The organism is Acidimicrobiales bacterium (assembly GCA_036491125.1).
In the GTDB taxonomy this organism is placed as follows: domain Bacteria; phylum Actinomycetota; class Acidimicrobiia; order Acidimicrobiales; family AC-9; genus AC-9.
In genome coordinates this window covers 1-54,075 of the sequence record DASXCO010000070.1, presented here as the reverse complement: position 1 = coordinate 54,075, position 54,075 = coordinate 1, and the positions used below count along the sequence as shown (strand labels likewise).

Below are 54,075 nucleotides of genomic sequence, written 5' to 3'. Positions count from 1 at the left end.
CCAGGTCGATGCCGAGGAGGGCGAGGTCGTTCTCGACGTCATCCACCGCCTCCAGGCCAGCCAGGCCAACGATCTCGCCGTTCGGTGGAACTGCAAGGCCGGCAAGTGCGGCTCGTGCAGCGCCGAGATCAACGGCAAGCCGCGCCTCATGTGCATGACGAGGATGAACATCTTCGAGCCGGGAGAGCCGGTGACGGTGACGCCGATCAGGACGTTCCCGATCGTGCGCGACCTGGTGACCGACGTCTCGTTCAACTTCGAGATGGCCAAGAGGGTCCCCGCCTTCGCACCCAAGCCCCGCGAGCCGGACGGCACCTACCGGATGAGCCAGGAGGACGTCGACCGCCTCCAGGAGTTCCACAAGTGCATCGAGTGCTTCATGTGCCAGGACGTGTGCCACGTGATCCGGGACCACGAGGGCAACAAGGAGAACTACGCCGGTCCTCGGATGTTCATCCGCTACGCCGAGCTTGAGATGCACCCACTTGACACCGTCGATCGCCGCCCGCTGTTGCGGGGCGAAGCCGGCCTCGGCTACTGCAACATCACCAAGTGCTGCACCGAAGTGTGCCCGGAGAGCATCCACATCACCGACAACGCCATCATCCCGCTCAAGGAGCGGGTCGTCGACAGTTACTACGACCCGGTGGCCTGGCTGGGCCGCAAGATCCGCCGCCGAGGTCGGAAGGCAACGGGATAAGCCGGCGCCACCATCAGGGTCCGTCGCCTAGGGCTGCTGCCATGGGACAGCTGGCTCGGGTAGGACGGGCGGATTCAAGTAGGTCCCCTTGGTGAAGTCGACCATGTCGTCGAGAGGATCGAGCGCCGCCTTGTCACGGGCGGTCAGCGGAGGCAGGTTCCATATGCGCTCGATCAACTTGAGCGCAGAAGTGTGGTCGTAGCAGGTGTTGGAGACATAGTTCGCCTTGCTGTAAGGCGACACGACGACGGCGGGAACTCGAAAGCCCAGGCGGTCGAAGCGTCCCGCACCGGAGTCGGCCTCTTGCAGCTTCTTCCAGAAGCCGAGCTGTTGCAGCACCCAACGGATCGGTTGGCCCACGGTGAGCAGGCTCCTCGGGCGAACGTGGTCGGGCTCGACGGCCTCCGGAGGAGGAACGTGGTCGAAGTAGCCGCCATGCTCGTCGTAGAACCAGATCAGCAGCGTCTTTGGCCATCCCTTGCCGCGCATGACTGCGTTGATGACCGCGGCGGCGAATCCCTCGCCGACCTGGATGTCCTGCGGGTTCTCCTCCGAGCTGGCCTGAAAATCGGGGTCGACGATGCTGACGGCGGGCAAGGTACCGGCGGCGGCATCCTTGAGGAACTGATCCATCGTCCGCAGGTGGCGAAGGCACCGCCAGACCCCCAGCGGATAGAGGTCGGCGGTGAACTGCATGTTTCCGCTTCCGGCCTTCAGCGCAGCGGGGAAGAAGTTGGCCACCGCCAGCTTCAACGTGCGGAACCCGCGCAGGCCGGGAGCGCCCAGAATCCGCTTGAGGAAGATCCGCCGACCCGCGACGTGGTGGTAGTTGGCCCACGTGATGTCGTGTCGGTCGAGCAGGTCGAAAATCGTGCCGGTGGCCGGATAGTCGATCATCCCGGTAGGTGCGTCGTCGATGAGGCCGTTGGCGGTGCCAGCGATGAGGAATCGGCGGTTTGGAAACGTGGGGCCTGGCAGCGAGCAAAACCAGCGATCCGAAAGGGCGAAGGTGTGAGCTAGAGCTGAGTAGAAAGGCAGGTCGTCTGCGGTCCAATACCCCATGGCCGCGCGTGGATCTCCATCGGGCACTGTCTCTTCAATGCTGCGCACGAACCCGTCGTTGCGACCGGACTCGAACTGGATGTGACTCGCATGCCAGGACTGCGACGGCACGCCGGGGCGCTGGATGGTCGTCGGCAAGTGATAGGGGTCGATCACTGCGCCGGTCTGATTCTTGTTCACCGGCAACGGATCTGGTGCGTTCTCGAGTCCTTCCCCATGGCCAAGCATTCCGAAGTAGTTGTCGAAGGAATGGTTCTCCATCATCAACAACACGACGTGCTCGACCTCTGGGAGGCGGTTCGTGCCCAACGGTCTGGAAGTGTCCGGCAGCCGGGCGAGATCGCGGCTCTTGTCCCGCCGGCGGAGGCGCCGCCTGGCGATCCCCCGGTCCAGAGCGCCCGCCACGCGGCCATGGTCCCATACCCGTCGCCCCGAGAGACGATTGACATCGGCTCGTTCGCGGGCGCCGACGAGGTGGCCCGGGGCGTGGGCAATCGGCCACGATGGGTGGATGGCCCGCTTCCTGTCCGACGAGTGGGTGGCTGAGCTGAACGGCGCCGTTGCCGGCGACGAGCAGGTCTCCCTGGCCGCATCGGGGGTCCATCTCACGATTCAGCAGGTCGTGGTCGGTCCGGACGGCGACGAGAGGTGCTACACGACCCGCGTGGACGACGGCCGTGTCGAGCTGACACCGGGCCGGGCGGACGACGCCGACACCACCATCACCGAGGAGTACGAGACGGCCGCCGAGCTGGCCCGAGGCGACACCACTCCCCAGGACGCCATCCTGGCGGGCAGGGTCCGGGTGAGCGGCGACCTGGGCGCGCTCCTGAAGGGCCAGGAGGTGCTCGAGACCCTCCGGGCCCGCTTCGACGCCGTGCGGGCCCGCACCGAGTACTGACGCACATGGAGGTGCTTGCCAGCCGGCTCCTGCTGCGGCCGACCGACCTCGATCGCTCCCTGGCCTTCTATCGGGACACGCTGGGGCTGGCCGTCTACCGCGAGTTCGGCGAGGCCGGACAGAGAGGCGTCGTCTTCTTCCTCGGGGGCGGTTTCCTCGAGGTGTCCGGGCGGGCGGAGTCGCCCACGGCGCCCAACCTGGCCCTGTGGCTGCAGGTTCGCGACGTCGACGCCTCCCACGACGAGCTGGTGGCGAAAGGGGTGAGCGTGGAGCGGCCACCGGTCACTGAGCCGTGGGGCTTGCGGGAGATGTGGGTGCGAGACCCCGACGGGCTGCGGCTCGCCATCATCGAAGTGCCCGCCGACCACCCGCTCCGGCGCCGCTGACCCGACGGCACGCCGGCAGGCGCGCGGACGTCTGGCGAGATAGGTTTTGGGGTTATCGACCCACGGAGGACAAGGGGGCGCACGTGACGCTGACCGGAGTGATCGACGACCACGTCCTGCAGCGGTACCGGGCACTGCTCGACGCCGAGGACGCCGCCTTCGACCAGTTGGCTCACGCCTATGAAGACGGTGACCGCGATCACTTCGAGGCCGACATGACCGCCTGGCAGTCGGCCATCGACCGCCGGCTGGCCTACCTCCGCCAGCTCGGCGTCAGCACCGCCCCCGCCTAAGGGGCGAGCAGCTCGGCCACCTCGGCCCGCTCCTCGAGGAGCTCCTCGGTCGTCACCCTGATGTGGTCGCGGCCCAGGTCATCGTGCTCGAGGCCGGCCACGACCTCCCAGCCGGAGCCGGTCGACCGCACCGGGTAACCGAACTGGAGACCCTCGGGGACGCCGTACTCGCCCGAGCTCGGGACCGCCAGCGACACCCAGTCCATCGGGTCCGTCGGCCTGCGGATGCTCACCACGGAGTCGACGACGGCGTTGGCCGCCGAGGCCGCTGACGAAGAGCCGCGCGCCTGGATGACGGCTGCTCCACGCTTCTGGACCGTGGTGATGAACTCGCCACGGAGCCAGTCGTGGTCGGTGATCACCTCCGGCACCGGCCGACCCCCGATCCGGGCATTGGCGAAGTCCGGATACTGGGTGGTCGAGTGGTTCCCCCAGACCCCGATCCTCGTGACCTCGGAGACGGGCACCCCGGCCCGCTTGGCGAGGAGGCCAGTGGCGCGGTTCTGGTCGAGGCGGGTCATGGCGAACCAGCGCTCGGCGGGGACGTCGCGTCCGTTGCTCCGGGCGATCAGGCAGTTCGTGTTGCACGGGTTGCCCACGACGAGCACTCGCACATCGCTCGCCGCGTGCTCGGCGACGGCCCGGCCTTGCGGGCGGAAGATGCCACCGTTGATGTTCAGCAGATCGCGCCGCTCCATCCCCGCCTTGCGCGGCACCGACCCGACCAGCAGTGCCCACGACGTGCCGTCGAAGGCGTCCTTCAGGTCCGGGGTGATCACGATGTCCGACAGGAGCGGGAAGGCGCAGTCCTCGAGCTCCATGGCCACGCCCTCGAGCGCGCCCATGGCGGGCTCGATCTCCAGCAGGCGCAGCACCACAGGCTGGTCGGGCCCGAGCAGCTGGCCCGAGGCGATCCGGAACAGGAGGGCGTAGCCGATCTGCCCGGCGGCGCCGGTGACGGTGACCTGGATGGGAGCGACGTCGGCGTTGGGCACGCAGCCTCCTCTAGAGCCGGTCGATGATGGCCGAGGCGAACTCCGAGGTCTTCACCTCGGTCGCACCTTCGGTGAGCCGGGCGAAGTCGTAGGTCACGATGCGCTCGGCGATGGTGGCCTCCATGGCCCGGACGATGTCGTCGGCCTCCGCCTGCCAGCCGAGGTGCTCGAGCATGAGCACCCCCGAGAGCAGGAGAGAGCCGGGGTTGACCTTGTCCTGTCCGGCGTAGCGGGGCGCGGTACCGTGCGTCGCCTCGAAGATGCCGTGGCCGGTGACGTAGTTGATGTTCCCACCCGGGGCGATGCCGATGCCTCCCACCTGGGCGGCCAGGGCGTCGGAGAGGTAGTCGCCGTTCAGGTTGGTCGTGGCGATGACGTCGAACTCGGCGGGGCGGGTCAGCACCTGCTGGAGGGTGATGTCGGCGATCGTGTCCTGCACCAGGATCCGGTCACCCGGGTCACCACCGCAGTCCTCCCAGGCCACGGCCACCCCTGCGAACTCCTCCCGCACGAGGTCGTAGCCCCAGCTGCGGAAGGCGCCCTCGGTGAACTTCTGGATGTTGCCCTTGTGGACCAGGGTGACCGACCGTCGGCCCCGATCCACCGCGTAGTTGATGGCGGCGCGGATCAGGCGCTTCGAGCCCGTCTCGGAGATCGGCTTGATCCCGACGCCCGAGTCGGGTCGGATCGACCACCCCATCTCGTCGTGCAGGAAGGTGATGAGCTTCTTCGCCTCCGGCGTTCCCTCCTGGACCTCGAGTCCGGCGTAGACGTCCTCGGTGTTCTCCCGGAAGATCACCATGTCGACCTTCTCCGGGTGGCGGACCGGCGAGGGCACCCCTTGGAACCACCGCACCGGTCGCAGGCACACATACAGGTCCAGGACCTGGCGGAGGGCGACGTTCAGGGAGCGGATGCCGCCACCGACGGGAGTGGTGAGCGGCCCCTTGATGCCGATGAGGTCGTCGTTGAAGGTGCTGACGGTCTCGTCGGGCAGCCACGTCCCCGTCTCGTCGAAGGCCTTCTGACCGGCGAGCACCTCCTTCCAGGCGATCTTGCGACCGTGCTTGACTGCCGCCGCGTCGAGCACCCGCTGAGCCGCCGGCCAGATGTCGATGCCGGTCCCGTCTCCTTGGATGTACGGGATGATCGGCTCGTCAGGCACCTGCAGGGCGCCGTCACTCGACATGGTGATCTTCTCGGCCATGGCGTCGAGCCTACTGGCGGCGGGGTCGCTCACCCCTAGTCGGGGCACACGTCAGACGGCCGGGCCGAGGCCCAGATTGTCGGAGATCTCCCTGGTCGCGGCGGCCTGGTTCATGGTGTAGAAGTGAAGGCCGGGCACGCCCTCGGCCAGCAACTTCTGGCCCAGCTCCGTGGCCACCTCGACACCGATACGACGAACCTCGTCGGGCCGGTCGACCACCGGCTCCAGCCGGTCGGTCACCACCCGCGGCACTTCGGTCCCCGACAGCTCGCACATCCTGCTGACGGTGCGAACGCTCGTGATCGGCATGATGCCCGGGATCACCGGCTTGTCCACTCCCAGAGCAGCGAGCGAGTCGACAAGGTCCAGATAGTCCTCGAGGCGGAAGAAGAACTGCGTGATGGCGAAGTCGGCGGCCTCGAGCTTGAGGGCGGTGTGGCGGCGGTCGGTCGCCCGGTCCGGGGCGCTGGGGTGTCCCTCGGGATGAGCCGCAACCGCCACGCAGAACGGCCCCACCGAGCGGGCCAGCTCGACGAGATCGAGGGCGTAGCGGAGGTCGCCCTCGGGCAGGTCCGAGTCGGCATCGAGGGGCGGGTCTCCGTGGAGGGCCAGGATGTTCTCGACTCCCGCGTCCCGGTAGCGGATCAGGACGTCCTCGAGCTCCTCCCGACGGTGGGCGGCGCAGGTGAGATGGGCCATGGCCGTCATGTCGCTCTGGCGCTGCAGGCGCACGACGAGGTCGTGGGTCCGCTCCCGGGTCGACCCCCCCGCGCCGTAGGTGATCGAGGTGAACGTCGGCCGCAGCGGCTGCAGCTCGGCCAGGGCCGCCTCAAGGCGTCGCTCTGCCGTCTCGCTCCGAGGGGGCCACAGCTCGATCGAAAAGGTCCGACCCCCGTCGAGGAGGTCCGAGATCCTGGCCATGGTCCTGAGAGCGTACTTCTCCCCTGGCAAACCCGGTCCCGCCGACCGGGCTGGGCCCTAGCCTCGCCGGGCCCGGCGCTCGGCGGCCTGGACGGCGTTGGTCAGCAGCATGGCCCTGGTCATCGGTCCCACCCCGCCCAACCGGGGTGTGAGCCAGCCGGCGACCTCGGCGACGGACTCGTCGACGTCCGACAGGAGGCGCTTGCCCGACCAGGAGGTCCCCGCCCCGACCACCGCGGCCCCGGGCTTGACCATGTCCGGTGTGACCAGCCCGGCTTGACCGGCGGCGGCCACGAGGATGTCGGCCCGCCTGGTGTGGTCGCCGAGATCGGGCACGCCCGTGTGCACCACGGTGACGGCGGCGTTGGCGTTCGGTCGCTTCAGCGCGAGCAGCAGCGCCAAGGGGCGACCGATGGTCAGGCCCCGGCCGATGATGACCACGTGGCGGCCCTCGATGGCGACCCCGTTCGCCACCAGCAGGGCCTGGATGCCCGCCGGTGTGCAGGGGATCGGTCCGTCGGCCCCCATGACCAGCCGACCCAGGTTGACCGGGTGCAGCCCGTCGACGTCCTTGCCGGGATCGACGGCCAGCAGGGCCGCCTCCTCGTCGAGACCTGCGGGAAGCGGGAGCTGGACGAGATAGGCGTCCACCTCTGGATCGGCGTTGAACCGGGCGATGGTGGCGTGCAGCTCCTCTTCGCTGGTGGTGGCGGGGAGGTGCTGGTGGATCGAGGCGATACCCACCTCGGCGCTGTCCTGATGCTTCATCTCGACGTAGCGGGCGCTCGGCCCGTGGTCGCCCACCAGGATCGATCCGAGCCCGGGCTGGACGCCCGCTCCCTTGAGCTCCCGCACCCGCTCGGACAGCTGCTCCCGGATGCGCGTGGCCAGCGCCTCGCCGTCGAGGATCCGAGCCGTCATCAGTGCCGGAAGTGTCGCTCGCCGGTCAGGACCATGGCCAGCCCCTGCTCGTCCGCAGCGGCGACGATCTCGTCGTCGCGCAGCGAGCCCCCGGGCTGGATGACCGCCGCCACCCCCGCGGCGGCCACGGCATCGAGCCCGTCACGGAATGGGAAGAAGGCGTCGCTCGCCGCCGCCCCCCCGGAAGCCCGGCCGGCCGCCTTGCGAGCGGCGATCTGGCCGGGCTCCACGCGGTTCTGCTGGCCGGCGCCGACGCCAACGGCCTGGCGCCCCGCGACGAGCACGATGGCGTTCGACGAGGTGAAGGCGCAGATGCGCCAGGCGAGCTCCAGGTCACCCCACTGGGCCTCGGTGGGCGCCACCTTCGTCACGACCCGCCACGCGTCGCGACCCGCGGGAAAGTGGTCCGCCTCCTGCACCAGGTACCCCCCGTCCAGCCGGCGCAGCTCCCGGACGTGCGGCCCCGGCGGAGGTGCCTCGAGGACCCGCATGTTCTTGCGCTTGGCGGCGAACCGCTCCAGGGCACCCGGGCTGTACGCCGGCGCGACCAGGACGTCGGCCACCGGGTTGGCCACGATCTGCGCCGCCAGATCGTCGTCGACCGGCCGGTTGAGGGCCACGATGCCGCCGAAGGCCGACATGGGGTCGCACTCGAAGGCCCGCTGGTAAGCGGAGGCGATGTCGCCGGCCACCGCGGCGCCACACGGGTTGGCGTGCTTGATGATGGCGGCGGCGGGCGAGTCACCCAGCTGGTGCACGAGCTGCCAGGCGGCCTCGGCGTCGAACAGGTTCAGGTAGGAGAGGACCTTGCCCCCGTGCTGGACGGCGCCGTCCCACCATCCTCGGGCCCCGATGTCCCGGTAGCGGGCGCCCTCCTGATGGGGGTTCTCGCCGTAGCGGAGGTCCTGGACCCGCTCGAGGGCCAGGTGAAGGGTCGGCGGGAGCGTGACGACGGGTCCGCCGGCGCCGCCGTCGTCCAGCCATCCCACGATGGCCGCGTCGTAGGCGGCGGTATGGGCGAAGGCGGCGCGGGCCAGTCGCCCACGGGTCGCGTCCGACAGGGCGCCGTCGGCCCGCAGCTCGTCGAGGACCGGCCCGTAGTCGGCGGGGTCGACGACAACGCCTACGTGGGCGTGGTTCTTGGCCGCGGCACGGACCATCGTCGGGCCGCCGATGTCGATCATCTCGATCCCGGGTCGGGACCGGAACGGATAGAGGTTGCACACGACGAGGTCGATCGGCGTGATGTCCCGTTCGCCCAGCTCCGAGCGATGCACCGGGTTGCTGCGGTCGGCCAGGATGGCGCCGTGGATGTCGGGGTGGAGGGTCTTCACCCGCCCGTCGAGCATCTCGGGCGCGCCCGTCACCGCGTCGACCGGCGTGGTGGCAACGCCCGCCTCCGTGAGCGCCGTCGCCGTGCCGCCGCTGGCCACCAGCTCCCATCCCAGGTCGACCAGGCCGCTGGCGAGCTCCGTCAGGCCGGTCTTGTCATAGACGGACAGCAGTGCCCTCACGACTTCAGTGGCTCCTCGATGACCTCGGCGATGGCGGCGGGATAGAGGCGCCGCTCGACCGCCTTGATCCGTTCGTGCAGGGACTCGACGGTATCGTCCGGCAGCACCGGCACCGCCTCCTGGGCGAGGATCGGACCGTCGTCAACCTCGAGCGTGGCGACGTGCACGGTGCACCCCGTGATCTTCACCCCTGCGGCGAGGGCCTCCTCCACGGCGTGCCAGCCACGGAAGGCAGGCAACAACGCCGGGTGGGTGTTGAGGATCTTCCCCGCGTAGGCGTCGTGCACCGGCTTGTCCAGCACCGTCCCGAACCCGGCCATGACCACGAGCTGGACGCCGTGGGCCCTCAGCACGTCGACGACCTGTTCGGTGTAGGCGACGCGATCGAAGTCCTTCCCGAAGCTGCGTCGCTCGACCAGTTGGGCCGACACCCCGGCCTGCGTGGCCACATCCAGGGCCCGGCAGGGCCGGTCGACGACGACGACGGCCACAGGTAGCTCGGCGTCCAGGATGGCCTCGAGGATCGTCCCGCTGCCCGACGCCAGCACCCCGACTTGCACTCTTCGCACGCTACCAGCGGCGCTCGTTCCGGCCGGTTATTGCCGGGTCTCTCAGCCGAGCTTGCCCACCACCTCGACCATGAGCTCGCCGGCCTCGGTCGGGTTCTGGGCCACGATGGCACCGGCGGCCTCGAGGGCGTCCATCTTGGCCCTGGCGGTGCCCGACGAGCCGGAGATGATGGCGCCGGCGTGGCCCATGCGCCTGCCCGGCGGCGCCGTGACCCCGGCGATGTATGCCACCACGGGCTTGCTCATGTCCTTGGCGATGAAGTCCGCCGCCCGCTCCTCCTCGGTGCCGCCGATCTCGCCGATCATCATCACGGCGCCCGTCTCCGGGTCGGCCTCGAAGGCGGCCAGGCAGTCGATGAACCCCGTCCCCGGAACGGGGTCCCCACCGATGCCCACACACGTGGTCTGACCCACGCCCTGGAGGGACAGCTCGTTGAGGGCCTGGTAGGTGAGCGTCCCCGAGCGGCTGACGATCCCGACCGGCCCACCCGCCAAGGCGATGTCACCCGAGGTGATGCCGATGTTGCACTTCCCCGGGGAGATGATGCCGGGACAGTTGGGCCCGAGCAGCCGGGAACCGGGATGGTCCCGCCGGAGCTGGTTGAACAGGAGGGCCTCGTCCTGGGCGGGGATGAACTCGGTGATGCAGACGATGAAGGGGATGCCGGCGGCCGCCGACTCGAGAATGGCGGCAGGCGCGGCGCGCGGGGGCACGGAGACGAACGAGGCGTTGGCGCCGGTGGCCGCCACCGCCTCGGCCACGGTGTCGAAGACAGGTATGCCCTCGACGTCCTGGCCGCCCTTGCCGGGTGTGACGCCGGCCACCACCTTGGTGCCGTAGTCCCGGTTGCGCAGTCCGTGGAAGCGACCCTGGCCCCCGGTCAAGCCCTGGATAGCGACCTTGGTGTGCTCGTCGACGAAGATGCTCATGACGACGGGGCCGTCCGATCGCCCGCAGCGGCCAGCTCGACGGCCTTGCGGGCCGCGTCGAGCATGGTGGGCAGCGAGATCAGGCGATCTGATTCGTGGTCGGCGAGGAGGGCCCGTCCTTCGGTGACGTTGGTGCCGTCGAGGCGCATGGCGATCGGCGCCCGCAGCTCGACCCGCCCCAGGGCCTCGACGATCCCCTTGGCCACCTCGTCGACGCGGGTGATCCCGCCGAAGATGTTGACGAGGATCGAGCGCACGTTGTCGTCGGTGTTGATGACCTCGAGGGCGTTGGCCATCACGTCGGCGTTCGCCCCCCCGCCCACGTCCAGGAAGTTGGCGGCGGAGCCCCCGACCTGGTTCACCACGTCCAGGGTGCTCATGGCGAGCCCGGCGCCGTTGGCGATGATGCCGACATTGCCCGACAGTCCGATGTAGTTGAGCCCCTTCTCCTTGGCCAGGCGCTCGCGGTCGTCCAGGTCCTGAAAGCTGGTGAGCTCGGCCCACTCGGGATGGCGGAAGGCGGCGCTGTCGTCGAGGGTCACCTTGGCGTCCAGGGCGTGCACGCGGCGATCGGTTGTCAGGATCATGGGGTTGACTTCCACCAGCTCGGCGTCGCCCTTGACGAAGCACAGGTACAGCTTGATGAGCAGCTCGATCGCTTCGTCCCGGGCATCCGGGTCGAGCCCGGCCCGGTCGACCATGTCGGCCGCCATCGGCGCGGTGAAACCGTCGACGGGATCGACGTGGAGCCGCGCGATGGCCTCGGGCTCCTCGGCCGCCACCTGCTCGATGTCGACGCCACCCCGGCTCGACACCAGGCCGAGGTGGAGCTTCGCCGATCGGTCGAGGGTGAAGCTGGCGTAGTACTCCTCGGCAATGTCCGAGGCGTGCTCGATCCACAGCCTCCGTACCACGTGGCCCTTGATGTCCATCCCGAGGATGGCCTCGGCGTGGCCACGGACCTCGTCTGGGTTCCCCGCCAGCTTGATGCCCCCGGCCTTTCCACGCCCGCCCACCTGGACCTGGGCCTTGACAACGACGGGGTACCCCACCCGGTCGGCCTCGACCACGGCCTGGTCGGCCGTGTCGGCCACGCCTCCCGGTGACACCGGGATCCCGTAGCGGGCGAAGTACTGCTTGCCCTGGTACTCGAACAGGTCCACCTGGCTGCCTCTCCTGTCGGGTTCTCTCGTCGGGTCTAGCTCTGGCTGCTCTCGGTCGCCGCCTCCCGGCGGTCGAGCTCCCCGCCCAGCCATTCGAGAATGTCCTGGAGGGGAGCTCCGGGGGTGAACACCTTGGCCACCCCGATCTCGGTGAGCTTCGGGATGTCGGCCTCGGGGATGATCCCACCGCACACCACCAGCACATCGCCCGCGCCGGCGGACCTCAGGGCCTCCATGATCTTCGGGACGAGCGTGAGGTGCGCCCCCGAGAGCAGCGACAGTCCGACCGCGTCCGCGTCCTCCTCGATCACGGCCTGGACGACCTGCTCGGGTGTCTGGTGCAGGCCGGTGTAGATGACCTCGAAGCCCGCGTCGCGCAGGGCCCGGGCGATCACCTTGGCCCCCCGGTCGTGCCCGTCGAGGCCAGGCTTGGCCACGATCACGCGGTAGGGCCTGTTCATCCACCGCATACTAGGGCCCGGTGCCGCCTCACGAACCTGGCCGGTCTGAAGCTAGGCCCGTTTGAGCGGGGCCCAGGCCAGCAGGAGCTGCTTCTCGCCGATGCCCGGGAACCGGATCGTGGCCTCGGCCTTGTCACCACTGCCGCGCAGCTCGAGGACCACGCCCTCTCCCCATTTGCCGTGGACGACGTCGTCGCCGACCTTCAGACCGAGCCGCTCGGCCCCCGTGGTCCGGGCCGGGCTGGTCCGTCCCGCCCGGCGGGCCGACTCGACCAGTGCGTCGCGGCCGCGGGTCCCGGACCGACCGGCGCCGTTGGCGCCGTTGCTCGTCGCGCCGTTCCCCGCGTTCCGCAGCAGCATCTCCGGGACCTCTTTCAGAAACCGGCTCGGGGGGTTCCACTGCACCGAGCCCCAGAGCCCGCGGCAGGTGGCGTGGGACAGGTGCAGGTACTCCCGGGCCCGCGTCATCCCCACGTAGCAGAGGCGGCGCTCCTCCTCGAGCTCGTCGGGCTCGCCCATGGCCCGCAGATGCGGAAACACCCCCTCCTCCATGCCGACGAGGAACACGGCGGGGAACTCGAGGCCCTTGGCCGTGTGCAAGGTCATCAGGGCGACCCTGGAATCGTCGTCGTCGAGGTCGTCGGCGTCGTTCACCAGGGCCACCCCTTCGAGGAAGGAGGCGAGGTCCTCGTGCTCGCTGGCGACGCCGACCAGCTCGGCCAGGTTCTCGAGTCGTCCCGCCGCCTCGAGACTGTGCTCGGCCTCGAGCTCGGCCCGGTAGCCGGTGAGCTCCAGCACCGCCTCCAGCATCACCGCCGGGTCGGCGCCGGACACCTCACCCTCGGCGCCGCTCCGCAGGCGCTCGAGCAGCTCCAGCAGGCTGCGGATCCCGCTGGCGGCCTTGCCGGTGACGCCCGCCCGCTCCGCCCCGGCCAGGGCGGCACCGAAGTTCGTCCCCTGGGACGACGCCCAGGCCTCGATGCGCCGGACGCTGGTGTCTCCCACGCCGCGACGAGGCACGTTGACGATGCGCCGGAAGGAGACCTCGTCGTCGGGGTTGACGAGGACCTTGAGATAGGCGAGGAGGTCCTTCACCTCGCGGCGGTCGTAGAAGCGGGGGCCTCCGATCACGACATAGGGAACGGCGCGCCGGACGAGCTCCTCTTCGATCACCCGGCTCTGGGCGTTCGTCCGGTAGAACACGGCCACGTCGCCCCACCGGCAGCGGCCGGTGGAGTGCAGGCGGGCAGTCTCCTCGCCCACCCAGAAGGCCTCGTCCCGCTCGTCCTCGGCCTGGTAGTACGAGATCCGCTCGCCGCCCAGCCGTTCGGTCCGCAGGACCTTGGGCTTGCGCATCATGTTGTTGGAGATGACGGCGTTGGCCGCGTCCAGGATGGTCTGCGTGGAGCGGTAGTTCTGCTCCAGGAGCACGACGGTGGCGTCGGGGAACGCCTCCTCGAACTCGAGGATGTTGCGGATGTCAGCCCCCCGGAAGCCGTAGATGCTCTGGTCCGTGTCCCCCACCACGAAGACGTTGCCGTGTCCCTTGCCCAACAGCACGATCAGCTCGTTCTGCGCCCGGTTGATGTCCTGGTACTCGTCCACGAGGACGTGGGCGAAGCGGGACTGGTACTCGCCCAGCACCTCGGGGTGGCTCTGGAAGAGGTTGACCGTGACCATCAGCAGGTCGTCGAAGTCCATGGCGCTCGCGGCCAGGAGCCGCTGCTGGTAGTCGCGGTAGACCTCGGCCGTCCGGCGCTCGAAGACCTTCTCCGCCTGCGCCGAGTAGGTCTCGAAGTCGAGCAGCTCGTTCTTGGCGTTGCTGATGGCGGCCTGGACGGCCCGAGGCGGGAAGCGCTTGGGGTCGAGATCGAGGTCGCGCAGCACGTAGCCGGTGAGCCGCACAGCATCGGCCTGGTCGTAGATCGTGAACGAGGAGCGGTAGCCGAGCTTGTCGGCGTGACGACGCAGGATGCGAACGCACGCCGAGTGGAAGGTGGACACCCACATCCGGTTGGCCACCGGGCCGACCAGGGAGGCGACCCGCTGGCGCATCTCGTCGGCGGCCTTGTTGGTGAAGGTGATGGCGAGGATCCGGAACGGTGACACCTCGCGTGCTGACACCAGGTGAGCGATCCGGCGGGTGAGCACCCGCGTCTTGCCCGAGCCGGCGCCGGCGACGACCAGCATCGGACCGTCGCCGTGCAGCACGGCGCGACGCTGGGCGGGATTGAGCCCGGCCAGCAGCTCGTCCTCGCCTGGCCGATCCGGTCCGGCCGCGGCCACCTCGCTCATCTCGCGGCCACCATACCGGTGGTCACTCCCACTCGATGGTGCCGGGCGGCTTCGAGGTCACGTCGAACGCCACCCGGTTCACGCCGGCCACCTCGTTGATGATGCGGCTCGAGAGCCGCTCGAGGAGGTCGTACGGGAGTCGGGCCCAGTCCGCCGTCATGGCGTCGTCCGACGTGACGGCGCGGATGACGACGGGATAGGCGTACGTGCGCTCGTCACCCATCACGCCGACGGTGCGCACGCCCGGCAGCACGGCGAAGCTCTGCCAGAGGCTGCGGTACAGGCCGGCCCGCTTGACCTCCTCGACGACGATGGCGTCCGCCGCCCGCAGCACCTCGAGGCGCTCGGGCGTCACGGCGCCGACGATGCGCACGGCCAGGCCCGGTCCCGGGAAGGGCTGGCGCCACACGATCTCCTCGGGCAGCCCGAGCTCCTCGCCCACCGCCCGCACCTCGTCCTTGAACAGGGTGCGCAGGGGCTCGACGAGCTCGAGGTTCATCTCCGCTGGCAGACCCCCGACGTTGTGGTGGGACTTGATCCTGGCCGCGTCCTCGGTCCCCGATTCGATGACGTCGGGATACAGCGTGCCCTGCACGAGGAACCGGGCGTTGTCGACGTCCCCCGCCACCTCCTCGAAGACCCTGATGAAGGTGGCGCCGATGACCTTGCGCTTGTCCTCGGGGTCCTCCACGCCGTCGAGCGCCTCGAGGAACCGGTCGGCCGCCTTGGCCCGTACCAGGTCGATCTGGAACTGCCCCCGGAAGGTGTCCTCCACCTGCTCCGTCTCTCCCGCTCGCATGAGCCCGGTGTCGACGTAGACACAGGTCAGCTGGGAACCGATCGCCTTGTGGACGAGCGCGGCAGCGACGCTCGAGTCCACGCCTCCGGAGAGCGCGCACAGCACCCGGTGGGAGCCGACCTGGGCCCGGATCGTCTCCACCGACGCCTCGATGATCGAGGTCCGGGTCCAGCTGGGACGACAACCGCAGACGTCGTACAGGAACCGCTTGAGGATCTCCTGGCCCCGCTGGGTGTGGACGACCTCGGGGTGGAACTGGACGCCGTACAGGCGTCGGCCGGCGTGCTCGAGGGCGGCGACGGGAGCGTCGGGGGCGCGCGCCGTCACCACGAACCCGTCGGGGGCGCCCGCGATGGCGTCGAAGTGGCTCATCCACACGTCCTGCTCGCCCGGCTGCTCGGCGAAGAGCAGGGACGGCGCCAACAGGGTGAGCGGCGTCCGCCCGTACTCGCCCCGGCCGGTGCGGGCCACCGAGCCCCCGAGCTGATGGGCCAGCAGCTGGGCGCCATAGCAGATGCCGAGCACCGGTACGCCGGAGTCGTAGACCTCGGGGTCGACGACCGGGGCCGGGTCGACGTGCACGGACTTGGGACCGCCGGAGAGGATGATCGCCCTGGGCCGACGCGCCAGCATCTCCGCGGCCGGCATGGTGTGGGGAACGATCTCGGAGAAGACGTGCGCCTCGCGCACCCTGCGGGCGATCAGCTGGGCGTACTGGGCCCCGAAGTCCACGACGAGGACCGTGTCGAAGGCCGGGTCACCCGAAAGGGGACCCGTCGTGCTCAAGGGTGCCCCATGCCGACGCCCTGGGACCGCTGGGCGGCCTTGCCCTCGGTCTGGAGGGCGGGCGCCACCATGACCTCGGCCTTCTGGAACTCCTTGACCGTCTCGTAGCCGGTCGTGGCCATCGACGTGCGCAGGGCCCCGAAGAGGTTGAAGCGGCCGTCGTTCTCGTGCGCCGGTCCCTGCAGGATCTCGCTCATCGTGCCTCTCATGCCGGTGCGGATCCGGGCGCCGCGCGGCAGCGTGGGGTGGAAGGTGGCCATGCCCCAGTGGTAGCCGCGGCCGGGCGCCTCGTTGGCCGCCGCCAGCGGAGAGCCGAGCATCACCGCGTCGGCGCCACAGGCGATGGCCTTGGCCACGTCGCCGCCGCGGCTCATGCCGCCGTCGGCGATGACGTGGCAGTACACGCCGGTCTCGTCGAGGTGGCGGATACGGGCCCCGGCACCGTCGGCGATCGCGGTGGCCTGGGGTACGCCGACGCCAAGCACGCCCCGGCTGGTGCAGGCGTTGCCCGGCCCCACGCCCACGAGGATGCCCACGGCGCCGGTCCGCATCAGGTGCAGGGCCGCCTGGTAGGAGGCGCAGCCTCCCACGATCACCGGGATGTCGAACTCGCGGATGAAGCGCTTGAGGTTGAGGGGCTCGGTGGTCTTCGAGACGTGCTCGGCCGACACGACCGTCCCCTGGATCACGAGCAGGTCGAGCTCGGCCTCGAGGAGGGCCGGCGCCAGGCTGCGCGTCCGCTGCGGCGTCACCGCGGCACACGAGACGACCCCGGCGCTCTTGATCTCCCGGATGCGGGCGGTGACCAGCTCGGGCTTTATGGGCTCGGTGTAGATCTGCTGCATGCGGGCCGTCGCCTTGTCGTCGTCGAGGTGGGAGATCTCCTCGAACAGCGGCTCGGGGTCCTCGTAGCGGGTCCACAGCCCTTCGAGGTTGAGGACAGCGCTCCCGCCCAGCCGACCCACCTCGATGGCGATGGCGGGGCTCGTCACGCCGTCCATGGCCGCGGCCATGAGCGGGAGCTCGAACCGGTAGGCGTCGATCTCCCAGGAGATGTCCACGTCCTCGGGATCGCGTGTCCTCCGGCTGGGGACGATGGCGATGTCGTCGAACCCGTACGCCCGCCGCCCCGACTTGCCGATGCCGATCTCGACCTCAGCCATCTACGCTCCTCAACACTTGGGGGGAAACGTCAAGGCTACAGCGACGCCGTGGCGATCAGGCGGCTCTCGCGGGCGATCGGGCCCGGCGCGCGGGATCAATCTCGACCAAAATTTGGAACACGCGGACAAGGCCCGGACGCCCACCTCAGGCCGCGCCGACGACCAGCTCCAGGAGCTCGGTGAGGATGCGGGCCGTCGCGCCCCAGACCGTCTCGTCCTCGAGCTCGAAGAAGTGCATCGGTCGGTCGTCCTGGCCCGGGAGGTCCCAGCGCTCCTCGCGGTACACCTCGTCGGTGGCGAGCTCGGCCAGGCTGACGTCGAAGATGCGGGCCACCTCGGCGGGGTTGGGTGAGAGGCGCGGACGCCGCGCCAGCGCCCCGACGAAGGGCGTGATCCTCGATCCGCTCGACACCGTCGCCAGCGGCGCCAGCTGCCCCAGCACCTCCACGTCGCCCGGATCGAGGCCGACCTCCTCGTGGGCCTCACGCAGGGCGCCCGCGACCGCATCCTCTCCCTGCTCCAGCCGCCCCCCCGGGAAGGCGACCTGGCCGGTGTGCGAGCGGAGGTGGGCGCCCCGCCTCGTCAGGATGACCCTGGTCTCCCCGGCCTCCTCGAAGAGTGGGACGAGCACGCCGGCATCGCCTCTCGGGTCCGCCTCCAGCCTCGCCACCGTCTCGGCCGTCGTGGGGTCTTCGAGGCGGAGTGCCGCCCGCACCCGCTCCATGGTGAGACCCCGCCTGGCGTCGAGCCGCGCCTCCGCCCACGGCGCCGGCGCGCCCGGACGGGCTCCCGCGGGACGCGGGATGAGCTGCTCGCCCGATCCCACCCTCGGCTAGCTCGCCACCGGGTGATCCTCGACCAGGGTCTCCAGGAGCTCGCGCAGCCCGCCGGTCTTGAGGTTGCTCATGACCCGCCCTGGAGGCGTCTCGGCCCGCTCCCATTCCATCCAGAAGGCCAGCAGCTTGGCGGGGTCGGGGGGCGGCCGGGGGTCCATGTCCGCAGAATCTAGTGGTGGGCCGCGCCCGATTGGCCCCGGAACGGCAGCCGGCCGGGCCTCGTGGGCCCGGCCGGCTGTCTCCATCGGTACCGCGACCGCTACATCATGCCGCCCATGCCACCCATTCCGCCCATGCCACCCATGCCACCGCCTGCTGCGGCGGCCGCGGCGGCGGCCGGATCGGGGCCCTTCTCGGGCTTGTCCGCCACCAACACCTCGGTGGTGAGGAGCAGGCCGGCGATCGAGGCGGCGTTCTGCAGGGCCGAGCGGGTCACCTTGGCTGGGTCGATGACCCCGACCTTCAGCAGGTCCTCGAAGACGCCGGTGAGGGCGTTCAGGCCGGTCGTGCCGGTCTCGGCCTCGACCTGACGCACGACGACGGCGCCCTCGAGCCCGGCGTTGGCTGCGATCCACCGTGTGGGCTCCTCGAGAGCCTTGCGGACGATGTCGGCCCCGGTGGCCTCGTCACCGCTGAGGCCCTTGGCGGCCTTGTCGATGGCGCCCCGGCTGCGGATGAGGGCGGTACCCCCACCGGCCACGACGCCTTCCTCGATGGCCGCCCGGGTCGCCGACAGGGCGTCCTCGATGCGGTGCTTCTTCTCCTTGAGCTCCACCTCGGTGGCGGCGCCCACCTTCACCACGGCGACGCCCCCGGCCAGCTTGGCCAGGCGCTCCTGGAGCTTCTCCCTGTCCCAGTCGGAGTCGGTGTCCTCGATCTCCCGCTTGATTTGGGCGATGCGGCCCTTGATGTCGTCCTGGCTGCCGGTGCCCTCGATGATCGTGGTGTCGTCCTTGGTCACGATGACGCGGCGGGCCTGGCCCAACAGGTCGAGGGTGGCGTTCTCCAGCTTGAGGCCGATCTCCTCGGAGATGACCTGGGCGCCGGTCAGGACCGCCATGTCCTCGAGCATGGCCTTGCGGCGCTCGCCGAACCCGGGCGCCTTGACGGCAACCGAGTTGAACGTTCCCCGGATCTTGTTGACGACCAGTGTCGCCAGCGCCTCGCCCTCGATGTCCTCGGCGATGATGAGCAGCGGCTTGCCGCCCTGCATGACCTTCTCGAGGACGGGGACGAGGTCGTGGACAGCGCTGATCTTCTGGTTGGTGATGAGCAGGAGGGGGTCGTCGAGGACGGCCTCCTGGCGCTCGGGATCGGTCACGAAGTACGGCGACAGGAAGCCCTTGTCGAACTGCATGCCCTCGGTGAAGTCCAGTTCCAGGCCGAAGGTGTTCGACTCCTCGACCGTCACCGTGCCGTCCTTGCCGACCCGGTCGATCGCGTCGGCCAGGACCTCGCCGATGGAGGCGTCGGCGGCCGAGATGGCCGCCACCTGGGCGATCTCGCTCCGGTCGTCGATCTCCTTGGCCTGGTCGAGGATGGAGTCGACCGCTGCGGCCACGGCCGTGTCGATGCCCCGCTTGAGGGCGGCCGGGCTGGCACCGGCGGCCACGTTGCGCAGGCCCTCCCGGACCAGCGCCTGGGCCAGGACCGTCGCCGTGGTCGTGCCGTCGCCGGCCACGTCGTTGGTCTTGGTGGCGACCTCCTTGACCAGCTGGGCGCCCATGTTCTCGAAGGCGTCCTCCAGCTCCACCTCACGGGCGATCGTGACGCCGTCGTTGGTGATGGTTGGCGCGCCGAACTTCTTCTCGAGGACCACGTTCCGGCCCTTGGGGCCGAGCGTGACCTTGACCGAGTCGGCGAGCCTGTTGACGCCGGCCTCGAGGCCCCGGCGTGCGTTCTCGTCGAACTTGAGGATCTTCGGCATTACTTCTTACCCTTCTTGGCCACCTTGGCCAGGACGTCACGGCCGGTGAGGATCAGCAGGTCCTCACCCTCAGTGGTGATCTCGGTGCCGCCGTACTTCGAGTACACGACGGTGTCGCCCACGGCGACCTCGAGGGGGACGAGCTCGCCGGTGTTCTCCGCCCTCCGGCCGGGGCCCACCGCCAATACCTCGCCCTGCTGGGGCTTTTCCTTGGCGGTATCCGGGATGACCAGGCCGGACGCCGTGGTCTCCTCCGACTCGCTGGGGCGCACGACGATCCTGTCGTCGAGGGGCTGTAGGTTCATCTCCGCAGGCCTCCCTTTGGCTTTCTCTTCGCCTTCTCTTGGCGCTTAGCACTCTCAGATGTCGAGTGCTAACCCTAGCGAGAGGCGCGGCCGCTGGCAACCTCACCTGGCGCCGGCGAGGCGCAGCCCGGGGTCGGCCCCCGTCTCGAGGGAGCTGGGACCGTCGCTGCGCAGCCGCCACCACCCGGCGGCGGCGACCATGGCCGCGTTGTCGGTGCACATGGCGCGGCTGGGGACGAAGGCGCGGAGGCCGTCGGCGATGCACGCGTCGAGGATCCGCTCCCGCAGGACCGAGTTGGCGGCCACCCCGCCGGCGAGGCACAGACCCCGGGCGCCTACGGCCGCCGCCGCCCGCCGAGCCTTGGCGACCAAGACGTCCACCACGGCTTCCTGGAACGAAGCGGCCACGTCGGGGACCGCCACCTCGGGGTGCTTGCGCACGTGGGTGATCACCGCCGTCTTGAGCCCGCTGAACGAGAAGTCGAGGCTCTCGCCGGCCAGTGCCCGGGGGAACGCGACGGCGTCGGCCCGTCCCCGGGCGGCCTCGCTGTCGATGACGGGACCGCCCGGGTAGCCGAGGCCGAGGAAGCGGGCCACCTTGTCGAACGCTTCTCCGGCGGCGTCGTCGATGGTCTGTCCCAGCAGCCGATAGCGCCCGTGGTCCTCCATCGCCACGAGCAGCGTGTGGCCGCCGGAGGCCAGGAGGACGACCAGCGGCAGCTCGAGATCCGGCTCCTCGAGGAAGGCCGCGTACAGGTGCGCCTCCAGGTGGTTCACGGCGACGAAGGGCACGTCCCACACCAGCGCCAAGGCCTTGGCGGTGCTCACCCCGACCAGGAGGGACCCGACCAGGCCGGGACCGACGGTCGCTGCCACCGCGGCCACCCCGAGAGCGCCGGCGCCGTCCTCGACGCCCCGGGCGTCGAGCCCCGCCTCCACGAGCGCCTCGGCGATGACCGGCGTGAGGAGGTCGACGTGCGCCCGCCCCGCGATCTCGGGCACGACACCGCCGTAGCGGGCGTGGATGTCGATCTGGCTGCTCACCACCGATGAGAGCACCTGGCTGCCCTCGGCGACCACCGCCGCCGCCGTCTCGTCGCAGGAGGTCTCGATGCCCAGGATGCGGGCCGGAGAGCTCATCGGCTCACCAGCGCTCCTCGCCCACCACCGTCGGGCCGAGCCCCTCCTCCAGGGCGTCGAGGCGACGCGCGTAGTCGTCGGTGTCGATGTCGTCGACCCACATGACCAGGGCGTCCTCGTTGGTCTCGGCGTAGTAGTTCTTGCGGATTCCGGCGGGCTGGAACCCGAACCGGTAGTAGAGCGCCTGGGCGACGCGATTGGCGACCCGCACCTCGAGGGTGAGGTTGCGGCACCCTCGACGTCGGGCGAGCCAGGCCATGTTGAGCAGAAGCCGGGTGCCGACCTTGTGGCGCTGCCACGCGGGGTCGACGGCGATCGTGGTCACGTGGGCGTCGGCCCCGCTGAACATCAGGCCCGAGTAGCCGACGATGGCCCCCTGGGCCCGGGCGACGTGGTAGGCCCGTGTCGAGCGCAGGGCGAGCTCGCTCATGAACAGGCTCAGCGACCACGGTCGGGGGTAGACCTGGGCCTCGATGCGCAGCACCGAGCGGAGGTGGCGGCGTCGCATGGCCAGGATCTGCACCTCGGGTGCCGCGCCGTGCCGGGGCGGGGCGAGCGGGCGCCCGGCGTCGTCCTCGGGAACTCGAGCAGCAGCCACGGTCAACTCCGCCCCTGGACCCGGGTGCCGTCGCCGGCCGAGCCGGTCGAGGGCGCCGGTCCACCGTCGCCCGCCCAGGTCGTTCCCGGCGCTCCCGCGGCACGGCGCTCGTCCCAGCTGATCTCGGCGTCCGACTTGCGCAGGTAGAGGACCCGCAGGTCGCGGGGCTGGACGAACTCCTCGCGGATGGCCCGGGGATGGGACAGCTCCACCAGCGCCGAGGCCTGTGGATAGGCGTACCCGAGCCCACCCAGCTCGATGCGGCTGTCGGCGGCCAGTAGGTCCCCGTAGCGGACGGCCCCGTCCCCCACCACGATGCACTCGTCGCCGCTGGCCTCCAGCTCGCAGGCCAGATCGGCGGGCGGCTGGAGCCGGTAGTCGGACAGCCGCTGGACGCCCCCCTGGACCTGGCGGTAGAGGGCGCTGTAGACCTCGCCCCGGCGGGCGTCGATGACGGCGGCGATGAGCCGACGCGTGTGCCGCACCGGGAAGGCCAGCAGATCGAGGCTGGACAGCCCGATCATCGGCAGCCTGAGAGCCTGAGCGGTCGCCTTCGCCGCCGCCACGCCCACCCGCAGGCCGGTGAAGAGCCCGGGGCCGATGTCGACGGCCACGATGCCGACCTCTTGCAGCTCCACCTGGGCCTGGCGGCACACGAACTCGATGGCAGGAGCGAGGGTCTCGGCGTGGCGACGCCCGCGCGCCACGCCGAACGACGCGATCACGCCCTCCTGTCCGCCCAGGGCCACGCCCACCTGCTGGGTGGCGGTCTCGATGCCGAGGATGATCACCGCAGCCCCTCCGGCACGGCGCCGGCGGCCGGACCCGGGTCGACCAGCCACCGGTCGAGCACGACGGCCAGCAGGCGCAGCCGTCCAGACCACCGTCCCCCGACCGCCTGCAGCGTGAGCACGCGGTCGTCGTCGTCAGCACCGAGCTCCAGGCACACCTCCAAGAAGTCGGGCGCCAAGGCCGCGGCGGCCACGTCACCCCACTCGATCAGGGCCACCCCGCCCTCGTCGAGCAGCTCCGGCAGGGCCAGGTCGACGACCTCCTGGAGGTGGTCGAGGCGGTAGACGTCGGCGTGGACGAGCGTGATCCGGCCCTCGTAGGTGCGCAGCAGGGTGAAGGTCGGGCTGGTCACCTGCTCCTCGACCCCGAGGCCCCGCCCGAAGCCCTGGGCGAAGACGGTCTTGCCGCTGCCGAGCTCGCCCGCCAGCAGGAGGACGTCGCCCGGCTGCACGACACCGGCCAACGCCGCGGCGAGCTCCCTCGTGTCGTCGGGTGACTTGGTGGCGGCGACGATCACGGTCGCGCTCCGAGCTCCTGCTTGGCCCGCACGAGGTCCGCCCGCATCTCGGCGAGGACCTCTCCTCCCCCGCCCCGCAGGGCGGCGGCCGGGTGGTAGGTGGGCACGAGGCTCCCGGAGCGGAAGGGATAGGTCCGTCCCCGTAACCGCCGGATCCCCTCGGTCGTGTCGAGCAGCAACCGGGTGGCGAAGTTGCCGAGGGTCACCACGACGGTGGGGGCCACCATGTCGAGCTGGGCCTCGAGGTAGGGACGACACGAAGCGATCTCCTCCGGCCGCGGGTCGCGGTTCCCCGGCGGTCGACACTTCACGACGTTGGCGATGTAGACCTGACGGCGCTCGAGCCCGACCTCCTGGCGCAGAAGCCGGTCGAGGAGCTGGCCCGATCGACCCACGAACGGCTCGCCGGCGAGGTCCTCGTCCCGGCCTGGCCCCTCTCCGACGAGCATGAGCGAGGCGTTGGGATCCCCGACGCCGAACACCACGTTCGTGCGTCCTGCTGACAGCGGGCAGCGGACGCAGACGTGTGCTTCCCGCTCGAGCTCGACGAGCGTCGCCACGCCATCATGGTAATCGCAGGGGTCGGCAAAAGCGCTGGCGACTCCGACTCATCCACCGCGCCGGCCCACCTACCCAGGAGCGAGGGGCTGACCCGTCGAGCGCACGGCCTGGACCACGGCCCGCGCCGCCAGCAGCCGCACCTCGTCGACATGGGCCTCCACCTCGCCCAGGGCGGCGGCCACGATGGCATCGCCGTCGACCGTGGTGTGGGCGGGCTCGATGCCACGGGCCAGGCCGTCGTGCGCCGACTGGGCCACCAGCAAACAGCCGGTCTTGCTCAGGGCGGCGTTGGTCACGACGATGCCGATGGCGGTGTTCCCGAGGACCGAGAACGACCCTCCGGAGGTTGGCGGGAAGGCCTCCGGTCCGGGGTCGAGCCGCTCCTCGGCAGCTGAGCCGGGGGAGGGGACGACATCACCGAAGGCATTCACGGCCATGAGTGCCGACACGACCAGGCGCTCCCGGCGCTCGGTGGCGGTGCCGATCCCCGCCGGTACGGCGGCGTCCCGCCCGCGCCACGTGCTGACCGTCGCCCCCGTGCCCGCTCCGACGGTTCCGGTCGCCACCACACCCCCGGTCGCGGCCTCGGCAGCGGCGTAGCCGGCGTCGGCACCCGGTCGGACCGACGGGTCGCCCACGCCGAGATCGAACAGGACGGCGCCGACCACGATGGGCACGGGCCCGGCCGGGGTCGCCAGGCCTCTGCCCCGCTCCTCGCACCACCTGGCCACACCATCGCACGCGGCCAACCCGAAGGCCGAGCCGCCGCTCAGCACCACGGCATCGACGTGCTGGACCAGCCGCTCCGGAGCCAGCAACTCCCACTCCCTCGTTCCCGGCGCACCGCCTCGGACCTCCCCCGAGGCCACGGTCCCGGCGGGAAGGAGGACCACGGTGCAACCGGTCCGGGCCGCGTCGTTGGTCCAGTGCCCGACCCGCACGCCGGGCAGCTCGGTGATCAAGCTCTGCTCCTGGCGGCATCGCCGCCCCGGGCGGGGGCCCACCCCCGACCTCCTCTGTTCTGATCGACACAGGGCGGCGGGGACCCCAGCCCCGCCGCCGGCCGTTCACGGTCCGCCATCAGGCGGACGCCTCGAGGACCTGGCGGCACCGGCTGGCGAAGCGCTCGATAACGCCGCCGAGCTCCTCCCGACGCTCGAGCATGACCATGTGCCCGCAGCCATCGAGGGTGAGCAGCTCCCCCCGGGGAAGCGCGGCGGCCAGCCGGCGGGCGTGCCAGGGCGGCGTCAAGGTGTCCCTCGAGCCGACGACCACCTGCGCCTGCTGATCCACCGCCCCGAGGTTGCGGCACAGGTCGACTGTCATGACATCGCCCAGGAGCTCGGCCACCACGGCCACCGAGGTGTCGTCGATGATGGCCCTGGTCAGCTCCACGTGGTCCGGGCGTGGAGCGGCTCCGAAGGCGACTCGGGCAATCAGGTAGGACAGGTCGCCGGGAGGGAGCAGCCCCCGCCCGACCCCGTTCATCCTGTGCAGCCGCAGGCCGACGAGGCGCGCCAGCGTGCGGGCCAGCAGCTCCCAGTAGGGCAGGCGGGCGAGCGGACCTCCCGACGTGGCCACCAGACCGACTCCGGCCACCCGTTCGGACAGCGTCTCGGGCCGGTCCGCCAACAGGCGGAGCACGACCATGCCTCCCATCGAATGGCCGACGAGGACCGCGTGCCGGAGGTCCAGAGCTTCGAGGACGGTGAGGAGGTCGGTCCCGAGACGAGTGAGGTCGGCGGGCTCCCGGCCAGCACGGGACCGACCGTGGCCGCGCTGGTCGATGGCGACGACCCGGTGTGTCGCCGAGAGGTCGTGCAGCTGGTAGCCCCAGATACGGGCCGCAAGCGTGATCCCGTGCAGCAACACGATCGGCGGGCCCTCTCCCCGCTCGAGGACGTGGATCTCGGCACCGTCGTCAGTCTCGATCGTCCGCTCGGCGACCGGGGGGACGAAATCGGCTTCGCCGACGGGCACGACCCCCGCCCGCGCCCGCCGGATGATCTGGCGCTCGACGAGGGCCGCGGACCCGGCCGCGGCGCCCAGGCCGAGGGCCACCCAGCGCGCCCTCACCGGGCCATCACTCCCGACAGCCAGCGGGGCACGAGCTCGACGAGGTCCCCCGCCAGCAGGCCCTCGGAGAGGCCTAGCCCCGCTGCCCGACCATGGGCGTGGGCCCCGAACGCCGCCGCCTCGACGGCATCCAGACCCCGAGCCAGGAAGGCCCCGATGACGCCGGAGAGGACGTCGCCGGTCCCGGCCGTGGCCAGACGTTGCGAGCCCGATGTCGAGACGAGCGATCCGCCATCCGGCGCGGCCACGATGGTCGTCGAGCCCTTCAGCAGCACCACCGCACCGGTCCGCCGGGCCAGGTCGCGGGCGGCTCCGATCCGGTCGGGCGCAGGGGCAGCGCCGGCCAGGCGGGCGTACTCGCCGGCGTGAGGCGTCAGCACGATGGGGGTCGAGCGGCCCGCTACGAGCTTGGCGACCTCCTCCGCCCGGCCGAGCACGTTGAGCCCGTCGGCATCGACGAGCACGGGAACGGGGCACTCGGCGACCAGACGGCGCACGGCTGTCGCCGCTGCTTCGGAGCGTCCCAGCCCCGGCCCGAGGACGAGCGCCCGGCAGCGTCCGACGACGCCGAGGACGTCGGCTTCCCAACCTTCGGGCGGCAGCCCGTGGGCGACCACCTCGCTGCTCGGGAGGTCCCGAGGGCCGGCGCCGGGGACGCCGAGCTGGACCATTCCCGCCCCCGACCGCATGGCGGCCAGGGAGCAGAAGGTCGCCGACCCCATCATCCCGGGTGAACCGGCAGCGACATAGATCGCCGTCTCCCACTTGTGGCTGTCTCTCGGGCGCGTGGGCAGGAGGTCACCGACGTCGGCGTCGTCGACCACGTGCATGCGGGCCCGGCTGACGTCCAGGCCGATATCGACGACCTCGACCGATCCGGACCGCTCAGGACCCTCGCCGAGCAGCAGTCCGGGCTTGAGGGCGGCGAAGGTCACGGTGGCATCGGCCCGCACCGCGCCCGAAGCCGCCTCTCCGGTGTCGCCGTTGACCCCCGAGGGGATGTCGACGGCCACCACGAGTCCGCCCGGCGCGACCTCGGGCGCCCGGTACTCGCCCCGGAATCCCGTCCCATAGGCGGCGTCCACGACGATGTCGCAGGGCGGGAGCTCCTCCCCGGCCGCTGCCGCGTCGACCACTCGCACCCCCACGCCGCGCCGACGGAGCCGGTCGGCGGCGACGCGGCCGTCGTCTCCGTTGTGGCCCTTGCCGGCCACGACTACGACTCGACGCCCGTACGAGCCCCCCAGCCGGCGGAGCACGGATCGGGCCACCGCCCCACCAGCCCGGTCCACGAGGGTCTCCAGGCTCACGCGCCGCTGGGCGTCGGCGTCGACGGCCTTCATCTCCTCGACCGTCACGACCGGCTTCATCCTCGGCCCGCCGTATCGATGGGCCGGCCTCCCGCGCCGGCCGTATCGATGGGCAGGCCTCCCGGGCCGGCCAGAGCGAGCACCACGGCCTCGGCCATCAGATCGGTGTGGGTGATCGACACCCGCCAGCCCGTCACTTCGAGGCGGCCCGCGAGCTCGGAAGCCTTGCCGGCGACAGAGAGCGTGGGCGCGCCTCCCGGTCGGCGTACCACCTCGACGTCGTGGAAGGCGAAGGCGCCGAGCCCGACGCCCAGCGACTTCATGGTCGCCTCCTTCACGGCGAAGCGGGCGGCCAGCCGGGGTGCCGGGTCGGCGAACCGGGCCGCGTACGCCAGCTCGCCGGCGGTGAACAACCGGCCCCGCAGCCCAGGCCGGCGCTCGAGCGCCCGGCGGAACCTCGGCACTTCCACGGCGTCGATCCCGATCCCCACGCCCTCGATCGCAGCCCCCGACGGGGTCATCACTCGACGGTGACGGTCTTGGCCAGGTTGCGGGGACGGTCGACGTCGTTGCCCCGCCCCCTGGCCAGCGCATAGGCGAAGAGCTGGAGGGGGACGACGTCCACCACGGGCTGGAACAGCTCGTGGCCGGCGTAGGGCACGGTCAGGACGTGGTCGGCGATCGCCCGCACGTGGCTGTCGTCGGCGTCCTCGTCGTCGACCAGGGCGACGACGGTCGCCCCTCGGGCCTTGACTTCCTGCATGTTGGCCAGCAGCTTGTCCCGCAGCCGGCTGCGAGTGGCGATCGCCACCACCACCACGCCGGGCTCGATGAGCGCGATGGGGCCGTGCTTGAGCTCGCCGGCCGGATAGCCCTCCGCCCGGAGGTAGCTGATCTCCTTGAGCTTGAGGGCGCCCTCCAGGGCCATGGCGTTTCCGACACCCCGGCCGATGAAGAAGAAATCGCGCACTCCCGCCACCTGCCGGGCCACCTCGGTCACCGCCGGAGCCGTGTCGATGGCGGCCTGGACGCGCTCGGGCAGGCGTTGCAGGCACTCGAGCTGGTGGGCCACCTCCTCGGGGTAGTACTTGCCCCTGACCTGGCCCAGGTACAGGGCCAGGACCTGCATGGCCACGAGCTGGGCCACGTGGCACTTGGTCGAGGCCACACCGATCTCCGGTCCCGCCCGGGTGTAGAGCGTGGCGTCGGCATCCCGAGCGAGCGAGGAGTCCACCACGTTGGTGACGGCCAGCACCCGCGCCTTGCTCATGGCCTTGGTGTGGGCGACCGCCTCCATCGTGTCCAGCGTCTCGCCGGACTGGCTGATGGCGACGACGAGGCTGGACGAGTCGAGCACCGGGTCGCGGTAGCGGAACTCGCTGGCGATCTCGAGCTCGGTGGGCAGCTGGGCGAAGTGCTCGATGGACAATCGGCCCACCATCCCGGCGTGGTAGCTCGACCCGGTGGCGACGACGAAGACCTTGTCGACCTGGCGCACGTCATCGTCCGACAACCGCACCTGGTCCAGCACGAGGCGCCCGCCCGCGATGCGGCCCAACAGGGTGTCGCGCACGGCGGCCGGCTGCTCGTGGATCTCCTTCATCATGAAGTCCGGGTACCCACCCTTCTCGGCGGCCTCCAGGTCCCAGCTGACTTGCCGGGGGACCAGCTCGACCTCGCGCCCGGCCAGGTCGGTGACCCGCACATCGCCGGCACGAACCTCGGCGACGCGGTCGTTGTCGATGACGTAGAACGTCTCGGCCCGGCCGTGGATGGCGGGGATGTCCGATGCCAGCAGTCCGGTCCCGTCGCTCTGGCCGGCGATCAGCGGCGAGCCCCGCCGGGCGCCGACGATGAGCCCGGGGTCGTCGGCGTGGATGACGGCGATGGCGAACTTGCCCTGGACCTCGGCCAGGGCGGCGCGCACGGCGTCAGCCAGGCCCAGACCGTCTCGCTTGCGGGCCGCGATCAGGTGCGCCAACACCTCGGTGTCGGTGTCACTGGTCAGCTCGTCGCCGCCCTGGGGCAGGGTCCGGGCCAGCTCCCGGTAGTTCTCGATGATCCCGTTGTGGGCGAGGGCCAGACGGCCGGAGGCATCGGTGTGCGGGTGGGCGTTGAGCTCCGTCGGTGCCCCGTGGGTCGCCCACCGCGAGTGGCCGATGCCCGCGGTGGCGGACGGGGCGTCACCGACCGTCTCGGTCAGCTCGGCCACGCTCTTGTTGCCGCCGGCCCGCCGGCGGCGCCACACGCCCCCATCGGCCAGCAGCGCGACACCTGCCGAGTCGTAGCCGCGGTACTCGAGGCGGGCCAGCCCCTCGAGGAGCACGGGGAGCACGGGAGACGATCCGGTGGCGCCGATGATGCCGCACATGGGACCTAAGGCTACGGCGTCCTGTCACCCACCGGGACGGTGGCTCGAGGCGCCGACCTCGCTGCCGTCGGAACCCGGCTCGAACGCGACATGCTCGGTTGCCGGGCAGCCGCGGTGAGCAACGGGCGCCTCACGCGTCCCCCAGCTGGCGGCGCACGATGCGGCACAGGCGGTCGACCGCGGCGCGAGCCTGCTCGGCGCTCTGTGCCTCGACCATGACCCGCACGACCGGCTCGGTGCCGCTGGCCCGGAGCAGGACCCGACCGGCACGACCGAGCTCTGCCTCGACGGCCGCCACCTCCTCCCAGACCGCTCCGGCCGAGGCCAGCTGGTCGGGACGGGGCACTGCCACACTGACAAGCTCCTGCGGCAGGCGGGTCATCGCCTCGCCGGCCAGCTCGGCCAGGGGCCGACCCCGACGCCGAAGCAGATCGAGGAGCTGGAGGCCGGTCAGGATCCCGTCGCCGGTGGTTGCGAGCTGTCGGAAGATGATGTGACCGGACTGCTCCCCCCCGAGGGTGTAGCCACCCTCCTCGATGGCGACCAGGACGTGGCGGTCGCCCACCTGGGTCTGGCACACCCGGATGCCCCTGGCCTCGAGGGCGAGCAGCATCCCGAGGTTGGTCATGACCGTCACCACCACCGTGTCCGAAGCGAGAAGGCCACGCTCCAGGAGATCCACGGCGAACAGGGCCATGAGATGGTCACCGTCGACCAGGGTGCCGGCGTGATCGACGGCCAGCACGCGGTCGGCGTCGCCATCGAAGGCCAGTCCCACGTCGGCCCCCGCCGCCACGACGGCGCGCTGGAGGCCCTCGGGATGGGTCGAGCCGCAGCCGTCGTTGATGTTCGTCCCGTCGGGAGCGTCGGCGATGACGCTCACGTCGGCTCCCAAGCGGGCCAGGACCGACGGTGCGACCCGGCTGGCGGCGCCGCTGGCGCAGTCCAGCACACAACGAAGGCCGTCCAGGCGGCGGCCGTCCAGTGAGGCGACGAGGTGGTCGCTGTACTGATCGACGGCCGCGGGGTCGGCGTCTATGCGGCCCACCGAGCCCCCCACCACCGCTCTCGTGACGGGCGCCGTGGGCTCGGCGACCAGCCGGCCGAGCTCGGTCTCGAGGGCCCGCTCGACGGGATCGGACAGCTTGGTCCCTCCGGAGCCGAAGAGCTTGACGCCGTTGTCGGGGAACGGGTTGTGCGAGGCCGAGATCATCGCCGCCGGGACCTGCCGCGTCGCCGAGAGCCAGGCCAGGCCGGGCGTGGGGATGACGCCGACGTCGGCGACGCGCACGCCTTCGCTGGCCAGCCCGGCGGCCAGAGCAGCCTGCAACAGGGGGCCCGACAGCCTCGTGTCCCGACCGACGATGAACTCAGGAGCGGGAACGACCCGTGCCGCGGCCCGTCCGAGGGCAAGGACGAGCTCAGGGGTGAGCTCGGCGTTGGCGACGCCGCGGAGGCCGTCGGTGCCGAACTTCAGGGTCAAGCGCGGCTACCGCTTCGAGTACTGGGGCGCCTTGCGGGCCTTCTTGAGGCCGTACTTCTTGCTCTCCTTCTTCCTGGCGTCGCGCGTCAGGAACCCCGCCCGCTTGAGGGGGACCCGGAGTTCACCGTCCAGATCGGCCAGGCCGCGGGCGATCCCGAGGCGGAGGGCGCCGGCCTGTCCGGAGGTGCCCCCGCCGCCGATGGTCGCGTCGATGTCGTAGGTGTCCGCCGCCGTCGCCAGCCGCAGAGGCTCGGTGGCGATCATGCGGTGAGTCGCCGAGGGGAAGTACTCCTCGATCGGGCGCCGGTTGATCCTGATGGTCCCGCCGCCGGAGCGGAAACGCACGCGCGCCACCGCCGCCTTGCGGCGACCGGTGGTCTTGACGAGAGGCTGGGGCATGATCGGGCTCCTCAGGCCGGGTGCGCCCGGGCTCCCGCCAGCGGCAGGGGCTGGGGGTCCTGGGCGGTGTGTGGATGGGCGGGTCCGGCGTACACCTTGAGCTTCTTCAACGTGCGCCGACCGAGCGGGCCTTTGGGCAGCATCCCTCGCACCGCCCGGCGGACGGTCTCTTCGGGTCGGGTGGCCAGCAGCTCGGCGTAAGTACGGCTCGTCAGGCTGCCGGGGTAGCCGCTGTGGCGGTAGTAGTGCTTCTTGCCGGCCTTGTCGGAGGTCATGACCACCTTGGCCGCGTTGACGATCACGACGTGGTCACCCATGTCGACGTGAGGGGCGAAGAGGGGCTTGTGCTTGCCTCGCAGGACCCGAGCCACCTCGGCACACATGCGGCCCAGCACCAGTCCGTCGGCGTCGACGACGTGCCAGGCACGGACGACGTCGCTGGGCTTGGGTGAGTAGGTACGCAAGGGAGTCTCTTCCAGGGATTCCGGCAATTCGGGAGACGCGGACCGCGTCCTTCGAGCGCCGGGCCGACGAACCAGATTAGGGTCGCCGCCCCCCTGCCGGCAAACGGGGCCGCCACAGTAGGCTCACGCTGGCGTGATCGACCTGCGCGACATCGAGGACGCCAGAGCAACCGTCTCGCCGGTCGTCCGGGTGACGCCGGTGACCCGCACCCACTCGCTCTCGGAGCTGGCGGGCCGCGAGGTCCTGCTGAAGGGTGAGCAGCTCCAGCGGACCGGATCGTTCAAGATCCGCGGAGCCCGCAACTTCGTGGCCCGCCTGGAGGAGGCCGAGGGTCCAAAGCCCGAGGTCGTGGCCGCCTCGGCCGGCAACCACGCCCAGGGCGTCGCCCTCGCCGCCCGCCTGTCGGGCATCCCCGCCACCATCTTCATGCCCGCCAACGCGGCGCTGCCCAAGGTCGAGGCGACGAGGTCCTACGGGGCGACGGTGCTCCTCGACGGTGCTGTCGTGGACGACGCCATGGCCGCCGCCCGGGAGCACGCCGACCGGACGGGCGCCGTGCTGGTGCCGCCCTTCGACGATCCCCTCGTCGTGGCCGGTCAGGGCACCGTCGGTCTCGAGCTGGCCGAGCAGGCGCCCCAGGCCACGGTCGTGGTCGTGCCCGTCGGAGGCGGCGGCCTGGTCGCCGGGGTGGCGACCGCACTGGCCCACACCCGCGGCCAGGTGAAGGTCGTCGGTGTCGAGGCCGCGGGGGCGGCGGCCATGCGGGCATCGCTCGACGCCGGACGGTGCGTGACACTCGACAGCGTGGCCACGATGGCCGACGGCATCGCCGTGCGCTGCGTGTCCGATCTGACGCTCGCCCACACGCAGGCGTACGTGGACGAGGTGGTCACCGTGACCGAGGAGGAGATAAGCCGCGCCCTCCTCCTGCTGGTGGAGCGGGCCAAGGTGGTCGTCGAGCCGGCCGGGGCGGTGGCGCTGGCCGCCATCCTGGCCGGTCGGGTGCCGGGTACCGGTCCGGCGCTGGCGGTGCTCTCGGGCGGCAACGTCGATCCCCTCGTGCTCACCAAGCTCATCGAGCGCGGCCTGTCCGCCGCCGGCCGATACCTGCTCCTGCGGATCGTCCTCAGCGACCGCCCCGGCGAGCTGGCCGCCCTCACCGACGCCGTGGCCAAGATGCGACTCAACGTGCTGTCGGTCGAGCACCATCGGGCCGGCCTCGAGCTGGGCGTGGACGAGGTCGAGGTCCTCCTGACGGTGGAGACCCGCGACCCCTCCCATCGCCACGAGGTGGTGAGCACCCTGCAGGACCAAGGATTCAACGTGGCGCTGGCCGCCGAGCCGGCCGATGTGGCCCGGGTGGCCGATCAGGATGCCCGGCCGTCATCCGGGTAGCCGACAGCCCACAGGCACAGCCCGTGCGGGGGCGCGGGCGAGGCGGCGAGGGCGCGATCGCGGGATCGGAGTATCCAGCCCAGATCGCCAGCCCGCTTCCGACCCCGTCCCACCTCGACCAGGGTGCCAACCACCGAGCGGACCATCTGGTGACAGAAAGCGGCAGCTTCGATCTCGAACTGCAGCAGATCGCCCTCGCCCAGACCGCCGTGTCCCCGGGTCCAGCAGGCGTCGTGGACGCGACGAACGAGCGATCCGCCGTCCGGAGGGCGACGGCAGAAGGTCGAGAAGTCGTGCTCGCCGAGCAGCGGATCGGTCGCCTGCTCCATGGCCCGCAGGTCGAGCGGGTCCTCGACGTGCCAGGCCGTGGCGGCGAGGAAGGGATCGGGGGTCGGCACGTTGAGCACGCTGTAGCGGTAGCGGCGCGAGACGGCCGAGTGGCGGGCGTCGAAGCCGGGCGCGGCGATCCGGGCCTCGCGCACGACGATCGCAGGCGACAGCATGGCGTTACACGAGCGGACCAGCGCGTCGAGATCGAGCCGTCGCCTCACGGGAGCGAGGTCGGCGTGGATCACCTGGCCCCAGGCGTGGACCCCGGTGTCGGTCCGTCCCGCGCAGGTCAGGTGCACCTCGTGGCCGACCACCTTCTCGATGGCCTCGCTCAGCGTCCCGCCCACCGTGGTCTGGCCGGGCTGGGCGGCAAAGCCGTGGAACCCGGTCCCGTCGTAGGCGACGGTGAGGCGAACCCGGATGGGCTGGTCGGCGGACGGCCCCTGTTCCGGTGCGATCGCGGTGCGCCTGGCTCCTGGGCCGGCGTCCCGGGCCGGCTCGTCGGGGCCGAAGAGCGTCAAACGAGCTCGATACGGGCCATGGGGGCATTGTCCCCATGACGCGGACCGAGCTTGAGGATGCGGGTATAGCCCCCCGGCCGGTCGGTGTACCGGGGCCCGATGTCCTCGAACAGCTTGCTGGCCATGTCCTTGTCCCTGATCAGCCCCACGACCTGGCGCTGATTGTGGACGCCGCCCTTGCGGGCCTTGGTGATCACCTTCTCGACGACTGGCCGCATGGCCTTGGCCTTGGCCTCGGTGGTCACCAGAGCCTCCGCAGCCACAAGCGACGCCACCAGGTTGCCGAGCATGGCCTTCTGGTGGGCGGCGCCGCCGCCGAGGCGGCGACCCTTGGTCGGTGTGCCCTGCACCTCAGTCCTCCTTGGTGCGCAGCGACAGCCCCCGCTCGTCGAGGCGTTGGATGACCTCGTCGAGGGACTTCTGCCCGAAGTTGGTGATGGCGAGCAGGTCGTCGTTGGTGCGCTCGACCAGCTCGCCGATGCTGTTCACCTGGGCCCGCTTGAGACAGTTGCGGGGCCGCTCGGAGAGGTCGAGGTCCTCGATGGGAAGGTCGAGGTCGGGGGAGCCGCTGGTCATGGTGCTGACGTCGCCCAGCTCGAGACCCTGGGGATGGTCGCTCATGTCCGCCACCAGGCCCACCAGGGACCGCAGGGTCTCGCCCGCCGAGGCCAGGGCGTCCCGAGGCGAGATCGAGCCGTCGGTCTCGACGTCGAGGACGAGCAGGTCGAAGTTGGTCGACTGCTCCACCCGGGTGGGCTCGATCGTGAAGGCGACCCTGCGAACGGGTGAGAAGATCGAGTCCACGGGGATGACGCCGATGGTCGAGGTGCGCTTGTTGAGCTCGGCCGAGACGTAGCCCCGGCCCCGCTCGACCGTCACGTCCATGGCCAGCCGGCCCTTCGGATCCAGCGTCGCCAGGGTCAGCTCGGGATTCAGCACCTCGACGTCGGCCGGAGCCTGCAGGTCTCCGGCGGTGACGCCGGCCGGCCCGCGGACGTCCAGGCGAAGGGTGACGGGCTCGTCGGACTCGACCCGGAGGACGATGTCCTTCAGGTTGAGGATGATGTCGGTGACGTCCTCCTTCACGCCCGGGAGGGTGGTGAACTCGTGGAGGGCGTCGTCGAAGCGGACCTGGGTGACAGCCGCTCCTGGGATCGAGGAGAGCAGGGTCCGCCGCAGCGTGTTGCCCATGGTGTGGCCGAACCCTGGCTCCAGGGGTCCAATGGCAAAGCGCTGGTGGCCGTTCTCCTCCTCGTCGAGCGGCTCCACGGTCGGGCGTTGGATGATGAGCATGGCGACGATGACTCCTTGACGCTGGTGCTGCTACTTGGAGTACAGCTCGATGATGAGCTGCTCTCGCACGGGCACGTCGATGTGCTCCCTGAGGGGCAGGCTCCGCACGGTGACCCGGAGGCCCCCGTCCTCGGCCTCCAGCCAGGGCGGGACCTGGCGGTCCAGGGTGTCGACGTTGTGACGGATGATGATGAGCTGGCGGGAGCGCTCGGCCAGGGCCACGACGTCACCCTGGCGCACCTGGTAGCTCGGGATGTTGACCCGCTTGCCGTTGACCTGCACGTGCCCGTGGCGGACGAGCTGGCGGGCCTGGGAACGGCTGGCACCCCAGCCGGCACGGTAGGCCACGTTGTCGAGGCGCTGCTCGAGCATGCGCAGGAGGTTCTCGCCGGCGATCCCCGACTGGTGGGTGGCCTGCTCGTAGAGGTTCACGAACTGCTTCTCCAGGACGCCGTAGATGCGGCGGGCCTTCTGCTTCTCCCGCAACTGGGCCAGGTACTCCGAGCCCTGGCGGACGCGGTCGCGCCCGTGCTCGCCGGGCGGATAGGGACGGCGCTCGATCGGGCACTTCATCGAGTCGCACTTCGGTCCCTTCAGGAACAGCTTCATCTTCTCCCGGCGGCACAGGCGGCAGACGGGGCCGGTGTATCGGGCCATGGGGTGGGGTGCTCTCCTCCTCGTCCTGTCTCGCGGCCTATCGACCCGCGGCGCGGGTCATACCCGCCGCCGCTTCTTGGGCCGGCAACCGTTGTGCGGTATCGGGGTGACGTCCTTGATGCCGGCCACCTCGATGCCGGTGTTGGTCAGGGATCGGATGGCGGTCTCCCGCCCCGACCCTGGGCCCTTCACCAGCACGTCGACCTTGCGCACGCCGTGCTCCATGGCCCGACGGGCGCAGGCCTCGGCGGCCAGCTGGGCGGCGAAGGGAGTCGATTTGCGGGAGCCCTTGAAACCCACGTTGCCCGCCGACGCCCAGGCCAGGACGTTGCCCTCGGGGTCGGTGATCGACACGATCGTGTTGTTGAACGAGCTCTTGATGTGGGCGACGCCGTAGGCGACGTTCTTGCGCTCTCGGCGGCGGGGCCGCCGTCCTCCTGGCTTGGGCTTGGGCATCAGTGCTTGCGAACCTTCTTCTTGCCGGCGACGGTCTTCTTGGGCCCCTTGCGGGTGCGGGCGTTGGTGTGGGTGCGCTGGCCGTTGACGGGAAGGCCGCGCCGGTGACGGACTCCCTGGTAGGAGCCGATCTCCATCTTGCGCTTGATGTCCTGGGCGACGTCCCGGCGCAGGTCGCCCTCGACCTTCAGGTTGGCGTCCATCCAGGACCGCAGGCGACCCACCTCTTCGTCGGTGAGGTCCCGCACCCGGGTGTCGCTGTCGATCCCGGTGGCGTCACAGACCTGGTGGGCGGCGGTACGGCCCACGCCGTAGATGTAGGTGAGGGACACCTCGAGCCGCTTCTCCCTCGGGATGTCGACTCCGGAAATGCGCGCCATCGCTAGCCCTGCCTCTGCTTGTGACGGGGATTGGTGCAGATGACCATCACCCGCCGGTGGCGGCGGATCACCTTGCACTTCTCACAGATTGGTTTGACGCTGGGTCGTACCTTCATTTCCTGCTCACTTGTAGCGATAGGTGATCCTGCCCCTCGACAGATCGTAGGGCGTGATCTCCACCTGGACACGGTCTCCGGGCAGGATGCGGATGCGATGCATTCGCATCTTTCCCGAGCTGTGGGCGAGCACCTTGTGCCCATTCTCCAACTCGACTCGGAACATAGCGTTGGGAAGCGGCTCGACAACCGTCCCTTCGAGCACGATCGCGTCCTCTTTGGGCTTGGGCAGATGATCCTCCTACGGATGCGGCAATGGTCAGGTGCTGCTTGGGAAGGGCCGGCCGGCAAGCGGCCGAACGTTGGACGATGGCTGGTCGGACGAGGGGGCACGGGCCCCGAGGCTGGTCGCCCACCCCCGGAGCATCCGGCCAGGAAGCTCCGGCCCCGGCCAATCTGACATTTTAGCATGTCAGGGTACGGTGAGCACCTCCGGACCGTCGTCGGTGATGGCGATGGAGTGCTCGAAATGGGCCGAGCGACGGCCGTCGGCGGTCACGACGCTCCAGCCGTCGCCGAGGAGCCTGGTGCCGGCGCTGCCGGCGTTGACCATGGGCTCGACAGCGAAGACGTTACCCACCTTCAGCTTCGGTCCCGGGCTCCCCGGCCAGTAGTTGGGGACCTGGGGCTCCTCGTGCATGGCCGTGCCGATGGCGTGCCCGACGTATTCCCGCACGACCGAGAACCCCGCCTTCTCCACCACCGCCTGCACGGCCCTGCCGATGTCGTTGAGACGGTTGCCGTCCTTCATCTGGTCGATCCCGGCCCGCAGGCTCTGCTCGGTGACTTCCATGAGGGCCTCGTCCTCGGGCGTGACGCCTCCGATGCCCATGGTGAAGGCGGCGTCAGCGTGGTAGCCCTCCACGATGGCCCCGCAGTCGATCGACAGGATGTCGCCTTCGGCCAGCCGGTAGTCGCCGGGGATGCCGTGGACGATCATGTCGTTCGGCGAGGTGCAGATCACGGCCGGGAAGCCGTGGTAGTTGAGGAAGTTCGAGCGCGCCCCCCGGCGCTCCAGGACCTCGACGGCCACCGCGTCCAGGTCGGCCGTGGTCGCACCCGGCCGGGCTGCGGCCCGCGTCCGGTCGTGCATCTCGGCCACGATCCGGCCCGCCAGGCGCATCTTGGCGATCTCCTCGGCGCTGCGTCTCATCCCGAACGCTCCCGCGGCCTCATCTCGAACGCTCCCGCGGCCTCATACGCGTCGCCCCATGCCCTGCTCCCGCCGCTGGTCGACCGACCGCACGAGGTCGCCGGTGACCTCGTCGGGATCGCCCACGCCGTCCACCTCGGCGAGCAGGTCGCGCTCGGCGTACCAGTCGACCAGGGGCCGGGTCTCGCGCTGGTAGAGGTCGAGGCGGCGGCGGATGGCCCCTTCGGTGTCGTCCTCGCGCTGGACGACCTCGCCCCCGCAGATGTCACAGGTCCAGTTCAGCCTGGGCGGGCTGTCGACGCTGTAGTTGGCCCCGCAGTCGATGCACACCCGGCGGCTCGCCAGGCGGCGCAACACGACCTCGGTCGGGACCTCGAGGTTGACCACGAGGTCGATCTCGTCGGGCGTCAGCAGCTCGGCCAGACCCTTGGCCTGATGCACCGTCCGCGGGAAGCCGTCGAGCACGAAGCCCCGGGCCTTGGTGTCGTCGAGACCGAGGCGCTCGGCCACCAACCCCATCACGACCTCGTCGGGGACCAGCTCGCCTGCATCCATGAACTCCTTCGCCTTCTCGCCCAGGTCTGAGCGCGACTTCACTGCCGCCCGGAACATGTCACCGGTGGAGATGTGGGGCACGACGTAATGGCGCGACAGCCGCACGCATTGTGTCCCCTTCCCCGCCCCCTGCTTGCCGAGAATGATCAGCCGGGCGCCTGGTACCACCTGAGCTCCCGGTCAAGGACGCTCGCCACTATTTGAGGAAGCCCTCGTAGTTGCGCATCATGAGCTGGCTGTCGATCTGTTTCATCGTCTCCAGGGCCACGCCCACGGCGATGAGCAGGGTCGTTCCCGCGAACGGGTACTTCGTGATGCCCCAGACCGCCAGCGCGATCGACGGCACCAGGGCCACGGAGGCGAGGAACATGGAGCCGGGCAGGGTGATGCGGTTGAGGATGCCGGCGAGGTACCGCTCGGTCGGGTACCCGGGCCGGATGCCGGGGATGTAACCACCCTGCTTCCGGATGACGTCGGCCTGCTGATGCGGATCGAAGGTGATCGTGACGTAGAAGTAGGTGAACAGGATGATGAGCACCCCGTAGATGCCGATGTAGTAATAGCTCGTCGGCTGCACGAGGTGGTTGTTGATGAAGTTGCGCACCGACGTCCAGGGCACCACGTTCGACAGCAGGACGGGGAAGTACAGCACCGAGCTGGCGAAGATGATCGGTATGACCCCCGCTTGGTTGACCTTGAGCGGGATGTAGGTGCTCTGGCCCCCGTACATGCGTCGCCCGGTGACACGTTTGGCGAAGGTGACGGGAATGCGGCGCTGGCCCTGCTCGACGAAGACGATGGATACCAGCAGCACGAGGGTGATGGCCAGGATGATGCCGAACTTGAACCGCCCCCCCTCGGCCAGGATCACCGACCCACCCGAGGGGATGCTGGCGACCACGTTGGCGAAGATGAGAATCGACATGCCCTGGCCGATCCCTCGCTGGGTGATGAGCTCGGCCAGCCACATGACGAAGGCTGTGCCCGCCGTGAGCGTGACGACGATGAACAGCACCCGGGGGACGGTGAACTTCGGTATGAGGTCGATGTTCTGGCCGTTGCCGAGCAGACCCCCGCCGCCGCCGTGGAACACGAAGGCCAGCCCGGTGGACTGCATGAGCGCCAGGGCCACGGTCAGGTAGCGGGTCACCTGGGTCAGCTTGCGCTGGCCGACCGCCCCCTGGTCCCGCCACTCCTCCAGCTTGGGGATCACGGTCACCAGCAGCTGGATGATGATCGAGCTGGTGATGTAGGGCATGATCCCCAGCCCGAACACGGCGAACCGGGTCAGGGCACCCCCGGAGAAGAGGTTGAGGAAGCCGAGGATGCCGCCCGCCTTGGCCTGCTGCTCCAGCTGCTGGACGGCGCTGAAGCTGATGCCCGGCACCGGCACGTTCGCCCCGAACTGGTACAGCGAGATGATGAGCAGGGTGAAAAGGATCTTGTTCCGCAGGTCGACGACCTTGAACATGTTCTTGAGGCTGGAGAGCATGTCGGCTCCTCGTCCTGCGAACTGCTCAGCGGTTGGTCAGGGCGTTGCCCTTTGCCGGCGGGCGGCCGCCGCCGAAGGGCGGTGGAATGACCCTCACCGTACCGCCTGCCGCGGTGATGGCTGCCTCGGCCGGGCCCGAAAAGGCGTGCGCCTCGACGCGCAGGGACCGGTGGATCTCGCCGCCACCCAGGATCTTCACCAGCCCCCGCTTGTGGACCAGTCCGGCGGCGCGGAGGACCTCAGGGGTCACCTCGTCACCTTCGATGGCATCCAGGACCGTGAGGTTGACCACGTTGTACTCGACCCGGAACGGGTTCTTGAACCCCTTGAGCTTGGGGATCCGCTGGGTGAGGGGCAGCTGACCACCCTCGAAGCCGGGCTTCACCGTGTCCCGGGCCCGCTGGCCCTTCATGCCCCGTCCAGCGGTCTTGCCCCCCTTGCCGGCGATACCCCGGCCGACCCGCCGGCGGGGGCGGGTGGCCCCCGGCGCCGGCTTGAGATCGTGCAGCTTCATGACGTGGCTCCTTCACCCTGGTCGCCGTCGGCCCCGCGACCGGTCGCGGCGTCGGCCGGGGCCACCGACACCAGATGGGGCACGCGGGCGATCATCCCCCGGATCTCGGGGCGGTCGGGCAGCACCGAGTGGTGCCCGATGCGGCGCAGGCCGAGGGCCCGCAGGGTGCCGCGGTGCTTGGGCTTGGTCCCGATGGCCGACCGCACCTGGGTGACGACCAGGTGCGTCGGAGCCGCAGGCTCGGCGCGCCCTCGGGAGGCCCGCTTCTCGGGAGCCATGGCCTAGGCCACCTCGGTGGGCACATGACCGCCGCGCTGGCGGTCCTGGTAGGCCTTGAGCATGCCGGCGGGGCTGATCTCCTCGGGCGACAGGCCCCGCAACCGGGCCACCTCGTCGGGTCGCTTCAGTGACTTCAGCCCGGCGATGGTGGCGTGGGCCACGTTGATCCCGTTCGACGAGCCCAGCGACTTGGCCAGGATGTCGTGGATGCCCGCCATCTCGAGGATGGCCCGGGCTGCTCCCCCTGCGATGACGCCGGTCCCTGGTGCAGCCGGCTTGAGGAGGACCCGCCCGGCCCCGCTCTCGCCGATGGTGGGATGGGTGATGGTGGACCCGGCCAGGGCCACGTCGAAGAGGTTCTTCTTGGCCTCGTCGATGCCCTTCTGGACGGCCAGGCCGGCCTCCTTGGCCTTCCCGTACCCGAGGCCCACCTTGCCGTTGCCGTCGCCGATGACCATGAGGGCGGTGAAGGAGAAGCGGCGTCCTCCCTTCACCACCTTGGCCACCCGGTTCACCTTTATGGTGCGCTCTTCGTACTGTGAGTCGGGCATCGTCGTCAGAACTCCAATCCGGTTTGGCGGGCGGCGTCGGCGACGGCGGCCACCCGTCCGTGGTACAGGAATCCGCCCCGGTCGAAGACCACACGGGTCACGCCGGCCGCACGGGCCCTGCTCCCGAGCAACTGGCCCACCGCGGTGGCGGCAGTCACCTTGGCCGTGGGCTGGCCGCGCAGCTCGGCCTCGAGCGTCGAGGCCGCGGCCAGCGTCCGGCCGTTGAGATCGTCGATGACCTGGGCGGAGATGTGCCGGTTCGAACGGAACACGGCCAGCCGGGGCCGCTCGGGTGTGCCCCGCACCTTCTTGCGCACCCGGCGGTGGCGGCGCGTTCGCAGGTCTTCGCGGTGCGTGGTGCCGTCCATCACTTCGCCGCCTTCCCGGCCTTGCGGACCACCCGTTCGCCGCGGTACCGAACGCCCTTGCCCTTGTAGGGCTCCGGCTTGCGGATCATGCGGATGGTGGCCGCTACCTGGCCGACGAGCTCCTTGTCGATGCCCCGCACCGTGATACGGGTGGGGGCGGGAACCTCGAAGGAGATGCCCTCCGGCGCGTCCACGCGCACCGGATGGCTGAAGCCCAGGGCCAGCTCCAGCTGGTCCGATCCGCGAGCATTGGCCCGGTAGCCGACGCCGACGATCTCGAGGTCCTTGGTGAACCCCGTCGTCACGCCGGCGACCATGTTGTTGACGAGGGAGCGGGTGAGGCCGTGCAGGGCCCGGCTGTGACGCTGGTCGTCCGGGCGCTCGACGAGCAGCGTGGAGTTCTCCTGACGCAGGGTGATGTCGCCCGGGATGGTGCGCGCCAGGACCCCCTGGGGGCCGGTGACCCTCACCTGGCGACCGCTCACGGCGACCTCGACGCCGTCCGGGACGGAAATGGGAGCGCGTCCGACTCTCGACATCAGCCCGCGCCCTTCGCCGCCATGGGGATCAGCTCACCAGACAAAGCAGAGCACCTCGCCACCCATCCGGCGCTTGCGCGCCTCCCGATCGGTCATCAGGCCCTGGCTGGTCGACAGCACCGCCACGCCGAGGCCACCGAGCACCCTCGGCAGCTTGTCGGCCCGGGTGTAGACCCGCAGGCCCGGCTTGGACACCCGCCGCAGCCCCGATATGGTCCGATCGCGCTCTGGCGTGTACTTCATCTTGATCTCGAGCAGCCGTCCGGGGCGGCTGGGATGATCGCCTGACTCGTATCCGGCGATGTAGCCCTCGCGCTGCAGGATGTCCGCGAGCGATTCCTTGAGCTTCGAGCCGGGCATCGCCACGGTGTCGTGCATCGCCACGTTGGCGTTGCGGATCCGGGTCAGCATGTCGGCGATGGGGTCCACCATGGTCACGGTTGCCGTCCTCCTCTCACCAGCTCGCCTTGGTCACGCCGGGCACCTCGCCGTTGTGCACCATCTCCCGAAGACAGATCCGGCACAGCCCGAACTTGCGGAGCACGGCCTTGGGCCTGCCGCACCGCCGGCACCGGGTGTAGGCCCTGACCTTGAACTTGGGCTTGCGCTGTTGCTTCTGGACGAGTGCCTTCTTGGCCATGATGTTCGTTACTGCCCCTCACGTCTGAACGGGAAGCCGAAGGCCGTCAGCAGGGCGAGTCCTTCGGCGTCGGTACGGGCGGTGGTGACGATGGTGATGTCCATGCCTCTGGTGGTGTCGATGCTGTCGTAGTCGATCTCGGGGAAGATCAGCTGCTCGGTGACGCCGAAGGTGTAGTTCCCCCGGCCATCGAAGGACTGGGTCGACAGACCCCGGAAGTCCCGGACCCTGGGGATGGCGAGGCTGACCAGCCTGTCGAAGAACTCCCACATCCGGTCGCCCCGAAGGGTGACCTTGCAGCCGATGGCGTTGCCCTCCCGCAGCTTGAAGCCGGCAATCGAGCGTCGGGCCCTGGTCACGAGCGGCTTCTGTCCGGTGATCGTCGTCAGGTCGCGCACCGCGCCCTCGAGCAACGAGGCTTGTTGGGTGGCCCGACCGACGCCCACGTTGATGACGATCTTGGAGAGCCTCGGCACCTCCATGATGTTGGCGAGGCCGAGGGAACCCTTGAGCTGGTCCCGGATCTCCGCCCCGTACTGCTGCCGCAGGCGAGGCCGCTCGCGGGTGGACAGTGTGGCTTGGTCGGTCACAGGTCACTCCCGCACTTGCGACACACCCGCACCTTGCGGCCCTGGTCGTCGAAGCGGAACCCGACGCGGGTCGGGCCGCACGACGAGCAGACGATGGCCACCGAGGACACCGGCATCGGCATGTTCTTGTCGATGATCCCGGCCTGGCGCGCCGCACGCGTGGGACGGGTGTGGCGCTTGACCACGTTGACGCCCTCGACGATGACCTTGCGCTCGGCCGGGAAGGCCCGCATGATCTCGCCTTCCTTGCCGCGGTCCTTGCCGGAGAGGACCCGGACCCGGTCACCCTTCTTGAGTCGCACTAGAGCACCTCCGGAGCGAGCGAGACGATCCGCATGAACCGCTTGTCCCGAAGCTCGCGTCCCACGGGCCCGAAGATGCGGGTCCCCCGGGGCTGCTGGGTCTCGTTGACGAGGACGGCGGCGTTCTCGTCGAAGCGGATGTAGCTGCCGTCGGGCCGGCGCTTCTCCTTCTTGGTCCGGACGACGACGCACTTCACGACCTCGCCCTTCTTGACCGCGGCGCCAGGTATGGCGTCCTTGACCGTGGCGACGAACATGTCGCCGATGCTGGCGTAGCGGCGCTTGGATCCGCCCAGCACCTTGATGCAGAGGACCTCTTTTGCCCCCGAGTTGTCGGCCACCCGAAGCCGGGACTCCTGCTGAATCACCGCGCACGCTCCATGACCTCGATCACCCTCCACCGCTTCTGCTTGGAGAACGGCCGCGTCTCGGCCACGCGTACGCGGTCACCGACTCGCACGTCGTTGCCGGGGTCGTGGGCATAAAGCCGCTTGGTCCGCTGGACGGTCTTGGCGTACCTCGGGTGGCGCACCCGCTCCACGACGGACACGACCGCGGTCTTGTCCATTGCGTTGGACACGACCCTCCCCTCACGGGTCTTGCGTCGATTGGGGCGGGCGGCGGGGGCGGCAGACGACTCGCTCATGATCGATCCTCTTCTGTGCCCTCGGACCGGCCTCCCGGGCCGGCCTTGCCCTCGGACCGGCCGGTGGCAGCCTCGATGGCGTCGGCGGCGGCGATCTCCTGCTCGCGCAGGATGGTCCTGATCCGGGCCACGTCCCGTCGCACCTGGCGAATCCGGCTCACGTTGTCCAGCTGCCCGGTCACCACCTGGAAGCGCAGGTTGAACAGCTCCCGCTTGGCCTCGGACAGGCGGGACTCCAGCTCATCGAAGTCGAGCTCGCGCAGCTCGGTGGCGGTGGCCATCACAGCTCACCCCCGCTTGTGTCCAGTCCCGACCGCAGCACGAAGCGGGCCTTGATGGGGAGCTTCTGGATGGCCCGCTCCATGGCGGCCTTGCCGAGGTCCTCGTTCACGCCGGCCAGCTCGAACAGGATGCGGCCGGGCTTGACGACCGCGACCCAGTGCTCGGGGTTACCCTTCCCCGAGCCCATGCGGGTCTCGGCGGGCTTCTGGCTCACGGGCTTGTCAGGGAAGATGCGGATCCACACCTTTCCACCGCGGCGGACGTGGCGGGTCATGGCGATTCGGGCCGCCTCGATCTGACGGGCCGTGATCCATCCGGGCTCGAGAGCCTGGATGCCGTAGTCGCCGAACCGCACCACGGTGCCGCCCTTGGCAACCCCGGTGAGCCGACCGCGCTGCTGCTTGCGGTGCTTGACCTTGCGAGGCATGAGCATGCTCAGTCCGACTCCTTACGGAAGTGCGGGGCCTCGTGGTGCTGCTCGCGCGTGCGGCGCTCGATCTCTTCCTCCTCGGCCAGGAGACGCTCGAGGGCGTCGTCGACCGGCGGCTCGGTCGCCGCGGGCTTCGGTGCGGCCTGCGCGTCCTCGGCCACCTCCACCTCCGCCTCGCCTCCGGCTGCGGCCTCGGCCTCGGCCGGCGCCGCGGCCTCGGCCGTCTCAGCTGCCTCGCCCTCCGGCGCCGCTCCCGGCTCGCCCGGCTCGCCCAGCTCTGGACGGCGCCGCCCGCCGCCGGCCGAGATGACCCGGCGAGGACGCCCCTGGCCCGAGGTCTCGCCCACGGCCATGGCGGCCTCTCGGCTGATCTTCTCCTCGAGGGAGGTCCGGTAGGGGAGGATGTCGCCCTTGTAGATCCAGACCTTGACGCCAATGCGGCCGAAGGTGGTCTTTGCCTCCCGGAAGCCGTAGTCGATGTCGGCCCGCAGCGTGTGCAGCGGCACGCGGCCCTCGCGGTAGTGCTCCTTGCGGGCCATCTCCGATCCGCCGAGCCGGCCGGTGCACTGGACCCGGATCCCCTGGCCGCCCGCCTTCTGCACCGTCTGGAGGGCCCGCTTCATCGCCCGGCGGAAGCTGATGCGGCGGGCCAGCTGGTCGGCGATGCCCTGGGCGATCAGCGCCGCGTCGAGCTCCGGCTGCTTGATCTCCTGGATGTTGAGCTGCACCTTCGGGTTGTGGGTGATCTTGGCCAGCTCGGTGCGCAGGCGATCCGCCTCCGCCCCGCGCCGGCCGATGACGATGCCGGGCCGCGCCGTGTGCAGGTCGATCCGCAGGCGGTCGCGCGTGCGCTCGACCTCGATGCGACTCACCGCCGCCGACTCCAGCTGGGTCATCAGATAGTTGCGGATCTTCCAGTCCTCCACCACGGAGTCCTGGTAGTGCCGATCGTCGAACCACCGCGACTTCCAGTCGGTTGTGACCCCCAGTCGAAACCCGTACGGGTTGACCTTCTGGCCCATCTACTTCTTCCTCTTGTCTTTCTCGTCGCCGTCGTCGGCGCCGTTGTCAGCGTCATTGTCAGTCGTTTCGGGCTCGGCGGCTGCCCCTTCGGGCAAGTCGGCGGCTTCCTCACCAGTTTCGGCTTCTTCGGCTTCGCCAGTAGCGGCGCCCTCGCTGGCAGGGCCGGAGGAAGTGGCATCGCCGGTGGCTCCCGTCTCGTCAGAACCGGGGCCAGCGGCGGGTGCAGCTTCCTCACTGGTCTCCAGCGCGCCAGCCTCGACTGCCTGGCTGGCAGCGACCCGCTGGCGGCGAGCGCCGGCGACCCGGCGGGCGCGCCGGCCGGCGGCGTCACCGGTATCCCGCGCCTGGCGGCGGGCGAGCCGGTCATCGGGCAGCCGGGTCACCACGATGGTGATGTGACAGGTGCGCTTGCGGATTCGGGTCGCCCGGCCCCGCGCCCGAGGTCGCCAGCGCTTCATTGTAGTGCCCTCGTCCGCGAAACAGGCCGAGACGTACAGCTCGTCGGCCGACTGGAGGTCGTTGTTCTCGGCGTTGGCCACGGCCGAAGCCAGCAGCTTGGCCACGACCCTCGCCGCCTCGCGTTCGACGAAGCGAAGCATCTCCTGGGCGTCCTCGAGGTCGCGACCCCGGATGAGGTCGAGCACCGGTCGGACCTTGAACGCCGACATGCGGCAGTACCGCAGGACAGCACGCGTCCCGAGCTGCTCCTCCATCCGGGTGGCGGCCATCGCTAGCGCCTCCCCGCCCGTTCCTGCCCGGCGTGGTACCGGAACGTACGCGTGGGCGCGAACTCTCCGAGCTTGTGACCAACCATCGACTCGGTGATGTACACAGGAACGTGCTTGCGTCCGTCGTGGACGGCGATGGTATGGCCGACCATGTCGGGAATGATCGTCGAACGGCGCGACCACGTCTTGATGACGCGCTTCTCTCCACGCCCGTTCAGGTCGTCGACCCTGCGGAGCAGGTGGTCGTCCACGAACGGACCCTTCTTCAGGCTGCGAGGCACGACGCCCTCCTGCCTCAGCGCCGAGCGCCGCGCTTGCGGCGCCGGCGGACGATCAACTTGTCGGATTCCTTGTGACGGGCCCGGGTACGGCCCTCCTTCTTGCCCCACGGCGACACGGGGTGCCGCCCACCCGAGGCCTTCCCTTCGCCGCCGCCGAGGGGATGGTCCACCGGGTTCATGGCCACGCCGCGGGTCTGGGGCCGGACGCCCTTCCACCGGTTGCGGCCCGCCTTGCCGACCGAGACCAGCTCGGCCTCGACGTTGCCGACCTGACCGAGCGTCCCGCGACAGTCGATCGGCACCCGCCGCATCTCGGTCGAGGGCAGCCTGAGGGTGGCGAAGGAGCCCTCCTTGGCCACCAGCTGGACGCTCATCCCCGCCCCTCGGGCGAGCTTGCCGCCCGCCCCTGGCCGGAGCTCGACGTTGTGCACGACCGAGCCCACCGGTATGTAACGGAGGGGCAGCGCGTTGCCGGGGCGAATCTCGGCTCCCTGACCGCTCTGGAGGATGTCGCCGACCCCGACCCGGGCCGGCGCCAGGATGTAGCGCTTCTCACCGTCGAGGTAATGGAGCAGGGCGATGCGGGCGTTGCGATTGGGGTCGTACTCGATCGCCGCCACCTTGGCCGGCACCCGGTCCTTGTTCCGCTTGAAGTCGACGACCCGGTAGCGCTGCTTGTGGCCACCGCCTCGGTGGCGCGCCGTCTTGCGACCGTAGGCGTTGCGGCCGCCCGTCCCCGGCTTGGGCGCGACCAGCGACTTCTCCGGGCGGTCGCGGGTGATCTCGGAGAAGTCCGAGACAGTCTGGAACCGCCGACCGGGGCTGGTGGGCTTGCGCTTGCGGAGGGGCATCGTCGGTCCCTAGCTCTCGAACAGGTCGATCTTGTCGCCGGCGGCCAGCGTGACGATCGCCCGCTTGGTGTCGACGCGCTGCCCGTAGGCGCCGCTGCGCCGGTTGCGCTTGCGCTTGCCCTTGCGGTTGAGGGTGTTGACCTTGTTCACCCGGACGCCGAACACGGACTCCACGGCTTTGCGGATCTCCACCTTGGTGGCGGTGGGATGCACCACGAACGTGTACACGTTGTCATCGAGCAGCGCATACGACTTCTCCGACACGACCGGCTTGAGAATCACGTCCCGGACGTCCTTCATCGCTCTTCACCACCGTCGCCAGACTCCCCAGCGTCCGTCGCCGTCTCGCTGGTGGGCGCAGAGGGAGCGGCACCACCGTTGGCCGGCTGTTCGTCAGAAGGGCCGTCGGCGGTGGGTGCCGCTTCCTCGCCGCCCTTCGGCTCGCCAGTCTCGACCGCTGTGGCCGAGCCGGGGAGGGTGGCATCGGTGAACACCACCCAGTCGTTGCGGAGCACGTCGTAGGTGTTGAGCTCCGAGGACAGCACCAGCTGGACCTGGGACAGGTTGGCGAAGCTGCGCGCCGCCGCTTCGTCATCGGGGCCGAGCACCACCAGCACCTTGCCCTCCAGCCCCAGGGCGGCCAGGGCGCCCACGGCGTCCTTGGTGCGGGGCGTGGCAAAGGGCCACTCGGGCACCACCACCACCCGACCCAGGGCGGCGCGGTCCGACAGGGCCGACCGGAGGGCCAGCTGCACCATCTTCTTGGGCGTCCGCTGGCTGTAATCGCGGGGCTTGGGCCCGAGGGCCTTGCCCCCACCGACCCACTGGGGCGAGCGGGTGGAGCCCTGCCGGGCCCGCCCCGTGCCCTTCTGGCGGTAGGGCTTGCCGCCGCCTCCCCGAGCCTCGGCCCGTGTCAGCGTGCTGTGGGTGCCCGCCCGGGCCTTCGCCAGCTGGGCCGTGACGACCTGGTGCATCACCGCCACGTTGGGCACGACGCCGAACACGGTGGGGTCGAGCGCGACGGCGCCGGCTTCCTCGCCCTCGGTGGTGCGCCTGGGGACCGTGAGGCCCTCGAGGACGCTCATGACGCCTGATCCGCCTGCTCGGACGCCCGGCCACCCTTCACGGCCTCGCGGATAAGCACCAGACCGCCCCGGGGGCCAGGCACCGCCCCCCGCACCATCACCAGCTCCCGCTCGGCATCGGCCTGGACGACCTCGAGGTTGAGCGTCGTGACCCGCTCGGACCCGAGCTGGCCAGCCATCTTCGTCCCCTTGAACACCCGGGCGGGGGTCGCGCAGGCACCGATCGCTCCCGGCGATCGGTGCTTCTTGTGGTTGCCGTGGGACGCCCCCTGGCCCTTGAAGTTGTGGCGGGCCATCGGTCCGGCGAAGCCCTTGCCCTTGCTGACGGCGGTGACATCGACCTTCTCGCCGGCGGCGAGGATGCCGGCGTCGAGCTCCTGACCGACCGTGTAGGCGTTGGAGTCCTCGACGCGCAGCTCGACCAGCCTGCGGCCGGGCTCCACGCCGGCGCTCGAGAAGTGCCCCGCCTGGGGCTTGTTGAGGGTCTTGGCCCGCCGCAGGCCATAGGTCACCTGGATCGCGGCATACCCATCGCTCTCGGGCGTCTTGACCTGCACGACACGCATCGGGGCGACCTTCACCAGGGTCACGGGCACGGCGCGGTTGCGCTCGTCCCAGACCTGGGTCATGCCGACCTTCTCGCCGACGATCGCCTTCGTTGCCATCTGCGGGCCAACTGCCTCTCGTTTTCGAAGCCGGTGGTGGTGACCGGGGGGCCGGAATCGGCCGCCCTGCACACGGACGCTCCGCCTGGGCGGAGCCGGGCGGAGCGCTGTCTGAGTTGTGCCGTGGGGTCCCCTACAGCGATTCGGGCTCCCACGGACGTATCGATGTACGTACCATCGGGCCTGACGGCCCGGGTTGACCACTATAACCCAGGCGGGCCCCCCGCTTTTTCGGTACTGGGCTTTCATCGGACCGACCCTCTCAGGGGACTGCTGGGCTTTGCCCTTGGCCCGCCGGTGGAGAGCCGGCGGGCCGGTTCAGCGGCCATCCGCTCGGCTGGGCTCTGAGGAGCCTTTGGCCAGTTGTGGACGAGCTGCGAGCGGCGCCGATCACGACTCCGGCTCCAGCGTCCATCCGTGCCTGCTTGGCCTAGACCCGACAGTGCCTGTGCAAGATCTTCCCTACTCCAACGTGACGCTGACCCTCACCAACGGCAGTCAGACATACCAGCTGGCGCAGGGTTGGACGGCCGCGGGCGCGCCTTATGCCGGCGCTGCCTACCCCTGCCTATGCGGCAACGATCACCCCATCTGGTGCGGTCGAAGCATTTGCATCCGGCATTCCGACCAGCACATGCAACACCTACGGGTACTCGGGTACGTATCCGCTGACGTTCACGATCACCTTCCCGCTTTAGCGGGTCTATCGACGATGCGGAGCCGCGTTAAGCGGTTTGTATCTTGATCCCCAAGGGGATTTACAGCCGTAGTTGCACGAACCTGCCGTCGTGCTCCGGTCATTGAGGTCGACCTCCTGAGCTCTCGTCGCTGGCAGCCTGGAAGGATGCTATGGCGTCGTCCAGGCGGATGAACATCCGGCCGTGCTCGTCCCCTTCGATATCCCTGAAGCCGAAGCGACGGTAGAAGCGCCTCGCCGATTCGTCGATGGGGTCCACCGCGATGAGCCGGCCGGCGGCGTGCTGGCCGGCGGCAGCGGCATGGGCGATGGCATCGATCATGAGGTCCCGACCGAGGCCCTCGCCCTGACGCCGGGCGTCCACGGCCAGGCGAGCGAGGAGGACCATGCCGATCTGGTAACCCGGCAACCCCCGCCACAGCCGCCGCGGAAGCTCGCCTTTGACAACTCCGCCCATGGTCAACGCGTAGTAACCGATGACGACATCCGTATCATCGATGAGCACGAAGCTGCGAGAGAGATCGCGCCGCTGGTTCTCCAACGCGTGGAGCCGCAACCACTCGTCGAGCGGCTTCACGCCGCAAGCGAACCCGCTGAGGTCGTGAGCTTCGTTGAGCCTCTCGACCCGCATCAACCAGCGTGCTTCAGAGCTCGGCTCTGGCGAATCTGCTCCACGAGCTTGCTCACAGGCTTAGGAGGGGCGTCGAGAGCGGCCAGGAAGCGGTCATAAGAGTCTCGCTGCAGCCGCACCGACTGGTGATCGTCGACGATGGCTTCCGCATCGGCCACAGCCCGGCCAAGGAGGAACTCGGAGACGGTCATGCCGAGCAATCCAGCAGCTTCGGTGATCAGATCGTCGTCAGTCGACGACAGCCGGAGCTCTCGTCGATGGTCCTTGGTCGGCATATCTACTCCTGCTGTACGGACAAGTGTACGGCATAAACCCGGGCTGTCCAGCAGCCCCTCATCCGTCTTGAAACGGTCCGCCCTGGCTAGTCCCCATCCCGCGGCTTCGGGACTGTGGATGCCCGCCTTGGTTCTGGGCGTACTGAGCGCCGCAGGGTCGTTCAGACTCCCTCGACCCAAGCGGCCGCCTCGAGACGGCCGTGCGGAGCGCCGCCGCAGGCGGCGGAATCGCCAACGAGACCAAAAAGACGGGTGAAAGTCGCGGATTGATCGTCAGGGTCGCCGTCGGCCGGGAGCGCCGAACACCGATTTGCATGACTCGCCGGTGTCTCTACTGGCGTCGTAGGCCGGCGTGGACAGTCGCTACGAGCTGATCTGTGCGCTCGCAACCGGCGATCTGGAACGTCTTCCAGCAGCGAGCAGCACGTCCTCTCGGGCACCTCCCGACGAAGGGGTAGGAGCGCCTGCCGCCGAACGTTTTTGAATGCCAGAGCCCGTCGTCGAGTCGGTCGAGGGCACGCCAGCGCCCCCTCTTCGCTCGATCATCGGGGGCTACCTCGGGTACCGCATCGAGGACGCGCCGACGATCCACCGGGGACTCCCTTCCCGCTACGTCACCTTCATCATCAGCCTCGCCGACCAGGTGGACACCGTCCGCATGCCCGATCCTCGACAGCCGCCGGCCAAGTTCCAGGCCTTCGTCGCCGGGCTCCACGCCACCCCTGCGCTCATCCGCCAGGCTGGGATCGAATCCGGCATCTCGATCAGCCTCACACCTCTCGGGTCGCGGGCCCTCCTGGGCATGCCCGCTGGTGAACTGGCCTCCACCGTGGTCGACCTCGAGGAGGTCTTCGGCTCGACGGGGTCGGGCCTCGCCGACCAGCTGGCATCGGCGCCCGGGTGGCACGAACGGTTCGCCCTCCTCGACGGCCAGCTGATCGACCGCCTGCGGGACGTGGCCGGTCCGCCACCCGAGGTCGGCTACGCGTGGCAGCGGCTGGTAGCGAGTCACGGGGCTGTCGCAGTGGCGGCGCTGGCCGACGAGGTCGGCTACAGCCGGCGGCACCTGAACGACCTTTTCGCCCGGGAGTTGGGCCTGGCGCCCAAGGCGGCCGCTCGCGTCCTGCGCTTTGAGCGCTCACGGCGGCTGATCGAGGCAGCCAAGGGACAGGGCCTGGCCGGTGTCGCCGCCGCTGCGGGCTACTACGACCAGGCCCACATGACCCGCGACTGGCGGGAGATCGCCGGCTGCCCCCCGACCACCTGGATCGCCGAAGAGCTCCCATCCGTACAAGACGCACCTGTGGCCCTCGGCGCAGACTGAGGACATGACGAACACAGCTCCCGCTCCCACCATCTGGCCCGCCCTGCGGTGCCGGGACGGCAAGGGTCTCATCAAATTCCTCTCTGACGCCTTCGGCTTCGAGGAGAGCCTCGTGGTCGAAGACGCTGGCGTCGTCCACCATGCCGAGCTCCGCTGGCCTCTGGGCGGAGGCGTCATGCTCGGCGACGACCGGGAGGCAGACGGCGAGCTCCAGGCCCAGCTTCCCAAGGGGCCGCTCTCCGTCTACGTCGTCTGCGACGACCCGGACGGGCTGTTCGAGCGGGCCACGGCCCATGGGGCCAAGGTCCTCCAGGGCCTGAAGGACGAGGACTACGGATCGCGCGATTTCACAGTTCGGGACCCGGAAGGCAACGTCTGGACGTTCGGCACCTACCGCGGGGCATAAGCACCCGGGCCGGTGGCGACCCAGCAGAGGAGGGTGGCGTGATCGTCCACGACTTGAGCCCCAACGCCGTACGCAACATGGCTCGGGTCGATTTGGCCACTGTCGCCGAGGAGCCTCCCAGCCCGATCGGCCAGTTCAGCTTCCACGATTGCCTCTGCGGGATCGGAAGCTTCATCGGGCAGCCGCCATGGGAGCTGCACACCGCTGGGGACGAGCTCTTGCACATCCTGGATGGCGAGTCGCACCTGACGGTTCTCGAAGGCGAGCAGGAACGGGAATGCAGCCTCCGGGCAGGCGACCTGCTCATCGTGCCGCAGGGATGTTGGCACAGCAATAACGCTCCACACGGCGTCACGATGCTCTACCTGACGCCGCGAGAGGGCAACCGCCATTCGTGGGGCCATCCTGCCGATCGGCAAGGCACCGAAGACTGAGCGCAGCCGACGACGACCCTGGGGCGAGCGCCGGGAGCTCTTACGCTGCATCCGACTGCCGGCGATAGGCGACGTTCGAGCGCCGCTTATCGCGACGAGATTCTGGGGCAGTTCCGTGGTTGGTGTCTGCAGACGGTTGGGCTGAAGCCGCCTTGCCCTGGACGTTCTGTGCGGGGGTAAACGGGCCGTGATCCGATTGTCACCGGCCGCAGACGGCCTCACATCACCGGCTTTTTCAGGGTGAAGCTCCTAGTGACTCGCTGACGCGACAACGTTGCCCGCCGTGACCTGCGGGGGATTCGGGAACAGCGAGGCCGCGTTGTCTCGAACCCAGTCGGCC

General features: G+C 70.1%; 68 protein-coding genes and 3 pseudogenes (1 of these 71 only partly in view). 8 read left to right on the top strand and 63 right to left on the bottom strand.

Annotated features, from left to right (window positions below):
- Window positions 1-700, top strand: the 3' portion of a protein-coding gene (locus VGF64_06040; GenBank protein HEY1634298.1) for a succinate dehydrogenase/fumarate reductase iron-sulfur subunit. 62 nt of this gene lie to the left of the window's left edge; only the last 700 of its 762 coding nucleotides appear in the window; the start codon falls outside the window, past its left edge; the stop codon is at window positions 698-700.
- 27 nt (window positions 701-727) lie between these two features.
- Here the strand turns inward: VGF64_06040 and VGF64_06035 are convergent, their stop codons facing one another.
- Window positions 728-2,167 carry an alkaline phosphatase family protein gene (locus tag VGF64_06035; protein ID HEY1634297.1) on the bottom strand — a complete coding sequence of 480 codons (1,440 nt, stop codon included), beginning with the start codon at window positions 2,165-2,167 and terminating at the stop codon, window positions 728-730.
- A gap of 106 nt (window positions 2,168-2,273) precedes the next feature.
- On the opposite strand from VGF64_06035, the gene VGF64_06030 reads away from it, so the two are divergent.
- The 3 genes from VGF64_06030 to VGF64_06020 all read left to right on the top strand — a co-directional run bounded on the left by VGF64_06030 (window position 2,274) and on the right by VGF64_06020 (window position 3,342).
- Window positions 2,274-2,663: an SCP2 sterol-binding domain-containing protein gene (locus VGF64_06030; GenBank protein ID HEY1634296.1), complete on the top strand. Its 390-nt coding sequence runs from the start codon at window positions 2,274-2,276 to the stop codon at window positions 2,661-2,663.
- Window positions 2,664-2,668: 5 nt separating this feature from the next.
- Window positions 2,669-3,049: a VOC family protein gene (locus tag VGF64_06025; protein HEY1634295.1), complete on the top strand. Its 381-nt coding sequence runs from the start codon at window positions 2,669-2,671 to the stop codon at window positions 3,047-3,049.
- Window positions 3,050-3,132: 83 nt separating this feature from the next.
- Entirely contained in the window at window positions 3,133-3,342 is a 210-nt protein-coding gene (locus tag VGF64_06020) for a hypothetical protein (GenBank protein HEY1634294.1), read from the top strand.
- Here VGF64_06020 and VGF64_06015 read toward each other — a convergent pair.
- From VGF64_06015 to rplM, 29 genes are all read right to left on the bottom strand, one after another.
- Window positions 3,339-4,337: a malate dehydrogenase gene (locus VGF64_06015; GenBank protein HEY1634293.1), complete on the bottom strand. Its 999-nt coding sequence runs from the start codon at window positions 4,335-4,337 to the stop codon at window positions 3,339-3,341. The genes VGF64_06020 and VGF64_06015 overlap by 4 nt on opposite strands.
- Window positions 4,338-4,347: 10 nt before the next feature.
- Entirely contained in the window at window positions 4,348-5,544 is a 1,197-nt protein-coding gene (icd, locus tag VGF64_06010) for an NADP-dependent isocitrate dehydrogenase (GenBank protein HEY1634292.1), read from the bottom strand.
- A gap of 51 nt (window positions 5,545-5,595) precedes the next feature.
- Window positions 5,596-6,465 carry a methylenetetrahydrofolate reductase gene (locus VGF64_06005; GenBank protein ID HEY1634291.1) on the bottom strand — a complete coding sequence of 290 codons (870 nt, stop codon included), beginning with the start codon at window positions 6,463-6,465 and terminating at the stop codon, window positions 5,596-5,598.
- A gap of 57 nt (window positions 6,466-6,522) precedes the next feature.
- Entirely contained in the window at window positions 6,523-7,386 is an 864-nt protein-coding gene (locus VGF64_06000; protein HEY1634290.1) for a tetrahydrofolate dehydrogenase/cyclohydrolase catalytic domain-containing protein, read from the bottom strand.
- Complete coding sequence (purH, locus tag VGF64_05995) at window positions 7,386-8,900, bottom strand: bifunctional phosphoribosylaminoimidazolecarboxamide formyltransferase/IMP cyclohydrolase (GenBank protein HEY1634289.1); 1,515 nt, start codon at window positions 8,898-8,900, stop codon at window positions 7,386-7,388. Before purH ends, VGF64_06000 begins: the two co-directional genes overlap by 1 nt.
- Window positions 8,897-9,460, bottom strand: a complete 564-nt coding sequence (purN, locus tag VGF64_05990; GenBank protein ID HEY1634288.1) for a phosphoribosylglycinamide formyltransferase — start codon at window positions 9,458-9,460, stop codon at window positions 8,897-8,899. Before purN ends, purH begins: the two co-directional genes overlap by 4 nt.
- 51 nt (window positions 9,461-9,511) lie before the next feature.
- Complete coding sequence (gene sucD / locus VGF64_05985; protein HEY1634287.1) at window positions 9,512-10,399, bottom strand: succinate--CoA ligase subunit alpha; 888 nt, start codon at window positions 10,397-10,399, stop codon at window positions 9,512-9,514.
- Window positions 10,396-11,562, bottom strand: a complete 1,167-nt coding sequence (sucC, locus tag VGF64_05980) for an ADP-forming succinate--CoA ligase subunit beta (protein HEY1634286.1) — start codon at window positions 11,560-11,562, stop codon at window positions 10,396-10,398. The genes sucD and sucC overlap by 4 nt, the downstream gene beginning before the upstream one ends.
- Window positions 11,563-11,597: 35 nt before the next feature.
- Entirely contained in the window at window positions 11,598-12,023 is a 426-nt protein-coding gene (locus VGF64_05975; GenBank protein HEY1634285.1) for a cobalamin B12-binding domain-containing protein, read from the bottom strand.
- A 51-nt stretch (window positions 12,024-12,074) separates the two neighbouring features.
- Entirely contained in the window at window positions 12,075-14,318 is a 2,244-nt protein-coding gene (gene pcrA / locus VGF64_05970) for a DNA helicase PcrA (protein ID HEY1634284.1), read from the bottom strand.
- A 22-nt stretch (window positions 14,319-14,340) separates the two neighbouring features.
- Window positions 14,341-15,903 carry a glutamine-hydrolyzing GMP synthase gene (gene guaA, locus VGF64_05965; protein HEY1634283.1) on the bottom strand — a complete coding sequence of 521 codons (1,563 nt, stop codon included), beginning with the start codon at window positions 15,901-15,903 and terminating at the stop codon, window positions 14,341-14,343.
- Window positions 15,900-17,066, bottom strand: a complete 1,167-nt coding sequence (locus tag VGF64_05960) for a GuaB3 family IMP dehydrogenase-related protein (protein ID HEY1634282.1) — start codon at window positions 17,064-17,066, stop codon at window positions 15,900-15,902. Before VGF64_05960 ends, guaA begins: the two co-directional genes overlap by 4 nt.
- A gap of 145 nt (window positions 17,067-17,211) precedes the next feature.
- Window positions 17,212-17,892, bottom strand: coding sequence for a CoA pyrophosphatase (locus tag VGF64_05955; protein ID HEY1634281.1), 681 nt, complete (start codon window positions 17,890-17,892; stop codon window positions 17,212-17,214).
- 6 nt (window positions 17,893-17,898) lie between these two features.
- Complete coding sequence (locus VGF64_05950; GenBank protein HEY1634280.1) at window positions 17,899-18,060, bottom strand: hypothetical protein; 162 nt, start codon at window positions 18,058-18,060, stop codon at window positions 17,899-17,901.
- Window positions 18,061-18,161: 101 nt separating this feature from the next.
- Window positions 18,162-19,829, bottom strand: coding sequence for a chaperonin GroEL (groL, locus tag VGF64_05945; protein HEY1634279.1), 1,668 nt, complete (start codon window positions 19,827-19,829; stop codon window positions 18,162-18,164).
- A complete protein-coding gene (gene groES / locus VGF64_05940; protein HEY1634278.1) occupies window positions 19,829-20,134 on the bottom strand; it encodes a co-chaperone GroES in 306 nt (101 codons plus the stop codon). Before groES ends, groL begins: the two co-directional genes overlap by 1 nt.
- Before the next feature lie 102 nt (window positions 20,135-20,236).
- Window positions 20,237-21,274 carry a tRNA (adenosine(37)-N6)-threonylcarbamoyltransferase complex transferase subunit TsaD gene (gene tsaD / locus VGF64_05935; protein ID HEY1634277.1) on the bottom strand — a complete coding sequence of 346 codons (1,038 nt, stop codon included), beginning with the start codon at window positions 21,272-21,274 and terminating at the stop codon, window positions 20,237-20,239.
- 4 nt (window positions 21,275-21,278) lie between these two features.
- Window positions 21,279-21,872: a ribosomal protein S18-alanine N-acetyltransferase gene (gene rimI, locus VGF64_05930; GenBank protein ID HEY1634276.1), complete on the bottom strand. Its 594-nt coding sequence runs from the start codon at window positions 21,870-21,872 to the stop codon at window positions 21,279-21,281.
- 2 nt (window positions 21,873-21,874) lie between these two features.
- Complete coding sequence (tsaB, locus tag VGF64_05925) at window positions 21,875-22,663, bottom strand: tRNA (adenosine(37)-N6)-threonylcarbamoyltransferase complex dimerization subunit type 1 TsaB (GenBank protein HEY1634275.1); 789 nt, start codon at window positions 22,661-22,663, stop codon at window positions 21,875-21,877.
- Window positions 22,660-23,181 carry a tRNA (adenosine(37)-N6)-threonylcarbamoyltransferase complex ATPase subunit type 1 TsaE gene (tsaE, locus tag VGF64_05920; protein ID HEY1634274.1) on the bottom strand — a complete coding sequence of 174 codons (522 nt, stop codon included), beginning with the start codon at window positions 23,179-23,181 and terminating at the stop codon, window positions 22,660-22,662. The genes tsaB and tsaE overlap by 4 nt, the downstream gene beginning before the upstream one ends.
- Window positions 23,178-23,741, bottom strand: a complete 564-nt coding sequence (locus VGF64_05915; protein HEY1634273.1) for a uracil-DNA glycosylase — start codon at window positions 23,739-23,741, stop codon at window positions 23,178-23,180. The genes tsaE and VGF64_05915 overlap by 4 nt, the downstream gene beginning before the upstream one ends.
- 69 nt (window positions 23,742-23,810) lie before the next feature.
- On the bottom strand, window positions 23,811-24,704 hold the full coding sequence (locus VGF64_05910; GenBank protein HEY1634272.1) for a P1 family peptidase: 894 nt from the start codon (window positions 24,702-24,704) through the stop codon (window positions 23,811-23,813).
- Window positions 24,705-24,822: 118 nt separating this feature from the next.
- A complete protein-coding gene (locus tag VGF64_05905) occupies window positions 24,823-25,818 on the bottom strand; it encodes an alpha/beta hydrolase (GenBank protein HEY1634271.1) in 996 nt (331 codons plus the stop codon).
- Window positions 25,815-27,188, bottom strand: coding sequence for an NAD(P)H-hydrate dehydratase (locus VGF64_05900; protein HEY1634270.1), 1,374 nt, complete (start codon window positions 27,186-27,188; stop codon window positions 25,815-25,817). Before VGF64_05900 ends, VGF64_05905 begins: the two co-directional genes overlap by 4 nt.
- Complete coding sequence (acpS, locus tag VGF64_05895; GenBank protein ID HEY1634269.1) at window positions 27,185-27,649, bottom strand: holo-ACP synthase; 465 nt, start codon at window positions 27,647-27,649, stop codon at window positions 27,185-27,187. The genes VGF64_05900 and acpS overlap by 4 nt, the downstream gene beginning before the upstream one ends.
- The gene (glmS, locus tag VGF64_05890) at window positions 27,649-29,499 is read right to left on the bottom strand and encodes a glutamine--fructose-6-phosphate transaminase (isomerizing) (protein ID HEY1634268.1); all 1,851 of its coding nucleotides are present in this window, start codon (window positions 29,497-29,499) and stop codon (window positions 27,649-27,651) included. The genes acpS and glmS overlap by 1 nt, the downstream gene beginning before the upstream one ends.
- Before the next feature lie 130 nt (window positions 29,500-29,629).
- On the bottom strand, window positions 29,630-30,982 hold the full coding sequence (gene glmM / locus VGF64_05885) for a phosphoglucosamine mutase (GenBank protein ID HEY1634267.1): 1,353 nt from the start codon (window positions 30,980-30,982) through the stop codon (window positions 29,630-29,632).
- A 6-nt stretch (window positions 30,983-30,988) separates the two neighbouring features.
- Window positions 30,989-31,381, bottom strand: coding sequence for a 30S ribosomal protein S9 (rpsI, locus tag VGF64_05880; protein ID HEY1634266.1), 393 nt, complete (start codon window positions 31,379-31,381; stop codon window positions 30,989-30,991).
- A gap of 11 nt (window positions 31,382-31,392) precedes the next feature.
- On the bottom strand, window positions 31,393-31,845 hold the full coding sequence (gene rplM, locus VGF64_05875) for a 50S ribosomal protein L13 (protein HEY1634265.1): 453 nt from the start codon (window positions 31,843-31,845) through the stop codon (window positions 31,393-31,395).
- A gap of 133 nt (window positions 31,846-31,978) precedes the next feature.
- Here rplM and ilvA point away from each other — a divergent pair, with 133 nt between their 5' ends.
- A complete protein-coding gene (gene ilvA, locus VGF64_05870) occupies window positions 31,979-33,241 on the top strand; it encodes a threonine ammonia-lyase (protein ID HEY1634264.1) in 1,263 nt (420 codons plus the stop codon).
- On the opposite strand, the gene truA is transcribed toward ilvA, so the two are convergent.
- From truA to VGF64_05705, 33 genes and pseudogenes are all read right to left on the bottom strand, one after another.
- Window positions 33,214-34,092, bottom strand: a complete 879-nt coding sequence (truA, locus tag VGF64_05865; protein ID HEY1634263.1) for a tRNA pseudouridine(38-40) synthase TruA — start codon at window positions 34,090-34,092, stop codon at window positions 33,214-33,216. The two genes, ilvA and truA, sit on opposite strands and share 28 nt — an antisense overlap.
- Window positions 34,089-34,382, bottom strand: a complete 294-nt coding sequence (gene rplQ / locus VGF64_05860; GenBank protein ID HEY1634262.1) for a 50S ribosomal protein L17 — start codon at window positions 34,380-34,382, stop codon at window positions 34,089-34,091. The genes truA and rplQ overlap by 4 nt, the downstream gene beginning before the upstream one ends.
- Window positions 34,383-34,443: 61 nt before the next feature.
- Window positions 34,444-35,385, bottom strand: coding sequence for a DNA-directed RNA polymerase subunit alpha (locus VGF64_05855; protein HEY1634261.1), 942 nt, complete (start codon window positions 35,383-35,385; stop codon window positions 34,444-34,446).
- 30 nt (window positions 35,386-35,415) lie between these two features.
- Window positions 35,416-36,042 carry a 30S ribosomal protein S4 gene (rpsD, locus tag VGF64_05850; protein HEY1634260.1) on the bottom strand — a complete coding sequence of 209 codons (627 nt, stop codon included), beginning with the start codon at window positions 36,040-36,042 and terminating at the stop codon, window positions 35,416-35,418.
- Between the two features lie 57 nt (window positions 36,043-36,099).
- Window positions 36,100-36,498, bottom strand: coding sequence for a 30S ribosomal protein S11 (gene rpsK, locus VGF64_05845; protein ID HEY1634259.1), 399 nt, complete (start codon window positions 36,496-36,498; stop codon window positions 36,100-36,102).
- The gene (gene rpsM / locus VGF64_05840; protein HEY1634258.1) at window positions 36,498-36,878 is read right to left on the bottom strand and encodes a 30S ribosomal protein S13; all 381 of its coding nucleotides are present in this window, start codon (window positions 36,876-36,878) and stop codon (window positions 36,498-36,500) included. The genes rpsK and rpsM overlap by 1 nt, the downstream gene beginning before the upstream one ends.
- A 2-nt stretch (window positions 36,879-36,880) precedes the next feature.
- Window positions 36,881-36,994, bottom strand: a complete 114-nt coding sequence (gene rpmJ / locus VGF64_05835) for a 50S ribosomal protein L36 (protein ID HEY1634257.1) — start codon at window positions 36,992-36,994, stop codon at window positions 36,881-36,883.
- Between the two features lie 7 nt (window positions 36,995-37,001).
- Window positions 37,002-37,226: a translation initiation factor IF-1 gene (gene infA, locus VGF64_05830; GenBank protein ID HEY1634256.1), complete on the bottom strand. Its 225-nt coding sequence runs from the start codon at window positions 37,224-37,226 to the stop codon at window positions 37,002-37,004.
- Window positions 37,227-37,406: 180 nt separating this feature from the next.
- Window positions 37,407-38,147, bottom strand: a complete 741-nt coding sequence (map, locus tag VGF64_05825; GenBank protein ID HEY1634255.1) for a type I methionyl aminopeptidase — start codon at window positions 38,145-38,147, stop codon at window positions 37,407-37,409.
- A gap of 42 nt (window positions 38,148-38,189) precedes the next feature.
- The gene (locus VGF64_05820; protein HEY1634254.1) at window positions 38,190-38,870 is read right to left on the bottom strand and encodes an adenylate kinase; all 681 of its coding nucleotides are present in this window, start codon (window positions 38,868-38,870) and stop codon (window positions 38,190-38,192) included.
- Between the two features lie 28 nt (window positions 38,871-38,898).
- Window positions 38,899-40,194, bottom strand: coding sequence for a preprotein translocase subunit SecY (gene secY / locus VGF64_05815; GenBank protein ID HEY1634253.1), 1,296 nt, complete (start codon window positions 40,192-40,194; stop codon window positions 38,899-38,901).
- A 25-nt stretch (window positions 40,195-40,219) separates the two neighbouring features.
- A complete protein-coding gene (rplO, locus tag VGF64_05810; protein HEY1634252.1) occupies window positions 40,220-40,708 on the bottom strand; it encodes a 50S ribosomal protein L15 in 489 nt (162 codons plus the stop codon).
- A gap of 62 nt (window positions 40,709-40,770) precedes the next feature.
- Window positions 40,771-40,986 (bottom strand): annotated as a pseudogene (gene rpmD, locus VGF64_05805) (50S ribosomal protein L30).
- Between the two features lie 3 nt (window positions 40,987-40,989).
- Entirely contained in the window at window positions 40,990-41,538 is a 549-nt protein-coding gene (gene rpsE, locus VGF64_05800) for a 30S ribosomal protein S5 (GenBank protein ID HEY1634251.1), read from the bottom strand.
- Window positions 41,539-41,543: 5 nt separating this feature from the next.
- Complete coding sequence (rplR, locus tag VGF64_05795; GenBank protein ID HEY1634250.1) at window positions 41,544-41,906, bottom strand: 50S ribosomal protein L18; 363 nt, start codon at window positions 41,904-41,906, stop codon at window positions 41,544-41,546.
- On the bottom strand, window positions 41,906-42,445 hold the full coding sequence (rplF, locus tag VGF64_05790; GenBank protein HEY1634249.1) for a 50S ribosomal protein L6: 540 nt from the start codon (window positions 42,443-42,445) through the stop codon (window positions 41,906-41,908). Before rplF ends, rplR begins: the two co-directional genes overlap by 1 nt.
- Before the next feature lie 33 nt (window positions 42,446-42,478).
- Window positions 42,479-42,883, bottom strand: a complete 405-nt coding sequence (rpsH, locus tag VGF64_05785) for a 30S ribosomal protein S8 (protein ID HEY1634248.1) — start codon at window positions 42,881-42,883, stop codon at window positions 42,479-42,481.
- Window positions 42,884-42,899: 16 nt separating this feature from the next.
- The gene (locus VGF64_05780; protein HEY1634247.1) at window positions 42,900-43,085 is read right to left on the bottom strand and encodes a type Z 30S ribosomal protein S14; all 186 of its coding nucleotides are present in this window, start codon (window positions 43,083-43,085) and stop codon (window positions 42,900-42,902) included.
- Window positions 43,086-43,093: 8 nt separating this feature from the next.
- Complete coding sequence (rplE, locus tag VGF64_05775; protein HEY1634246.1) at window positions 43,094-43,633, bottom strand: 50S ribosomal protein L5; 540 nt, start codon at window positions 43,631-43,633, stop codon at window positions 43,094-43,096.
- A gap of 38 nt (window positions 43,634-43,671) precedes the next feature.
- A complete protein-coding gene (rplX, locus tag VGF64_05770; protein HEY1634245.1) occupies window positions 43,672-43,977 on the bottom strand; it encodes a 50S ribosomal protein L24 in 306 nt (101 codons plus the stop codon).
- Window positions 43,977-44,345 (bottom strand): 50S ribosomal protein L14, encoded by a 369-nt coding sequence (rplN, locus tag VGF64_05765; protein HEY1634244.1) that lies wholly within the window; start codon window positions 44,343-44,345, stop codon window positions 43,977-43,979. The genes rplX and rplN overlap by 1 nt, the downstream gene beginning before the upstream one ends.
- On the bottom strand, window positions 44,342-44,623 hold the full coding sequence (gene rpsQ, locus VGF64_05760; GenBank protein ID HEY1634243.1) for a 30S ribosomal protein S17: 282 nt from the start codon (window positions 44,621-44,623) through the stop codon (window positions 44,342-44,344). Before rpsQ ends, rplN begins: the two co-directional genes overlap by 4 nt.
- Window positions 44,620-44,904 (bottom strand): 50S ribosomal protein L29, encoded by a 285-nt coding sequence (gene rpmC / locus VGF64_05755; GenBank protein HEY1634242.1) that lies wholly within the window; start codon window positions 44,902-44,904, stop codon window positions 44,620-44,622. The genes rpsQ and rpmC overlap by 4 nt, the downstream gene beginning before the upstream one ends.
- Window positions 44,904-45,338 carry a 50S ribosomal protein L16 gene (rplP, locus tag VGF64_05750; protein ID HEY1634241.1) on the bottom strand — a complete coding sequence of 145 codons (435 nt, stop codon included), beginning with the start codon at window positions 45,336-45,338 and terminating at the stop codon, window positions 44,904-44,906. Before rplP ends, rpmC begins: the two co-directional genes overlap by 1 nt.
- Window positions 45,339-45,712: 374 nt before the next feature.
- A pseudogene (rpsC, locus tag VGF64_05745) lies at window positions 45,713-46,357 on the bottom strand (30S ribosomal protein S3).
- Between the two features lie 378 nt (window positions 46,358-46,735).
- Window positions 46,736-47,071 (bottom strand): annotated as a pseudogene (gene rplV / locus VGF64_05740) (50S ribosomal protein L22).
- A 17-nt stretch (window positions 47,072-47,088) separates the two neighbouring features.
- Window positions 47,089-47,367 (bottom strand): 30S ribosomal protein S19, encoded by a 279-nt coding sequence (gene rpsS / locus VGF64_05735; GenBank protein HEY1634240.1) that lies wholly within the window; start codon window positions 47,365-47,367, stop codon window positions 47,089-47,091.
- Between the two features lie 14 nt (window positions 47,368-47,381).
- Window positions 47,382-48,218, bottom strand: coding sequence for a 50S ribosomal protein L2 (rplB, locus tag VGF64_05730; GenBank protein ID HEY1634239.1), 837 nt, complete (start codon window positions 48,216-48,218; stop codon window positions 47,382-47,384).
- 9 nt (window positions 48,219-48,227) lie between these two features.
- Window positions 48,228-48,518 (bottom strand): 50S ribosomal protein L23, encoded by a 291-nt coding sequence (gene rplW, locus VGF64_05725; GenBank protein ID HEY1634238.1) that lies wholly within the window; start codon window positions 48,516-48,518, stop codon window positions 48,228-48,230.
- Window positions 48,515-49,303 carry a 50S ribosomal protein L4 gene (gene rplD / locus VGF64_05720; protein HEY1634237.1) on the bottom strand — a complete coding sequence of 263 codons (789 nt, stop codon included), beginning with the start codon at window positions 49,301-49,303 and terminating at the stop codon, window positions 48,515-48,517. Before rplD ends, rplW begins: the two co-directional genes overlap by 4 nt.
- Window positions 49,300-49,968, bottom strand: a complete 669-nt coding sequence (gene rplC / locus VGF64_05715) for a 50S ribosomal protein L3 (GenBank protein HEY1634236.1) — start codon at window positions 49,966-49,968, stop codon at window positions 49,300-49,302. Before rplC ends, rplD begins: the two co-directional genes overlap by 4 nt.
- A gap of 797 nt (window positions 49,969-50,765) precedes the next feature.
- Window positions 50,766-51,296, bottom strand: a complete 531-nt coding sequence (locus VGF64_05710; protein HEY1634235.1) for a GNAT family N-acetyltransferase — start codon at window positions 51,294-51,296, stop codon at window positions 50,766-50,768.
- On the bottom strand, window positions 51,296-51,571 hold the full coding sequence (locus VGF64_05705; GenBank protein ID HEY1634234.1) for a DUF1778 domain-containing protein: 276 nt from the start codon (window positions 51,569-51,571) through the stop codon (window positions 51,296-51,298). Before VGF64_05705 ends, VGF64_05710 begins: the two co-directional genes overlap by 1 nt.
- Window positions 51,572-52,055: 484 nt before the next feature.
- Here VGF64_05705 and VGF64_05700 point away from each other — a divergent pair, with 484 nt between their 5' ends.
- Genes VGF64_05700 through VGF64_05690 form a run of 3 tightly spaced genes read left to right on the top strand, consistent with a single transcriptional unit; the run spans window position 52,056 to window position 53,735 of the window.
- Window positions 52,056-52,895: a helix-turn-helix domain-containing protein gene (locus VGF64_05700; protein ID HEY1634233.1), complete on the top strand. Its 840-nt coding sequence runs from the start codon at window positions 52,056-52,058 to the stop codon at window positions 52,893-52,895.
- 4 nt (window positions 52,896-52,899) lie between these two features.
- Entirely contained in the window at window positions 52,900-53,301 is a 402-nt protein-coding gene (locus VGF64_05695) for a VOC family protein (GenBank protein ID HEY1634232.1), read from the top strand.
- Between the two features lie 38 nt (window positions 53,302-53,339).
- Entirely contained in the window at window positions 53,340-53,735 is a 396-nt protein-coding gene (locus VGF64_05690) for a cupin domain-containing protein (GenBank protein ID HEY1634231.1), read from the top strand.
- The last annotated feature ends 340 nt before the right edge of the window (window positions 53,736-54,075 follow it).

What these genes read in the sequence shown, in the direction of transcription:
- VGF64_06030 (HEY1634296.1), top strand. Translation starts at nt 2,274, where the DNA reads ATGGCCCGCTTCCTGTCCGACGAGTGGGTGGCTGAGCTGAACGGCGCC.
- VGF64_06025 (HEY1634295.1), top strand. Translation starts at nt 2,669, where the DNA reads ATGGAGGTGCTTGCCAGCCGGCTCCTGCTGCGGCCGACCGACCTCGAT.
- icd (HEY1634292.1), bottom strand. Translation starts at nt 5,544, where the DNA reads ATGGCCGAGAAGATCACCATGTCGAGTGACGGCGCCCTGCAGGTGCCT.
- VGF64_06005 (HEY1634291.1), bottom strand. Translation starts at nt 6,465, where the DNA reads ATGGCCAGGATCTCGGACCTCCTCGACGGGGGTCGGACCTTTTCGATC.
- VGF64_06000 (HEY1634290.1), bottom strand. Translation starts at nt 7,386, where the DNA reads ATGACGGCTCGGATCCTCGACGGCGAGGCGCTGGCCACGCGCATCCGG.
- sucD (HEY1634287.1), bottom strand. Translation starts at nt 10,399, where the DNA reads ATGAGCATCTTCGTCGACGAGCACACCAAGGTCGCTATCCAGGGCTTG.
- VGF64_05975 (HEY1634285.1), bottom strand. Translation starts at nt 12,023, where the DNA reads ATGAACAGGCCCTACCGCGTGATCGTGGCCAAGCCTGGCCTCGACGGG.
- pcrA (HEY1634284.1), bottom strand. Translation starts at nt 14,318, where the DNA reads ATGAGCGAGGTGGCCGCGGCCGGACCGGATCGGCCAGGCGAGGACGAG.
- VGF64_05960 (HEY1634282.1), bottom strand. Translation starts at nt 17,066, where the DNA reads ATGGCTGAGGTCGAGATCGGCATCGGCAAGTCGGGGCGGCGGGCGTAC.
- VGF64_05950 (HEY1634280.1), bottom strand. Translation starts at nt 18,060, where the DNA reads ATGGACCCCCGGCCGCCCCCCGACCCCGCCAAGCTGCTGGCCTTCTGG.
- groL (HEY1634279.1), bottom strand. Translation starts at nt 19,829, where the DNA reads ATGCCGAAGATCCTCAAGTTCGACGAGAACGCACGCCGGGGCCTCGAG.
- groES (HEY1634278.1), bottom strand. Translation starts at nt 20,134, where the DNA reads ATGAACCTACAGCCCCTCGACGACAGGATCGTCGTGCGCCCCAGCGAG.
- tsaD (HEY1634277.1), bottom strand. Translation starts at nt 21,274, where the DNA reads ATGAGCTCTCCGGCCCGCATCCTGGGCATCGAGACCTCCTGCGACGAG.
- VGF64_05900 (HEY1634270.1), bottom strand. Translation starts at nt 27,188, where the DNA reads ATGAAGCCGGTCGTGACGGTCGAGGAGATGAAGGCCGTCGACGCCGAC.
- acpS (HEY1634269.1), bottom strand. Translation starts at nt 27,649, where the DNA reads ATGACCCCGTCGGGGGCTGCGATCGAGGGCGTGGGGATCGGGATCGAC.
- glmS (HEY1634268.1), bottom strand. Translation starts at nt 29,499, where the DNA reads ATGTGCGGCATCATCGGCGCCACCGGATCGTCTCCCGTGCTCCCCGTG.
- rpsI (HEY1634266.1), bottom strand. Translation starts at nt 31,381, where the DNA reads ATGCCCCAGCCTCTCGTCAAGACCACCGGTCGCCGCAAGGCGGCGGTG.
- rplQ (HEY1634262.1), bottom strand. Translation starts at nt 34,382, where the DNA reads ATGCTCGGCAACCTGGTGGCGTCGCTTGTGGCTGCGGAGGCTCTGGTG.
- VGF64_05855 (HEY1634261.1), bottom strand. Translation starts at nt 35,385, where the DNA reads ATGCTCATCATCCAACGCCCGACCGTGGAGCCGCTCGACGAGGAGGAG.
- rpsD (HEY1634260.1), bottom strand. Translation starts at nt 36,042, where the DNA reads ATGGCCCGATACACCGGCCCCGTCTGCCGCCTGTGCCGCCGGGAGAAG.
- rpsK (HEY1634259.1), bottom strand. Translation starts at nt 36,498, where the DNA reads ATGCCCAAGCCCAAGCCAGGAGGACGGCGGCCCCGCCGCCGAGAGCGC.
- rpsM (HEY1634258.1), bottom strand. Translation starts at nt 36,878, where the DNA reads ATGGCGCGCATTTCCGGAGTCGACATCCCGAGGGAGAAGCGGCTCGAG.
- rpmJ (HEY1634257.1), bottom strand. Translation starts at nt 36,994, where the DNA reads ATGAAGGTACGACCCAGCGTCAAACCAATCTGTGAGAAGTGCAAGGTG.
- map (HEY1634255.1), bottom strand. Translation starts at nt 38,147, where the DNA reads ATGAGACGCAGCGCCGAGGAGATCGCCAAGATGCGCCTGGCGGGCCGG.
- secY (HEY1634253.1), bottom strand. Translation starts at nt 40,194, where the DNA reads ATGCTCTCCAGCCTCAAGAACATGTTCAAGGTCGTCGACCTGCGGAAC.
- rplO (HEY1634252.1), bottom strand. Translation starts at nt 40,708, where the DNA reads ATGAAGCTGCACGATCTCAAGCCGGCGCCGGGGGCCACCCGCCCCCGC.
- rpsE (HEY1634251.1), bottom strand. Translation starts at nt 41,538, where the DNA reads ATGCCCGACTCACAGTACGAAGAGCGCACCATAAAGGTGAACCGGGTG.
- rplR (HEY1634250.1), bottom strand. Translation starts at nt 41,906, where the DNA reads ATGGACGGCACCACGCACCGCGAAGACCTGCGAACGCGCCGCCACCGC.
- rplF (HEY1634249.1), bottom strand. Translation starts at nt 42,445, where the DNA reads ATGTCGAGAGTCGGACGCGCTCCCATTTCCGTCCCGGACGGCGTCGAG.
- VGF64_05780 (HEY1634247.1), bottom strand. Translation starts at nt 43,085, where the DNA reads ATGGCCAAGAAGGCACTCGTCCAGAAGCAACAGCGCAAGCCCAAGTTC.
- rpsQ (HEY1634243.1), bottom strand. Translation starts at nt 44,623, where the DNA reads ATGAGCGAGTCGTCTGCCGCCCCCGCCGCCCGCCCCAATCGACGCAAG.
- rpmC (HEY1634242.1), bottom strand. Translation starts at nt 44,904, where the DNA reads ATGGCCACCGCCACCGAGCTGCGCGAGCTCGACTTCGATGAGCTGGAG.
- rplP (HEY1634241.1), bottom strand. Translation starts at nt 45,338, where the DNA reads ATGCTCATGCCTCGCAAGGTCAAGCACCGCAAGCAGCAGCGCGGTCGG.
- rplB (HEY1634239.1), bottom strand. Translation starts at nt 48,218, where the DNA reads ATGCCCCTCCGCAAGCGCAAGCCCACCAGCCCCGGTCGGCGGTTCCAG.
- rplW (HEY1634238.1), bottom strand. Translation starts at nt 48,518, where the DNA reads ATGAAGGACGTCCGGGACGTGATTCTCAAGCCGGTCGTGTCGGAGAAG.
- rplD (HEY1634237.1), bottom strand. Translation starts at nt 49,303, where the DNA reads ATGAGCGTCCTCGAGGGCCTCACGGTCCCCAGGCGCACCACCGAGGGC.
- rplC (HEY1634236.1), bottom strand. Translation starts at nt 49,968, where the DNA reads ATGGCAACGAAGGCGATCGTCGGCGAGAAGGTCGGCATGACCCAGGTC.
- VGF64_05710 (HEY1634235.1), bottom strand. Translation starts at nt 51,296, where the DNA reads ATGCGGGTCGAGAGGCTCAACGAAGCTCACGACCTCAGCGGGTTCGCT.
- VGF64_05705 (HEY1634234.1), bottom strand. Translation starts at nt 51,571, where the DNA reads ATGCCGACCAAGGACCATCGACGAGAGCTCCGGCTGTCGTCGACTGAC.
- VGF64_05700 (HEY1634233.1), top strand. Translation starts at nt 52,056, where the DNA reads ATGCCAGAGCCCGTCGTCGAGTCGGTCGAGGGCACGCCAGCGCCCCCT.
- VGF64_05695 (HEY1634232.1), top strand. Translation starts at nt 52,900, where the DNA reads ATGACGAACACAGCTCCCGCTCCCACCATCTGGCCCGCCCTGCGGTGC.